This is a genomic window from Actinoplanes sp. NPDC051470 (assembly GCF_040682035.1).
Classification (GTDB): Bacteria; Actinomycetota; Actinomycetes; order Mycobacteriales; family Micromonosporaceae; genus Actinoplanes.
Genome location: NZ_JBFBAA010000052.1, coordinates 1 through 41,206 on the forward strand (window position 1 = coordinate 1; position 41,206 = coordinate 41,206).

General features: G+C 71.0%; 31 protein-coding genes. 18 read left to right on the forward strand and 13 right to left on the reverse strand.

What is annotated here, in order from left to right; genetic code table 11:
- Positions 1 to 209 precede the first annotated feature (209 nt).
- Positions 210 to 2,069: a polysaccharide deacetylase family protein gene (locus AB0M54_RS45405; protein WP_364479093.1), complete on the reverse strand. Its 1,860-nt coding sequence runs from the start codon at positions 2,067 to 2,069 to the stop codon at positions 210 to 212.
- A 430-nt stretch (positions 2,070 to 2,499) separates the two neighbouring features.
- On the opposite strand from AB0M54_RS45405, the gene AB0M54_RS45410 reads away from it, so the two are divergent.
- Genes AB0M54_RS45410 through AB0M54_RS45440 form a run of 7 tightly spaced genes read left to right on the forward strand, consistent with a single transcriptional unit; the run spans position 2,500 to position 11,935 of the window.
- Positions 2,500 to 3,564, forward strand: coding sequence for a Gfo/Idh/MocA family oxidoreductase (locus AB0M54_RS45410; protein WP_364479148.1), 1,065 nt, complete (start codon positions 2,500 to 2,502; stop codon positions 3,562 to 3,564).
- 45 nt (positions 3,565 to 3,609) lie between these two features.
- Positions 3,610 to 4,755 (forward strand): DegT/DnrJ/EryC1/StrS family aminotransferase, encoded by a 1,146-nt coding sequence (locus AB0M54_RS45415; RefSeq protein ID WP_364326587.1) that lies wholly within the window; start codon positions 3,610 to 3,612, stop codon positions 4,753 to 4,755.
- Complete coding sequence (locus AB0M54_RS45420) at positions 4,752 to 5,381, forward strand: DapH/DapD/GlmU-related protein (RefSeq protein ID WP_364326589.1); 630 nt, start codon at positions 4,752 to 4,754, stop codon at positions 5,379 to 5,381. The genes AB0M54_RS45415 and AB0M54_RS45420 overlap by 4 nt, the downstream gene beginning before the upstream one ends.
- Positions 5,378 to 5,992: a sugar transferase gene (locus tag AB0M54_RS45425; RefSeq protein WP_364326592.1), complete on the forward strand. Its 615-nt coding sequence runs from the start codon at positions 5,378 to 5,380 to the stop codon at positions 5,990 to 5,992. The genes AB0M54_RS45420 and AB0M54_RS45425 overlap by 4 nt, the downstream gene beginning before the upstream one ends.
- 2 nt (positions 5,993 to 5,994) lie before the next feature.
- Positions 5,995 to 9,129, forward strand: a complete 3,135-nt coding sequence (locus AB0M54_RS45430) for a lipid II flippase MurJ (RefSeq protein ID WP_364479096.1) — start codon at positions 5,995 to 5,997, stop codon at positions 9,127 to 9,129.
- Positions 9,126 to 10,370, forward strand: coding sequence for a glycosyltransferase family 4 protein (locus AB0M54_RS45435; protein WP_364326598.1), 1,245 nt, complete (start codon positions 9,126 to 9,128; stop codon positions 10,368 to 10,370). The genes AB0M54_RS45430 and AB0M54_RS45435 overlap by 4 nt, the downstream gene beginning before the upstream one ends.
- The gene (locus tag AB0M54_RS45440; RefSeq protein WP_364479099.1) at positions 10,367 to 11,935 is read left to right on the forward strand and encodes a polysaccharide biosynthesis tyrosine autokinase; all 1,569 of its coding nucleotides are present in this window, start codon (positions 10,367 to 10,369) and stop codon (positions 11,933 to 11,935) included. The genes AB0M54_RS45435 and AB0M54_RS45440 overlap by 4 nt, the downstream gene beginning before the upstream one ends.
- A gap of 16 nt (positions 11,936 to 11,951) precedes the next feature.
- Here the strand turns inward: AB0M54_RS45440 and AB0M54_RS45445 are convergent, their stop codons facing one another.
- A complete protein-coding gene (locus AB0M54_RS45445) occupies positions 11,952 to 13,205 on the reverse strand; it encodes a cellulase family glycosylhydrolase (protein WP_364479102.1) in 1,254 nt (417 codons plus the stop codon).
- Between the two features lie 335 nt (positions 13,206 to 13,540).
- Here AB0M54_RS45445 and AB0M54_RS45450 point away from each other — a divergent pair, with 335 nt between their 5' ends.
- From AB0M54_RS45450 to AB0M54_RS45460, 3 genes are all read left to right on the forward strand, one after another.
- Positions 13,541 to 14,158, forward strand: coding sequence for a sigma-70 family RNA polymerase sigma factor (locus AB0M54_RS45450; RefSeq protein WP_364479105.1), 618 nt, complete (start codon positions 13,541 to 13,543; stop codon positions 14,156 to 14,158).
- 34 nt (positions 14,159 to 14,192) lie between these two features.
- Complete coding sequence (locus tag AB0M54_RS45455) at positions 14,193 to 15,071, forward strand: hypothetical protein (protein ID WP_364479108.1); 879 nt, start codon at positions 14,193 to 14,195, stop codon at positions 15,069 to 15,071.
- 558 nt (positions 15,072 to 15,629) lie between these two features.
- The gene (locus AB0M54_RS45460) at positions 15,630 to 17,924 is read left to right on the forward strand and encodes a bifunctional polysaccharide deacetylase/glycosyltransferase family 2 protein (RefSeq protein ID WP_364479111.1); all 2,295 of its coding nucleotides are present in this window, start codon (positions 15,630 to 15,632) and stop codon (positions 17,922 to 17,924) included.
- Between the two features lie 9 nt (positions 17,925 to 17,933).
- Here AB0M54_RS45460 and AB0M54_RS45465 read toward each other — a convergent pair whose 3' ends face one another.
- Positions 17,934 to 18,467, reverse strand: a complete 534-nt coding sequence (locus AB0M54_RS45465) for a GNAT family N-acetyltransferase (protein ID WP_364479114.1) — start codon at positions 18,465 to 18,467, stop codon at positions 17,934 to 17,936.
- A gap of 68 nt (positions 18,468 to 18,535) precedes the next feature.
- Here AB0M54_RS45465 and AB0M54_RS45470 point away from each other — a divergent pair, with 68 nt between their 5' ends.
- Positions 18,536 to 19,144: a TetR/AcrR family transcriptional regulator gene (locus AB0M54_RS45470; protein ID WP_364479117.1), complete on the forward strand. Its 609-nt coding sequence runs from the start codon at positions 18,536 to 18,538 to the stop codon at positions 19,142 to 19,144.
- On the opposite strand, the gene AB0M54_RS45475 is transcribed toward AB0M54_RS45470, so the two are convergent.
- A complete protein-coding gene (locus AB0M54_RS45475; protein ID WP_364479120.1) occupies positions 19,145 to 19,291 on the reverse strand; it encodes a hypothetical protein in 147 nt (48 codons plus the stop codon).
- A gap of 261 nt (positions 19,292 to 19,552) precedes the next feature.
- Here AB0M54_RS45475 and AB0M54_RS45480 point away from each other — a divergent pair, with 261 nt between their 5' ends.
- Entirely contained in the window at positions 19,553 to 20,326 is a 774-nt protein-coding gene (locus tag AB0M54_RS45480; protein WP_364479123.1) for a hypothetical protein, read from the forward strand.
- Positions 20,327 to 20,775: 449 nt separating this feature from the next.
- Here AB0M54_RS45480 and AB0M54_RS45485 read toward each other — a convergent pair whose 3' ends face one another.
- The 4 genes from AB0M54_RS45485 to AB0M54_RS45500 all read right to left on the reverse strand — a co-directional run bounded on the left by AB0M54_RS45485 (position 20,776) and on the right by AB0M54_RS45500 (position 23,787).
- Complete coding sequence (locus AB0M54_RS45485; RefSeq protein WP_364479126.1) at positions 20,776 to 21,849, reverse strand: phosphotransferase; 1,074 nt, start codon at positions 21,847 to 21,849, stop codon at positions 20,776 to 20,778.
- A 226-nt stretch (positions 21,850 to 22,075) separates the two neighbouring features.
- Positions 22,076 to 22,591: a hypothetical protein gene (locus tag AB0M54_RS45490; RefSeq protein WP_364326627.1), complete on the reverse strand. Its 516-nt coding sequence runs from the start codon at positions 22,589 to 22,591 to the stop codon at positions 22,076 to 22,078.
- A gap of 207 nt (positions 22,592 to 22,798) precedes the next feature.
- Positions 22,799 to 23,089, reverse strand: a complete 291-nt coding sequence (locus AB0M54_RS45495; RefSeq protein ID WP_364479129.1) for a hypothetical protein — start codon at positions 23,087 to 23,089, stop codon at positions 22,799 to 22,801.
- Positions 23,086 to 23,787: a caspase family protein gene (locus AB0M54_RS45500; RefSeq protein ID WP_364326632.1), complete on the reverse strand. Its 702-nt coding sequence runs from the start codon at positions 23,785 to 23,787 to the stop codon at positions 23,086 to 23,088. Before AB0M54_RS45500 ends, AB0M54_RS45495 begins: the two co-directional genes overlap by 4 nt.
- Before the next feature lie 564 nt (positions 23,788 to 24,351).
- Here AB0M54_RS45500 and AB0M54_RS45505 point away from each other — a divergent pair.
- From AB0M54_RS45505 to AB0M54_RS45515, 3 genes are read left to right on the forward strand one after another with little or no spacing between them, the layout of a single operon-like run.
- Positions 24,352 to 25,593, forward strand: a complete 1,242-nt coding sequence (locus AB0M54_RS45505) for a sensor domain-containing protein (protein WP_364479132.1) — start codon at positions 24,352 to 24,354, stop codon at positions 25,591 to 25,593.
- Complete coding sequence (locus tag AB0M54_RS45510; RefSeq protein ID WP_364479135.1) at positions 25,581 to 26,231, forward strand: response regulator transcription factor; 651 nt, start codon at positions 25,581 to 25,583, stop codon at positions 26,229 to 26,231. The genes AB0M54_RS45505 and AB0M54_RS45510 overlap by 13 nt, the downstream gene beginning before the upstream one ends.
- Before the next feature lie 9 nt (positions 26,232 to 26,240).
- Positions 26,241 to 26,942, forward strand: a complete 702-nt coding sequence (locus AB0M54_RS45515) for a hypothetical protein (protein ID WP_364326641.1) — start codon at positions 26,241 to 26,243, stop codon at positions 26,940 to 26,942.
- 40 nt (positions 26,943 to 26,982) lie between these two features.
- On the opposite strand, the gene AB0M54_RS45520 is transcribed toward AB0M54_RS45515, so the two are convergent.
- Positions 26,983 to 27,417 carry a hypothetical protein gene (locus tag AB0M54_RS45520; protein WP_364326644.1) on the reverse strand — a complete coding sequence of 145 codons (435 nt, stop codon included), beginning with the start codon at positions 27,415 to 27,417 and terminating at the stop codon, positions 26,983 to 26,985.
- A 136-nt stretch (positions 27,418 to 27,553) separates the two neighbouring features.
- A complete protein-coding gene (locus tag AB0M54_RS45525) occupies positions 27,554 to 28,396 on the reverse strand; it encodes an SDR family oxidoreductase (protein ID WP_364479138.1) in 843 nt (280 codons plus the stop codon).
- A 126-nt stretch (positions 28,397 to 28,522) separates the two neighbouring features.
- On the opposite strand from AB0M54_RS45525, the gene AB0M54_RS45530 reads away from it, so the two are divergent.
- Positions 28,523 to 29,419, forward strand: a complete 897-nt coding sequence (locus AB0M54_RS45530; RefSeq protein WP_364326650.1) for a helix-turn-helix transcriptional regulator — start codon at positions 28,523 to 28,525, stop codon at positions 29,417 to 29,419.
- Between the two features lie 25 nt (positions 29,420 to 29,444).
- On the opposite strand, the gene AB0M54_RS45535 is transcribed toward AB0M54_RS45530, so the two are convergent.
- On the reverse strand, positions 29,445 to 30,482 hold the full coding sequence (locus tag AB0M54_RS45535; protein WP_364326653.1) for an ornithine cyclodeaminase family protein: 1,038 nt from the start codon (positions 30,480 to 30,482) through the stop codon (positions 29,445 to 29,447).
- 251 nt (positions 30,483 to 30,733) lie between these two features.
- On the opposite strand from AB0M54_RS45535, the gene AB0M54_RS45540 reads away from it, so the two are divergent.
- On the forward strand, positions 30,734 to 31,762 hold the full coding sequence (locus AB0M54_RS45540; RefSeq protein ID WP_364326655.1) for an FkbO/Hyg5 family chorismatase: 1,029 nt from the start codon (positions 30,734 to 30,736) through the stop codon (positions 31,760 to 31,762).
- On the forward strand, positions 31,759 to 32,925 hold the full coding sequence (locus AB0M54_RS45545) for a C9 hydroxylase cytochrome P450 (protein ID WP_364326658.1): 1,167 nt from the start codon (positions 31,759 to 31,761) through the stop codon (positions 32,923 to 32,925). Before AB0M54_RS45540 ends, AB0M54_RS45545 begins: the two co-directional genes overlap by 4 nt.
- 23 nt (positions 32,926 to 32,948) lie before the next feature.
- On the opposite strand, the gene AB0M54_RS45550 is transcribed toward AB0M54_RS45545, so the two are convergent.
- Positions 32,949 to 35,660: an AAA family ATPase gene (locus tag AB0M54_RS45550; protein WP_364479141.1), complete on the reverse strand. Its 2,712-nt coding sequence runs from the start codon at positions 35,658 to 35,660 to the stop codon at positions 32,949 to 32,951.
- A 148-nt stretch (positions 35,661 to 35,808) separates the two neighbouring features.
- A partial coding sequence (locus AB0M54_RS45555) for a beta-ketoacyl synthase N-terminal-like domain-containing protein (RefSeq protein WP_364479144.1) occupies positions 35,809 to 41,206 on the reverse strand: 5,398 nt, incomplete at its 5' end.

A 41,206-nucleotide genomic window follows, 5' to 3' on the forward strand; every position in this document is an offset into this window, starting at 1 on the left:
TGGTCCGGCCGGGCGCCGACCCGGCCCGCCTGCTGCGGATCGTGCGTGGCGCCGGCCGCCTGCTGAGCACGGCGATCGACACCGCGGGACCGCGGCCGCGGGCAGCACCGGCGCCCACCGTCTCCACCTCGAACTCAAGCCATGATCACGAACGGCGGCTGCCGTGCTGGGCCATGTCTCGTGGATCAGCCAGGGGCTGCGGCGTTGGGTCAGTTGGCGATCATGCTGTATCTGTCGGTGGTCACCTCCCCGACCTTGTCCAGCGTCAGGCCGAACGTCACGGCTCTGGTCCCGGCCGGCACGGCGGGCGTCGTCCAGGTCGCGGTGGTGTATGCCGCCGAGACCGGGAAGTACGGGCTCTGCGTCCAGTAGGCCCAGTTGCCCGCGGCGTCCTGCCGGTACAGGGTCAGGAACGTGGTCGCGGTCGACTTGTACGACAGCGCCAGCGTGTACGTGCTGCCGACGGTCACCAGCGGCGCGCAGTTGGCGCTGTCCCACGACGGGATCAGCTTGGCGTCGCCGTCGGTCCAGGCCGTGAGTTCCAGCTTCTCGGCGTACGTGCCGTCGGCGGCGTCGGTGACCCGCGACCAGACCGGCGTGTTCGTCCCGAATCCCGTACCGGTCCAGCATTGGGGGAAGCCGTCGGCCCCGTCGGTCTCGAGCGACGCGTTCGTCAGCGCGTTGGCCCCCGGCGGCGCCGGACCCACCGCCGTGTCGGCGAACCCATAGTCATCGGTGGTCAGGGTGCCGACGCTGTCGATGGTGAGGCCGAAGCTCACGGCCAGCGCGTCGGCCGGCGGCGCCGGGGTGATCCAGGTGGCCTGGGTCCACGTGCCGGCCGGCGTCATCCGCGGGCTCTGCGTCCAGTAACTCCACTGTCCGAGCGCGTTGCGCTTGTACATCGTGAAAAAGACCTGGACGTCGGATTTGTACCAGACGCTGGCCTGGTACGTGCGGCCCTGCGCCACGGACGACGAGCACTGGCCCAGATCGAACCGGGGCAGCAGTTTCGCATCCCCGTCGGTCCGGCTGCTCACCGTGATGCGCGAGGCGTAGGTGCCGCTGTGCGCGTCGGTGACCCGGGTCTGGGTGGTCGTGTTGGCGCCGTAGCCGGCGGAGTTGAAGCAGTCCGGCAGGTTCGGGTCGGGCGCATAGGCGGTTTCGAGCGACGCGTTGCGCACCGTGTTGACGCCGGGCGCGCCGGGCGCGGGCGCCGGAACCGCCGCGACGGCCGGCTGGACGGACCCACCGAGCGCCTGTTGCACCGTCTTCACGGTGGTCCGGATGGTTGGCGACGAGCGCGGCCGGAGCCAGTTGAGGAACTGGCCCAACACGGCCGGGGAGATGGACTCGGCGGGACATCCGGTGCTGCACACGTGGTGCAGGTTCAGTGGCAGCCAGCCGCCGGTGGTCTCGGCCCGGGTGACGAGGTTCTGCAGATTGGCCAGCGTCCAGTTGGACTCGACGTCATCCGGGGTGCGGATCTCGAACCGGTCGGCCGGCGGGATGGTCTCGGTGGCCGGGCAGTCCGAGCAGCTGTACGGCGAGCGCAGGTCGCCCACCGCCCGGGCGCTGTTGTAGCCGCAGTGCTGGGCGATCGTTTTGGTGGTGGCGCTGAACTCGGCGAACGGGTAGGCGAACGAGGTCACGGCGTATCCCCAGGAAAGCAGCACATTGCGGTCCTGACAGATCTGCCGGTCCTGCTCGTCGGCGGACAACGTGGTGAGCGGCTGGTGCGAGACCGTATGGCCGCCGATCTCGTGCCCGTGTGCGGCGACGTCCGCCAACTGCGCCCGAGTCATGTAACCCGGGAGCCCGATGAACGAGGAATTGATGTAGAAGGTTCCGCGCATGCCGTACTGCTGCAATAATTGCTGCGCGACAAGTTCATCCGCGAATCCGTCGTCGAAGGTGAGCGTCACGGACAATGGCCGCAACGCAGAGGCATGAGCCGCAACAGGTATCGATATAATGAACAGCGCGGCGGTGGACAGCGCCGCCAGTACGGTGAGAAGCCGCAGGCCAAGGGCAGGTTTTGTGCCCTGGCGCGACATCGGCTCGACGGTCACGTGACCTCCTCGGGTGGACATTGAACGGACTATCCCACGATGGCTGCCCGATCATCACTGAACGATTAGCTGATTTACTGAGGCGTTCGAAATGCGGACACCAGGCACGGCGGCGCATGTTACGGGCAGATTTCATGACCAGGTCGGGCGAGTGTGTTTATAGACCGGGAATGAAAAGTACGCGGCGTGCCTATACCGCCCAAACCAAAATGTCGCCTCTTTTCGTTTGACCGAATGGCCCACGTTGCATCCAACGGAAGGTCTCTTCACCCCGGGCACGAAAGCCTCGAATACTCCGGTACGGAGCGCCCTCGGTGAGGCGGCTCCCATAGGGTGAGGGCGGCGGAAGATGGGTTCAGATCAGGAGTTGTCCGGTCCGGACGGCGGAACCGGGAGCCGGCCGCCGCGGCCGGCTGGTGTACGGGTCGGCGTGCTCGGTGTGGGTTACTGGGGTTCCAAGCAACTTCGCGTGATGCGGTCCACGCCGGGCATCGCCCGTGCGGTGGCGATCGACGCACGACTCCCTCTGCTGTCGGGAATGGCCCATCTGCTGGCCACCGGCGACGGCTTCACCTCGCTGCAGGCCGCGCTGCCGCACATCGACGCGCTGGTCATCGCGACACCGCCGGCGACCCACGTGCCGCTCGGGCTGGAGGCGATCCGGGCCGGCAAACACGTGCTGATCGAGAAGCCGCTGGCCACCACCGCGGCCGGCGCCCGGGAGCTCATCGCCGCCGCCGAGATTGCGGGCGTGACGCTCATGGTCGGCCACACGTTCGAATACAACGGCGCGGTCTGGATGCTGCGCGAGCTCGTGCAGACCCAGGAACTCGGCGATCTGTACTACATGGACAGCTCACGGCTCAACCTCGGGCTGTACCAGACCGACGTCAACGTGATCTTCGATCTTGCCCCGCACGACATCTCGATCACCAACCACGTGCTCGGTTCCACCCCGACATCCGTGCAGGCCTGGGGTTCTCACCACGTCGACCCGATCTTCGAGGACGTCGCCTTCCTCAAGCTCGGGTACGACGACATCGGCGTGCAGGCGCACATCCATCTCAGCTGGCTCGATCCGCGCAAGGTGCGCCTGATCACCGCGGTCGGCTCGAAGAAGATGGCGGTCTACGACGACACGAACGTCGAGGAGCGGGTCCGCATCCACGACAAGGCGGCGCTGCGCGGAGCGCCCGGCAACGGGTCCGCCGAAGGAATCAGCTACCACCACGGCGCGGTCACGTCTCCGGTCGTGGCGTTCGAGGAACCTCTCGCGGTGCAGGCGAGACACTTCGTCGAGTGCTTGACGACCGGGGCCCGCCCACGGACCGACGGCGCCAACGGCCTGGCCGTCGTCGAGGTCATCCAGGCGGCGCAGCTGTCCCTGGCCGAGGACCGCAAGGTCCTGCTGAGGGAGATCGCCGAGGAGCCGCGGGGGCCGCGTCCGGGTCTCATCCCGGCTCCGCGGCGCGCTACCACCGCCACCGCGGTCTGATCCGCGCCACTCCGCGACGTCGACTTCGACTCCAGCGAGGAACCCATGCCACCCTTCATCGAAGTTCCGTTCACCGACCTGAGCATGATGGCCCGCGAGGTGTGGCCCGAGGTCGAAACCGCGTTCACCGAGGCCCTTCTGCAGGGCCGCTACATCGGCGGCCCGGCGGTCGCGGCGTTCGAGGAGGAGTTCGCCCGCTACTGCGACTCCAGCCACGCCGTGGGCGTCGCCAACGGCACCGACGCCCTTCAACTCACGTTGCAGGCCCTCGGTGTCGGCGAGGGCGACGAGGTCGTCATCCCGTCGAACACGTTCATCGCGACCGCCGCGGCGGTCGTCCGGGCGGGCGCCAGCCCCGTGTTCGTCGACGTCTGCGCCGACACCCTCCTGATCACGCCGGAGATCCTGGCCGCCGCGATCACGCCGCGCACCCGCGCGGTCATGGTGGTCCATCTGTACGGCAACATGCCGGACATGGACGGCTTGCGGGCCGTCGCCGGGCAGGCCGGGATTCACCTGATCGAGGACGCCGCCCAGGCGCACGGCGGCGAATGGGCGGACCGGCGGGCCGGCTCGTTCGGCGTCGCCGGGTGTTTCAGCTTCTACCCCGGCAAGAACCTGGGCGCCTTCGGCGACGCCGGCGCGGTGGTCACCTCCGACCCCGAACTCGCGGACCGGATACGAAGCCTGGCCAACCACGGGCGCAGCGGCGGGGCGGCGCACTACGAGCACCGGTACGTCGGCACGAACAGCCGGCTCGACACGTTGCAGGCTATCGCCCTGACGGCCAAGCTGGCCCGCAACGAGCGCTGGACCGAGGCGCGTATCGCGCTCGCCCACCGGTACCGCAAGCGGCTCGCCGGCTCCGGCGTCCGGCTGGTCGAGTCGGCACCGCAGGCGCGGCACGTCTATCACCTCATGGTGATCCGGGTGCCGGACCGGGACCGGATCCGGACCGCGATGGCGGAGCGTGGCGTGCAGACGGGGGTGCACTACCCGGTGCCCTGTCATGTCCAGCCGCCGCTGCGCCGCTATGCGACCGGAGCGCTGCCGGTCTGTGAGCAGGCCGCCGGCGAGCTGCTCTCGCTGCCGTTGTTCCCGCATCTGACCCGGAATCAGGTCGATCGGGTCTGCGAGGCGCTGGAGGAATCCCTCGCGGCGGTCCCGGCTCCGGACGGACCGGTCTCGTGACCTCCCCCCGGCAGCGCCCCGAGGCACGGGGCTGGACCGCCGACGAGGGTGTGATCATCGGATATCCGGTGAGCCGTCGCCCCGACCGCCCGCTCGTGCTGGGAACGGGGGCACGGCTGCGCAGCGGCACCGTCCTCTACGACTCGAGCCGGATCGGCCCGGATTTCGAGACCGGCCACGGCGTGGTGGTGCGCGAGGACTGTGTGATCGGTGCGCGGGTGAACATCTGGAGCAACTCGGTGGTCGACTACGGCTGCCGGATCGGCGACCGGGTGAAGATCCACGCGAACTGCTACATCGCGCAGTTCACCCTTCTCGAGGACGACGCGTTCCTGGCGCCCGGCGTGACCATCGCCAACGATCTGTATCCCGGGGACGAGCGGTCCGCGAAGCTGATGACCGGCCCGCACATCGGGGCCGGTGCCCAGATCGGCGTCAACGTGACGATCCTGCCGTTCGTCCGGATCGGGGCGGGCGCGATGATCGGCTCCGGCTCGGTGGTGACCCGGAACATTCCACCCGGCATGGTCGCGTACGGCAACCCGGCGGTGCCCCGTCGCCGCGTCGCGGACCTGCCCGGCATCGAGGCCCGGGTCGCGACCATGACCGCCGAGGCCTCCTCATGATCAAGCGTGCTTTCGACATGCTTCTGGCCGTATGCGGTCTCGTCGTGCTGTCTCCCCTGCTGGCGGTGATCTGGCTGGCGGTCCGGCTGTCGTCGCCCGGTCCGGCGGTGTTCTGTCAGGAGCGGCTCGGCCGCGACGAACGGCCGTTCGTCATGTACAAGTTCCGCTCGATGTCGACCGGAGCGGGGGACGACATCCATCGCGCCTACGTGCGGCGGATGCTCACCGGCGAGGGCGGCCCGGCCGTGGCCACGAACGGCCTCTACAAGCTGGCCGGCGATCCCCGGGTCACGCCGCTGGGCAAGTGGCTGCGCAGGACCAGCCTGGACGAGCTCCCCCAGCTTGTGAACGTGGTCCGCGGCGAGATGTCGCTGGTCGGGCCGCGCCCCGTGCTGGCCTGGGAGGCAGAGCTGTTCGCCCCCGAGGCGCGGGCCCGCTTCGGGACCCGGCCCGGCCTGACCGGGCTGTGGCAGGTGAGCGGGCGTAATGCCCTCACGATGAACCAGGCGCTGGCCCTCGACGTCGAGTACGTACACCGGCAAAGCTTGTGGCTCGACCTCACCATCCTCGCCCGTACCCTCCCCGCCCAGCTCAGGCGCGGTACGGCGTGACCGTGACGCCGGTCCGCCCCGACGACGACCTGCCGATCCTGGCGGCGGAACCGGCCCTGGCCCACGAGTCGCCGGCGGCCGCCGTCGGCGACTCGATGACCGTCGCGGTGTGGACGGCGATCAGCCGGATCACCGGCGTGGTCCGCGGCGGCGTCATCGCGGCCGTCCTGGGCGCCACGCTGTTCGCGAACACCTACCAGTTCACCAACTCGCTGCCGAACCTGGTCTTCTACGGTCTGCTCGGCGGGTCGATGCTGTCGTCCCTGGTGATCCCGGCGCTGGTCCGGCACGTGGACACCGGCGACCGGCGCGCGGCGGAGCGGGTCGCCGGCGGATATCTCGGCATCATCGCGCTGGGCTCCGCCGTGCTCACCCCGCTCGCGGTTCTCGCCGCGCCGCTGGCCCTCGCGGCGGCCACGCCGGGCGCGGGCGGACCGGCCCGGGACGGGATCCTGCTGGTCCTCATGCTGCTCCCCCAGATCCCGCTGTACGGCCTGGTGGCGACCGCCGGCGCCGCCATGAACGCGCACGGCAGGTTCGCGCTCGCCGCCGCCGCGCCCGCGCTGGAGAACATCGGGACGATCGTGGTGCTCGGGTTGGTGGCGGCGATCCATCCCGGCCTCGGTGGCCGCCCGGACGCACCGGTGAGCGCGCTGGTCCTGCTCGGCCTGGGTACCACCGGCGCGGTCGGCGCACACGCCGCGCTGCAGTGGTACGGCGCACGCCGGGCCGGCGTACGGCTGCGGCCGCGGGCCGGCTGGCGGGACGCCGAAGTGCGCCGGGTGCTCCGCCGGGCGCTCCCGTCGCTGGCTCAGGCCGCCCTGGCCGCGGCGCAGCTGCTCATCCTGCTGATCCTCGCGAACCGGGTGGCCGGCGGCGTTGTCGCCTTCCAGCTGGCGCTCAACTTCTATTTCCTGCCGATCGCGCTCGGCGCGACGCCGGTGGCGCTCGCGCTCGCTCCCCGGCTGTCCCGGATGCGGACGGCCAGCGATGCGCCGGCGTTCCGCGACACGTTCGTCCGCGGGCTCGTCTTCGCGCTCTTCCTCGCCGTGCCGGCGGCCGCCGGATACCTCGCCATCGCCGGCCCGATCGCTCAGGCCGTCGCCTTCGGTGGATTCGACACCGACGCGGGCACCACGCTGATCACCACGGCGCTCGGCACGCTGGCGCTCGGCATCGGCGGGGAAACCGCGTTCCTGGTGGCGACCTACGCCTGCCTGGCCCGCGAGGACACCCGCACGCCGATGCGCGCGATGCTGCTGCAGCTCGGCGTCTGCCTGGCCGGAGCGAGCCTCGCGCCGGCCGTGGACGGGCCGGCCGTACTCGCCGTGCTCGGCCTGTCGATGTCGGCCGGCGCGCTGATCAGCGCCGGATATCTCGTCGTGGCGCTCCTGCGCGGCCTCGGCGGCGGGACCGAGTCACTGGGCCGGCCGGTGCTGCGCATTCTCGGCGTCGCGGTCCTGATGGCATTGCCCGCGCACCTGGTGGCCGGATTCGTCGCGGATCGGGCCGGCGCGGTGGCCGGCGTCGCCGCGGCCGCGCTGATCGGCGTCGCGATCTACTTCGGGGCGCAGAAAGCGTTGCGGGCGCCGGAGATGGCCTGGGTCACCGATGCCGCCCGGAACAAGGTGGGGATGACGGCCGGCGGCGGGAAGCCCCGCCGGCGCCGCGCCCGGCGGCTCGGCCGCGGTCCGGGGGCAACGGCGAACCTCGTCCTGCTGGCCGGCGCGGCGGGAGCCGGGGCGCTGCTCGGACTCAACCCGCTCGCGGCGGTCATGGCGCTGGGGGCGATCGGCGTCGGCGCCTGGGTGTTCGCCCGCCCGGCCGTGGCGGCGTACCTGCTGATCTTCCTGACGCCGCTGACCGCCGGCATCGACCGTGGCACGGTGCTGCCGGTGCTGCGGCCCAACGAGGCGCTCGCCGTTCTGGTCGGCGCCGCCCTTGTCGTCCGCTGGGTCGTCCGGGTGCGCACCGGCGGCGTCCGGATTCCAAGGATGAACTCACTCGACGGAGCCTTCATCGGCCTTGCCGTGTTCAGCTCGATCGTGCCGCTGCTGATGATGCTGGCCCGGCATCGGGAGATCACCGCCGACGACCTGCAGCACGCCATCGTGCTGTGGAAGTACCTTGCCGTGTACTTCATCATCCGGTTCAGCATCAGCAGCGTGAAGCAGGCGTACCGGTGCATCGCGCTCTCCATGGCCACCGCCTGCATCGTCAGCGTCCTCGGCGTGCTGCAGTCGCTCGACCTGTTCGGGGTGCCGAAGCTGCTGGGCACGCTGTGGGCGCCGTTCGGGGTCGAGCGGACGCTGGCGATCGGCCGGGGCAGTTCGACGCTGGCCCTCGCGGCCGCGGTCGCCGACCTGGCCGTGCTGAACCTCGCGCTCGCGGTCGGCCTGCTGCTGCGCGGCGCACGGCATCGCGTGCTGCTCGGCGGCGTCATCTTGATCTGCCTGTTCGGCACGCTCGGCGCCGGTGAGTTCTCCACCGTGCTCGGCCTGTTCGTCGCGGTGGCCATGATCGTCGTGGTCTCCCGCGCCACCCGGCTGATCGGGTACGCCGTACCGCTGCTGCTGCTCGGCGGGGTGGTGATGTGGCCGGTCATCCAGACGCGACTGCTCGGGTTCCAGAGCGCCTCCGGGCTGCCGGACAGCTGGATCGTCCGGTTGCGCAACCTGAACACGTACTTCTGGCCCGAACTCGGCTCGCACGGCAACTGGCTGCTGGGCGTGCGGCCGTCGGCGCGGGTGCCGGCCGCACACGAGGAGTTCGGCTGGGTCTGGATCGAGAGCGGCTACACGTGGCTGCTCTGGGGCGGCGGTGTTCCGCTGCTGGGCGCTTACCTGTGCTGGGTCGTGGTGTCCCTGCGCCGGGCGACGGCGGCGGCCCGGCATGCGACGGGCGCGGTGGCCGCGATCGGCCTGGCGGTCAGCGCCGCGGTCGCGGCGGACGTCGTCCTCATGCTCTTCGACCCGCACCTGACCTACCGCGGCGCCGCCGACGCGCTGTTCGGGCTGCTGGCCATCCTCCGGTCGCTCACCGAGCCGCCCGGACCCGACGACAAGCCGCCCGGCGCCGGACACCAGCCGCGCGACACAGAAGCCGCCCCTCCCGCCACAGAACAGGTAGCGACATGACCATGCCGACCAGGAAACCGATCCGCGTCCTGCTGATGGTGGAGAACGTCTCGATCGCCCGGGACCACAGGCTTCGCAAGCACGCCGCGGCGCTGGTCCGGGCCGGCATGACGGTGACCGTCATCTGCCGGCGGGACCCGGAGAACCGCGCCGTGCCCGGCATCCGTGTGCTCGACTACCGTCCGCCGACGGACGGCACGACCAAGCAGGGCTTCGTGCGGGAGTACTCCTACTCGCTGGTCATGGCCGCGGTGCTGACCGTACGAGCACTGCTGTCCCCCGGCGTCGACGTGGTGCAGGTGTCCAGCACACCGGACATCTACTTCCTGCTCGCCGCGCCGCTGCGGCTGCTCGGCCGGAAGACCGTCTTCGACTTCAAAGACCTGTCCCCCGAGATGTACGCGGCCCGATACCGCAGCCGGGAGGGCCTGATGTACCGGCTGCTCGGTCGCTTCGAACGGGCCAGTCTGCGGACGGTCGATCGGGTCGTCGCGGTCAACGCGTCGGTGCGTGACATCGCGGTGCGGCGCGGCGGCATCGGCCCGGCGCGCGTGACCGTGGTCGGCAACGGCCCGTGGCTGCACGAGATGCGGCGGGGCGAGCCCCGGCCGGCATTACGCCGCGGGCGCCGCCATCTCGCCGTCCTGATCGGGATGATGGGTCCACAGGACAGCATCGACCTCGCCGTCGAGGCCATCGGCCACCTGGTGCACGGGATGGGCCGGACGGACTGCGCGTTCACGTTCGTCGGCGTGGGGGACGCCATTCCGGACGCCGAACGCCTGGTCCGTGAGCGCGGGCTGGAGCCGTGGGTGACGTTCCCCGGCTGGGCCACCCGGGAACAGGTCGCGGAATATCTGTCCACCGCGGACATCGGCATCGAACCCAACATCGAGGGATTCGTGACTCCCGTCAAGGCGATGGAGTACATGGCCTTCGGCCTGCCGTTCGTGGCGTTCGACGTGGCGGAGACGCGGCTCATCGGCGCGGACGCCGCGGCGCTGGCGCCGGTCGGCGACGTGGTCGCGTTCGCGGCGCGGATGGAGGAGTTGCTGCTGGATGCGGATCGGCGCGCCGACCTGGGCGATGCCGGGCGCCGTGCGGTGGAGCGGGAGCTGGCCTGGGACCACCAGCAGGTGCCGTATGTCGCGATGGTCGCGGAACTCGCCGCCGGGCGGCGGCCGGCACACCGGTCGGTGGAGGCCGGCAGCGACATGGGTGCGGGAGGTATCCGAGAATGAGTGTCAACGGAGGTCCGGGGCGGCTGTTGCGCGTGTACGGCCCGTGGATCGTCCTGGTGACGGCGGTGGTGATGGCGGCCGCGTTCGGCGCGAGCCGGACCGCGCCGGTGGAGTACCGGTCCACGGCCGTCGTCGTCGTCGAGGCACGGGTCCGGTCCAACACCACGCCGGTGCCGCCGGACATGGGCACCGAGAAGGAGCTGGCCAGCTCCGGCGTGGTCGTCGACCCGGCCGCGTGGTCGCTGGGCGTCGACCCGGGCGTGCTGCTGACCGGACTCACGATCAGCGTCGCGCCGGACGCGAACGTGCTGACCTTCGCGTACACGAGCACGGAGGCGGCGATCGCACGGCAGCGTGCCGGGGCGCTGGCCGAGGCGTACGTCGCCTATCGCAACGCGGGCGAGGCGAAAGAGCCGGCCGGCACCGCGAAGACCCCCGTCGCGACCACGTCGACCCAGCATGCCACGCTCGTCACGCCGGCCGGGCTCCCGGACGGCCCGGTCTCCCGTCCGGTCTGGATCGACCTCGCCATCGGGCTGGTCGCCGGGCTGGTGCTCGGCGTGGGCAGCGCACTGATCCGCGACCGGCTCGACGACCGGATCCGCGGCCGCGCCGACTTCGAACGAGTCGCCCGGGCAACCGTGCTGGCGACCGTTCCGCGAGTGCGCGGGCGCCGGGGCGGTTCGCCGTCGCCGGTGACGTTGCGCGCGCCGGAGTCACCGGCCGCCGAGGCCTACCGTTACCTGCGGTCCCGGCTTCAGCCGCTGCTGAGCGAGCGGGACAGAACGATCCTGGTGACCAGCGCGGACGACGGGGAAGGCCGGACCACGACCGCGGCGAACCTGGCCGCGGCGCTGGCGATGGCCGGTCGTACGGTGATCCTCGTCGACGCCGATCTGCGCCGGCCGGGCCTGCACACGGTGTTCGACATGGCCAACGGCGCCGGGCTGACCACCATCCTGGCCGGCGACGCGGCCCCGGCGGACGTGGTGCAAGCCGGCCCGGTGCCGCGTCTGCGCCTGGTCACGGCCGGCCCCGCCGCCGGCGCCGCGGCGGACCTGCTGGAGGGCTCACGGCTGGACCGGACCCTGCGCGGCCTGCACCAGCTCTGCGACATCGTCGTGCTCGATTCCGGCCCGGTGCTCAGCGTCTCGGACGGCATCGCGCTTGCCGCGGTGAGCGACCACGTCCTCCTGGTCGGCGACTACCGGCGAACCACCCGGGGACACGTCGTCCGTGCGCTCGCGGAGCTGGCCGAGGTGGTCGACGGCAACATCAGCGGCGTACTGCTGAACGCGCCTAAGAGTGCCGGTGGCCTCACCCCGCGCGGACGCGAGCACACTCCCGTCGCACGGGCGCAGACCGACGCCACGGCCGTGCTTCCGGCCGTCGCCGCGGAGCCGGGACGCGGCGCCGCCCGCAACGGCGCGGCCGCGCCGACAACCGTTCCGGTATCCCCCGGCCCGGCCTCGACGCTCTACACGTCGGCGGCGGCCGCTCCACTGACGCCGCCGGACGAACCGCGCCTTCCGCGCCGGCGCGGCGAAATGGAACGCCGTACCTGACCGGCCCTCGCCTCCCTCAGCCCGCGGCGAGCCGGCGCCGTACCTGATCACCCCACACCGCCGTCGGCTCGCCGTCCCAGCCTCGCACCAGCGACCAGCAATCGCCCCACGGGTTCCAGCTCCACGGCGTGTAGCTGGCGCCGTGCCGATCCAGCCAGTCGAACGTGGCCGTGGCGAAGCCGCCCGGGCGCATGACCGACGCGGGACACGACTCGTCGACGTCGGCGCCGGGCGCGACCGCCAGCCGCGGGCCGATCTCGCCCACGAACAACGGCACCGCCGCGGCGATGGGTGCCAGGTCACGGTCATAGCAGCGGACGTCCGCGCACTCGTTGAACGAGTACGCGTGAAACGAGGCGGCGAGCTGACCCAGCGGATCGGCCGGGCGATAGCGCAGCCATCGGGTCATGCCCTCGGCCCAGTAGATCCCGCCGGCCAGGACGACGGTCCGGGAGCCGGTGCCCCGGACCGCGGCGACCAGCTCGCTCATGCCCGCGGCGACGTACGGCTCGCCGGAATTGGTGGAGGTGAGCGTGCACCCGCCGGCCCGCCAGCAGGCCCAGGCCCGGTCGGTGTCCGGCTCGGCGTACGGAAAAGGCTCGTTGAAGAGGTCGAACACGACGGCGCCGGAGGTGAACGTCGCAGCGACCGACCGCCAGAAGTCGATGCTGTGGTCGCGGTCGGGCATCTGCTCCTGCTCGTGCGGCACGGCGTCGCCGGGAGCGCTGCGGTGCAGGTCGAGGACGGCGGTGAAGCCCTGCGCGTTGAGCCTGGTGACGAATGTGCGAATCGCGCGACGATAGGGTTCCCCGGCGTATTCCGCGGGCACCGAGGGCAGACCGAGCCAGCACTGCTCGTTGAGCGGTACGCGCACCGCGCCCGCGCCGCGCCAGCCGCGCATCGCCTTGACCACCGCGACCGAGGGGGCCGCTCCGTCCGGGGTGTCGAACACGCCGGTGCCCTCGACGCACGAGTACTCGGCCCCGGCATGGTTGAAGCCGCGAAGCCGCACCGGCCGGCCATGGCCGTCGACGAACTGGTTCCCGGCCACCGCGATCCGGGTCGCCGGACCGCCGGCCGGAGCCCCGCCTCGCGATGGCATCGCGGTGACCAGCGGTGACGGCGCAGCGCTCGACGATGGCAGAGTTTCGGCCGGCGACGGCGGGGCGGCGGTCGGTGACGGCGCCGGGTCGGGAGCCGCGTGGCCGCACGCCGCCGCCGTCACCACCACGGCGACGGCCAGAGCAAGACGCGGCGACCGGCGGTTCACGTCCCGTACTGTGCCTCCCCGCGGGGGCAAGGAGTATCGGTTGCTCGGCTGTTTCGCCGGGACAGGGCGGGCCGGCGATCCGCTGACCGATCTGCGGGCGCTGACCGTGGTGAACGCCGTTTCCGGGCCGGCGTGCGGGTGCGATGATCCCGCTCGGCCGGCGGCCGCCGCTGAACGTCCGCTTCACCGGACCCGGATGACCCGACCGGGTGATCGATGGTCGTCTGACCAGCCCTGCGGGCTTAGCCCCCTCGGCTGCGGCCGGAAGCAGGTGTACCGTCCTGGCCCTGCCGGTCGCAACAGGGTCCGCGTGTTCAAGGGGTCGAGGATTCAGCGTGTCAGGTGACGACGAACTCGCCCGGGCGTTGATCGCCGCGGCCGGCGGGGACGAGGCGGGCTTCGCCATCCTGTGGCGCTCGCTGCAGCCCGCCCTGCTGCGGTACCTGCGCGTCGCGGTCGGCGACGCGGCCGAGGATGTCGCCTCCGAGACGTGGTTGCAGGCCGCGCGCGACCTGGAGCGCTTCGACGGTGACCCGGCCGGCTTCCGGGCGTGGCTGTTCCGGATTGCCCGTCACCGCGCGATCGACAACCGGCGCTCGGCGGCCCGGCGGCCGGAGGAGCCCACCGACTCCTTCGCCGGCCAGATGCCCGCCGCCCGGGACGCCGCCTCCGACGCGCTCGAGCAGGCGGACACCGCATGGGCCCTGCGGCTGGTCGCCACCCTGCCGCGGGATCAGGCGGAGACCGTCATGTTGCGGGTCGTGGCCGGACTGGACGTCGCCAGCACCGCGCGGGTGCTGGGCAAACGTCCCGGCGCCGTGCGCGTGGCAACGATGCGTGGCCTGCGGAAACTTGCCGCGATGTCCGCGGTTCAGGAACGGAGTCCGCAGCCGGACCGGTCGCGCGGAGCGATCGACCCCGCTTCCGGCCAGGCCCGGCCGGGCGAGGTGTAACGCTGTGGACCTCCTCGACGCTCTTCATGGTGCGATGCGCAGACGACGAAATCCTCGGATCAGCACCGCGGACCTCGACCGGTTACTCGCCGGTGGCTCTCCCGGTCCCGGCCAGCAGGAGCTGGCCGCGCTGCTCGACGCCATGCGGGCCCCTGCCTCGTCGCGGGAGCTGGCGGGCGAACGAGCGGCGGTGGCGGCGTTCGTGGCGGCGCAACGCGGTGCCGTGCCGACCGCAACGCTGAAGAGGAGTAGCCGTGTACGCATACTGTCGCTCGCCAGGGCGGCCACGATGAAGGTGGCGGCCGGCGTGGTCGTCCTGGCGGTCGGCGGCACCGCGGTTGCCGCCGAGAGGGGCGCTCTTCCGCGTGCCGCCCAACAACAGGCGCACGGGTGGTTCTCCGCGCTGGGTGTCCCGCCGCCGGGTGCCTCGCTGGCCGAGGCGCCACCCAGCAGTTCCGCGACCCCCGAACCCACCCGATCGTCGGACCCGGCCCCGACCCCACCCGTGCGCGGGGAGAACAGCTCCGAGCCGGTCGCGCCGAAGGAACGCGGGCTGTGCCGTGCCTGGCAGGCCACCCGCGGCACCAAGCACGGCAAACCGATGACGGCCGAGTCCCGCCGCACGCTTGCCGCCCTGGCCGGCGGCGCGGCGAACATCGCCGCCTTCTGCGCCCCGCACCTCACCGCCTCCTCGGCCGATCCGGCCCCGAGCGCCACTGCCGGCCCGGCACACCCCGGCAACGGGAACGGCAATGGGAACGGGAACCGGAACGGCAACGGCAACGGCAACGGCAACGGGAACGGGAACGGGAACGGGAACGGGAACCAGAACGGGAACCAGAACGGCAACGGCAACGGCAACGGCGGCCCGAAAGACAAGGGCAACCACGGCAGAGCCGGGCCGCCCAAGTAACTCCCCCTCCCCCGAGTGGGTTCCGGTCCGGTGCGGCGTCCAGCCGCGCCGGGCCGGGATCCGGTGGCGCGCGCCACCGACCAGTTCCGACAGACAGGCAAGGACTGACGTGGAGAGAAAACGCGGTGTTGACCCGGTCTTCGTGGACCGCACCGGACGCCGCCGCCGGCTGATCACGATCGCTGGTTCCGTGGGCGGACTCGTGCTCGCCTTCGTCGTCCTGGCGTTCGTCGCCGGGTTCACCGGCGCCGGGCCCGCTTCGGCGCCGGGATGGCCGGATGCCGCCGCGGGCAGGGTGCGCGATCGAGGGCCAGAGCCCTCGCCGTCGCGTACCCTCGCCCCCACGCGGCCCCAACCGCGGAACACCGGAACCGAACCACTCAGGCCGGCCACCTCGAGTCCTGGGACCGGCAGCGCGACAACCAGCGCGGCGCCGACCCCATCGCCGCCCGCCGCGGTCGCACCGGCACCCTCGGTCGGCGCCTCGGCGACGGCGAAGAACAACGGGCGCAGACCCAGCCACGCGCCGAACCCGAACTCGTCGAAGAAGCGCTGAACGTGGGCAAGCGGGTGCTCCGGCGCGAGCCACGCGCGCACTGGGTGCTGATGGCGGCCTTCTTGCTCGTCGTGCTGGGCGAGCTCTGCTTCAACGGGTACGTCTCGCACGCCGGCTCGGAACACTCGGGCGCCGCGCCGCGCCCGGCGAACCCCGAGGCGGCTCCGGCCGCGGTGACCAGCGCCGCGGCGGTCCTGCGCGTCGGACCCGAGGCGGCGGTGAGCAGCCGCCGGATGCCGCCGAGAACGATCGCGCTCACCTTCGACGACGGCCCGGACCCGGTCTGGACGCCGCGGATCCTCGACGTCCTGGCCCGGCACCGGGCGCACGCCACGTTCTTCCAGGTCGGGTCCCGGGTGAATCAGTACCCCGGCCTCTCTCGCCGGGTGCTCGCCGAGGGACACGAGATCGGTTCGCACACCTTCAGCCACGTGGACATCGCCGCCACGCCGGCGTGGCGGCTCGCGGCGGAACTGACCCTGACGGACAACGCCGTCGCCGCGGCGACCGGCCGGCGGCCGCAGCTGATGCGACCGCCCTACTCCTCCACACCGAGCGCGATCACCCGCGCGGACTTCGCCTCTCTCCGCCAGGTCGGCGAGTCCGGGCACCTCGTCGTGCTGTCCGACTTCGACACCCAGGACTGGCGCAGCCCCGGCGCCGAAGCCGTCGCGGCCGCCGTCCGGCCCGCGTCACGCGCCGGCGGGGTGGTGATGATGCACGACTCCGGCGGTGACCGATCCCAGACCGTACGCGCCCTGACGCTCCTCCTGCCCCGTCTGCAGGCCCAGGGGTACCGGTTCGTCACCGTCTCCGAGGCACTCGGCCTGCCCGGCGCACCCCGGGCCGCCCCGGAACAGCGATGGCGTGGTCAGGCTCTGCGCATCGCCCAGCTCGGCGGCGCCGGGCTCGCCCGGATCATGACCGTCCTGATGATCCTCGCCGTCGTCCTGGCCGGGCTGCGGCTGCTGGTCCAGGTCGTCTGCGCCGAGATCCACCGGCGTCGCATCCGGCGTCTGCACGCGGCGCCGCTGACGTACCTCGGCCCGGTCTCGGTGATCGTCCCCGCCTACAACGAGGCCGCCAACATCGCCGCGACGGTCCGGTCACTCGCCCTGAACGACTACCCGCGGCTGGAGGTGATCGTCGTCGACGACGGGTCCACCGACGGCACGGCCGACATCGTCGAAGCTCTCGGCCTGCCCGGCGTCTTCGTCCTCCGCCAGGCCAACGCCGGCAAGCCGGCCGCCCTCAACGCCGGCATCCGCTATGCCCGGCACGATCTCCTGGTCCTGGTCGACGGCGACACCGTCTTCGAGATCGATGCCGTCGGCCGGCTGCTGCAGCAGATGCGGGACCCGGCGGTAGGCGCGGTCTCCGGCAACGCCAAGGTCGCCAACCGCACCGGGTTGCTGGGTCGCTGGCAGCACCTGGAGTACGTGATCGGGTTCAACCTGGACCGCCGCATGTTCGACCTCGGCCGCTGCATGCCCACCGTGCCCGGTGCCATCGGCGCCTTCCGGCGATCGGCGATCCAGGACGTCGACGGAGTCTCGGCGCAGACGCTGGCCGAGGACACCGATTTCACCATGGCCGTCATCCGCGCCGACTGGCGAGTGGTCCACGAACCGGGCGCCGTCGCCTGGACCGAGGCGCCCACCTCGCTACGGCAGCTGTGGCGCCAGCGATACCGCTGGTGCTACGGCACGATGCAGGCGATGTGGAAGCACCGCCGCGCGCTGACCCAGCGCGGCGCCGCCGGTCGGCTCGGCCGCCGCGGGCTCGTCTACCTCCTGTTGTTCCAGGTTCTTCTCCCGCTCACCGCTCCCGTCGTCGACATCTATGCCGTCTACGGCCTGATATTTCTCCCCCCGGCCAAGGTCGCGGCCGTCTGGCTCGGCTTCACCGCGCTGCAGGTCGCCACGGCCGCCTACGCGTTACGCCTCGACGGCGAACGGTACGGACCGCTGTGGAGCCTTCCCCTGCAGCAGATCGTCTACCGCCAACTCATGTACCTCGTCGTGTGCCAGGCCACCGTCATGGCGCTCGGGGGCAGCCGCTTGCGGTGGCACACCATGGTCCGCACGGGCGCCGCCACCGCCCACGCGCACAACGCGATCCGCTACGCGCCCGCGAACGCCTGCGCCACGCAGCACGGCCGAGTCCCCGGCAGAACGAACCTCCGGCACTCGATGGCGTCACACAGCCGGCCACCGCACTCGCCGGCGGCCGACCGGCACTTCGACGACATCCGGGCCGCGGGGCGCCGGCCCAACCGGCGGTGGCCGGACAACTGACCGGGTCGGTCAGGGCCGGGTGGATGCAGGGGCGGCCACCGCGTGAGCGGAGCCGCGCTGTGGGCTGCGGCGGGGTGATTCGTCAGGCAGGACGCGTTCGTAGCAGACCGAGTGGTCGGAGCCCACGTACGCGCCGAACAGCGGGATCTCGCGGTAGCCCTCGCGCTCGTAGAAGCGCATCGCGTCCGGCTGGCCCGGGCCGGTCTCCAGCCGGATGGTCGTCCAACCGCGCTCCCGTGCGGCCTCCTCCAGCTCTCGGAGCAAGTCGGTCGCCACCCCCGAGCCGCGGCTCTTCGGTACCACGTACATCCGCTTCACCTCGACGGTGACCGGGCCGAGGCGGCGCAGCGCGGCGCAGCCGAGCGGTTGGCCGGTGGCTTCGTCGACCGCGACCAGGAACAGGTCGATGTTGTCGGCCGTCGGCGGCGTGCCGGGCTCATGGTCGTCGGTGCCGTAGCGGAGGTCGAGTTCGGCTTTCTGCGCCACGCGTAACGCCTCGCCCCCCGGGTCGGTCCACGGCCGCTGCGCGATGATCCAGGTCATGCCGCTCCTCACCTGCTTCGGTAACAAACGTTACGGTAACATTCGTTACGAGCATGGAGGTGAGGGTCGTGTCACTGCCTGCGGACCGCTCGGCCCAGGGCGAGGCGCTGTCGCGCGCGGTCTGGGCCGTGCTCGCGCACCAGGGCCTGGAAAAGCTGACAGTGCGCGCGGTCGCCGCGGCGGCCGGCTGCACGACGGGCCTGGTTATGCACCGCTTCCCGAATCGCCGAGCGCTGCTGCTGCACGCCCGGCAACTGCTGCACGACACCACCCGGCAGCGGGTCGAGGAACTCGAGGCCGCGGCCACCTCGCCGCGGGCAGCGCTGCGCGCGGTCCTCCGCCAGGGCATGGCGATCGATCCGGAGACGACCAACTGGAGCATCGTCTGGTTGGGCTTCCTGGCTGCGGCGGTGGCGGACGCCGAACTGATCGGCATGCACCGCCGCAACAACCGAGCGTGGCGGCAACGGGTCGAGCGGCTGGTCGCCGCGGCTGCCCCGGACTGGCCGGTCGATCAGGTCGGCGCGGTCGCCCTGGGGCTGATCGCCATGACCGAGGGTGTCGCGGCTCTCGCCGCCGCGGATCCCGCTGCCTACCCGGCGGATCAGCAGGAACGCATGCTCGACGCCGCCTTAGTGGCATACGGCCTCGGCTGCTCCGGTAGCGGCCGTTCGTGATCAAAGCTGAAGGCCGAGGTTGAGGCGACCTGTGTAGTGGCATCGCCGGTCGATCAGCGTGTTCCCGCCCGAGGCGGCATAGCCCAGGAACACTTCGACCTGGCTGTTCTCGATCCGCCCGGCGGTGCCCGTGTACTGCCGCCGCATTCCACCTCAGTGGTGGTCATCAGCGCGCCACCGAACTGCACGCCCTCGATGACCAGCGGCTCGAGGTTCGCCGAGTGGTCGCCTCGGCTGCGGGCCTCCGTGGGAACGGGAAGCGGGCGGCTGCGGCCAGGTCAGTTCTTGCAGGGTGAGGTGCTGGGTCGTCGAGTGGGTGCGGTGGCGCCCTGGTGCCGCTGAGGGGTAACGGCAGTGCCCGCGCGTATTTCATGGACTGCGCCAGGTTCGATGCCGCATCATCGTTCGGTGACCGGCTCCGAGCGTGACCTGTTCGCATCCCTTGCGCCGGACGAACGCGCGCTGCTGGGCTGGGTGGCCCCGCAGTTGGACGCCGCTGCGCTCGACGAGATCGCCGCAGCCGACTATGGCGCCGGGGTGCAGGAGCATCGTCGGGAGCTGGCCGAGCTGGTGCACAGTCCCTGGCTGCCCGACCAACTCGCATGGCATCCCGGCGAGGTTCTGGCCTTGACACGGTGGGCGAGGCCAGCCGGACGGCGCGACCACCTGAAGCGGTTGTTCGCCTGTATGTTCCTGGTCCGGGCGGTGAACGCCGGGGGTGATCCGGTGGACTCCCTCGCCCCGTTGGTGGATTCGGCGCTGAAACTCGGCGAGCCGGCCCGCGCTGTCGCAGTACGCTTTCTGGCCTGGTGCCGGCTGAACCTCCCGGGTGACTGGCGCGACGATCTGCCCTCGCAGATGTTCCTGACCCTGGCGGTGCTGCTGCTGTCGGCGGAAACGGCGGTCGCGCCGGCGTTGGCCGCCGTCATGGTCGAGGAACTGGACGAGGTGCTGGCCGACGCGGAACTGCCGTGGCGGCGGCGTCCCGGGTCGCCATTGTTCACCCGCCGCACCGGCGGCCTCGGCACCACGCGCCGGCTCTGGTCAGCCCTCGTGACCCACTGCCTGGTAGACAACCCCTCAGTCGTCGATCCCCGCCTGACCGCGCTGGGTAGAGCCCTCGGCGGCGACACCGCCACCTCGATGGACGAACTCCGCGCACTGTTCACCGCCACGAGGTAGTACGAGTCCGAAGAGCGCGAGGCCAGCCAGACCCTGACCCGCCTCCGGGTATCAGACGGAGCGGTAGTCCCTTCTTCACCCAGTCGCAGGTGCGTTCCCGTGGGACAAGGGCCTGCGCACCGACCTTCGCTTCGGGCGGCACCGAAGCGTGCATGCCGTGTACGTCGATCAGCCGGTCGTAGATCCGCTTCGCGGTTGCCGCTGTTTGCGGGCGCGTCCAGGCATGCCCGCCCGCGAGTCCCTGCGGATCGCCGCGAACAGCTCGACGCTCGACATCCGCGGCATCGGCGGACCTCCGTCGCGACCCGCCGACGATCCCACCGCCGCCGGTGGCTCCAAAACTCGCCGACATCCGCTCAACTCAGTAATAAACCCGAGGTCAGTAACACAAGGAAAGATCAACAAAGCCATATGACTCCGTGACGGTCTGGTGTTGAGCCATCGATGGCCTACCGGCGGAACGCGGCTCGGGTTGCGGCTGCGGTGGAGCGGAAGTATTCGGGTGGTTGGATGAACCACCACTCGTCGAACGGGGAGCCGTTGAGGATCGCGCGTCGGTAGCCGAAGCAGGTCAGGTAGAGCGTGCGGATATACATGAGTGCTTCGAGGCGGTCGAGTTCGTCGTCGGTCGGCTCGATGTGCCGGCGGTAGGCGCCCACGGCAGCGTCGATGCGTTCCTGGTCCGGCCGCCTCGGGTTCCATGAGCCGGTGCCCCAGATCAGGTAAGCGAAGTCGGCGAGGCGTGGTCCACGACCTGAGGCCTTCCAGTTGATCGCGACCGGTGCTTCCTCGCTCAGGATGGCGTGATCGGGGGCGTGGAGCAGGTTCCCGTGCAGCAGCCCTTCGGGAAGACCGTCGCCGTCGTCGGCCGAGCGCACCTTGTCCCTGAGCCGCTCGAAACGTTCGCGTTCGGCGGCCGGCACTTTGTTATCCACGGAGTCGAGGAACGCGAGCGCGGCGAGCAGGTCCTGACGCGGTGCGCCCTCACGGCTCGGGTCCTCCCCGCTCGCTCCACCCAATCGCTTAACGGACTCGTCTTGCGGCAGGGCGTGCAGTCGTCCGAGCAGCTCACCCATCATCGCGAACTTCTCCGTGCTGTCGGGAAGCTGGCCGCCTTGGACGAACCGGGTCACGAGCACTGAGCTGCCGTCGAAGTCGGATACGGCGGCGTCGACCGCAAGGCGCTCCGCGGGATAGTCCTGTCGCTGAAGAAACCGCAGGATCGCCGCGTCGCCTTCGACACCTGCCCTGGGGCGAGCCGGCGGAAAGGCCCGTGCGACCCATGGGTCGCCGTCCCTACGGTCAATACGAAAGACGTAGGTCTTGTGCACACTCAGCTTCGTCGCCGCGATCGGGTCGATGTCGTAGCGAGCCCGTAGATGGGCGAGCAGCCGCTCTCCAGCGGGCTCGTGATCCATCCGCGCGCCGAGACCCTTCAGATCGGTCAGCGCTTCGGTGTAGCGCTGACCGGTGTCCTGCGCGTGGTGGCGAACCACCTTCTTGAAACTGCTGTCCTTCGTCATGGGCAAGCCTCCTCTTGGCACCCTCGCCCCCCAGCGGCGCGGTGTGCGGAGATGGCCTGTGACGTTCGACGACCGTGAGGGCAACTTCCCCTTCGCCCTTGGAACTCCGGCTGGGGCGGACGTTCCATAGCTCGGCGTCCGGTCGACGCCGTCCGGAGCAGTCTATCAACCTTGGACAGCCGCGTACGGCCCGCTTGGTTCGAACGTTACGGTAAGCCTGCGTGCTTCAACCAGAAGCTGCGTTCGATGCATCCGACTTTTGAGGCGGCAGTGACACCGGCAGGCAACAGCCCTGCGAGCTGCGGTACGTTGCTGCCGCGCGGATGAGCCAGTCGAGTTGTGGCCACGGCCGCCAATGCGCTACCGCGACGCGTTCGTCGACCAGCAATGTCACAGCGGCCGCCATCTGCTGAAGCGGATGGTGCCACCTTTCCAGCACCCACCGCCGGGAAACCACGCCCTTGCGTGCGTAGTGGGCCAAGAGGTCGAGCATGCCCAGCGTTCGGTTGATGAGGTAGTAGTCAGCTGAGCCTTGGTCGGGAAGCCGGCCCGCGCCGGCGATGTCCCACATCAGCCACCGGCCGCGCTGGTGCTCCGGAGTCATGAGGACATCGTGGATCTGCTGGAAGGCGTGCTGTCGCTGCTGTCGCCGCTGGACCATCACCGTGACCAGGGAGAGGATAATGGCGATAACCGCGAGGGCGATCGCGATGAGGTCCTTCGACCGTGCGAAGAAGTCCATGCCAGTCAAGCTATCGATCGGTGGGTCGACGACCTGCCCAGTGCCGGCAAACCGACTGATCGACCGCCCTCATCTGCCGCGATTATCTCGTTGCGGTTTGGATCCCGGTGGCGCTTGGCGGCGGGATTCGCGCTCGACCACACTGCGCCTCATCCCCGTCTCGGCATGGCGCGGGGCGGCAACGGCGGGTCGGCCTCGGTGGCGGCGTCATTGCGCCGGGGATACCAGCAAACCGCACACGGTGTCGCCCACGTAGGCCTTCGTACGACCGCGGGCGTCCAGCACCACGGTATCGGCGCTGGGCTCGGCGGTCGCGAAGTCGAGCGCGGTTCCGTCGGCCGGGTCATAGAGGGTGATCAGACACTTCGGGTTGCCGTGGAAGTCCCGCACCTCTACCGACACCCGCGCCGGCGCCGGCGCCGCGAAGACGTCGCTGTCGCCGGTCGAGTTCACCGTGAATGGAAGGGTCGCGGCACCCGATCCGGCCAGCGGGATCATCCGGCAGGCCGGCATGTTCGCCTCCCACCGGAACGATCCGGCGCGGGATATCTGGAACGTACGCGGGCTCCAGATGTCGTCCGGCAACGAAATCTCCGAGCCGGACCGGACATCGGTAACCGTGACCTTGCACGGGACATTCGAGCCGACCTGGTGGTTCTCGATGCGCAGCCGCCACGGTGCGGTGGCCGAATGGTCCACCCGCCCCGGCGCCGTCTCGTCAGGACGTACCGCCCTGGCCCGGCGACGGTGTCCGGCACGTCGCCGCCGCGGAACGCGCCGGCGTGGCAGCAGTCCAGGACGATCACGACGTTGCGGGCCCGCGATGCGTCGGCGAACTCGTTGATCCGGGCGCTGCTGACCGCCGTGGCCAGCAGGTCGGCCGAGTCGGTGTCCTGCATACACAGATGCAGCCGCCCGTTCTGGTCCAGCTTGCCGTGCCCGCTGAAGAACAACAGCAGCACGTCGCCGCGTTCCGCAGCGCCGAAGAACCGGCCCAGCGCCCGGATCGCCCGGCCGGACGTCGCCTCCGGCAGCAGTGTCACCTCAACGTCGGCGAACATTCCGGTCTGCTCGTCCACCAACGCGCGGTTGAGCGCGGCGATGTCCTTGACCGGCCCTCTGAGCGTCTGGAGGTTGTGCTCGTCGGACGGGTAGGTCGAGTTGCCGATCAGCAGGGCTCGGTATCGGCCGGCCATTCCGGCCCTCCCCGCCGCTGGGACACCGCCCGGGAGATCTCCCGGACCGTCTCCACATCCACGCCCTCCCCGGTCAGCGTGACGAACCGCTCAACATCGTCATTCCGGCGGCTCCGAGTCCGCGTCCGATGTCATACGGCTCGATTGCATGTCGGCCCGATTGGCTGCGGTTCGATGCGTCGTTCCCGGTCCTTGACGACATTGCAATCATGCGTCCCATCCTCCAGACAACAGGAAGACATCCGGCATCCGTCGACCTACGTATCCACACGGCGGCACATACGTAATGGCAGGTGCCGGGCGGGCCGAGTCCGACTGCGCAATCACCCGTCATGGATCATGCGGCGGTGCCGAGATCCTGGTCTGCGCATGCCGACAGCCAGCCTGACTCTGGCTCGGCGGGCAGAGGCCGGTTATGGCAGCGATCTTCCAGAACCGCGTATTCAGCGGCTTTCCCGGTCCTGGACCGCCGCCCGGCCGACGAACAGGGTAGTGCTAGGTCGACCCCAAGAGTCGAACCAGCGTGCTGTCGGAGGTTGTGCGCAGCCGCCTAACTTTGGACGCGTGACAGACACGCTGCTCCGGGCGGTGACCGGGCGACGGTTCTTGGTGTCGGCCTGGCCGTGGCGCGGGTTGGTCTATTGCGTCACGACCGCGGTGGCCTCCGGCATTCTGTGGCTGTTGCTGGCGGTGCCGCTGACGCCCGTGTTCTCGGCCGTCGTGGTGCTCTTTTCCGGGCATACGAGCGGCCACCTGATCGTGGCGGCCGGCCTTGGGCTGGTCGGAGTGGGCCTGCTCGCGCTTCTGGGCCCCAGGTTGGCGCTCTCGGTGGCGCGGGCCGAACGATGGCGGCTGCGGCTGGTCGGCGATGCCCCGCTGCCGCCGAGACGCCGTGGCGACCTCTATACCGACCCGGCCACCTGGCGGGCGGTGGCCTACGCGGTACTGCTGGGCATCGTCGGCCCGATGTGGCTCGGGGTGCTGGGCGTCATCGGGCTGCTCGTCGTTTCGACGCCGATCGCGGTGGAGTACCGGATCTCGGTCACGGACTCCCTGGCCGCTGTCGCCGGGCGGGTTGTTGTCGGGCTGCTGCTGGTCCCGGTCCTGTTCTACCTGATCGCGCTGTTCGGTGGGGCGCACGCCGCCCTGGTCCGGCTGTTGCTGTACCCGGAGCCGTCCGAGGAACTGGTCGAGGTGGCCCGGTCCCGGTCGCGGCTGGCGCACGCGTTCGACGCCGAGCGGCTGCGCATCGAGCGCGACCTGCACGACATCGCCCAGCAGCGCCTGGTCGCGCTGACCATGCAGATCGGGTTGGCTCGGCTCGATCTGCCACCGTCCTCGCCGGCCGCTTCTGCGATGGCCGCCGCGCACGAGCAGGCCAAGACGCTGATGGTCGAGCTGCGCGATCTGATTCGCGGTATCAGCCCCCGTACGCTGCGGGAACTGGGCCTGCGGTCCGCGGTCGAGGAGTTGGCCGCCGCTAGTTCCCTCGATGTACGTGTCGATGCTGCTTCGTCGCGTTTCCCGGCGGAGGTGGAGTCGGTCGCGTATGCGGCGATCTCCGAGGCCCTGGCCAACGCTGCGAAGCATGCCGCCACCGCTGAGGTCACCGTCACGGTCCGGCGCAAGGCCGACCGGCTGCTGGTCGAGGTCCGCGACGAGGGCGGCGGTGGTGCCGACCCGGCCCGCGGATCGGGGCTGACCGGGCTCGCCGACCGGGCCGCCGCGGCCGGTGGCCGGCTGCTGTTGTCGAGTCCGGCGGGCGGCCCGACGATTCTGCGGGTGGAGCTGCCGTGCGCGTCGTGATCGCCGAGGACTCGGTGCTGCTCCGGGAGGGGCTGGGCGCGATGCTGCCCAGGTTCGGGGTCGAGGTCGTGGCCTCGGTCGGGGATTCCCCCTCGTTGCTGGCCGCTGTCCGCCGGCACCGCCCGCAGCTCGTGGTCACCGACGTGCGGATGCCGCCCGGCTATACCGACGAGGGGTTGCGGGCGGCCGTCGCGCTCCGCACCGAAGATCCCGGGCTCGCGGTGGTCGCCGTCAGCCAGTACGTGCAGCACGGCTACGCCGGAGAACTGCTCGCCTCAGGTTCCGGCCGGTCCGTCGGCTACCTGCTCAAAGACCGCATCGGCGATGTGGCCGAGTTCGCCGGGCAGCTTCGCCGGGTGGCCGAGGGCGGCACGGTGGTCGACCCCGAGGTGGTGCGGCAGCTGATGCAACACCGCCGCGACCCGCTCAAGCAGCTTTCCGCCCGCGAACGCGAGGTTCTCAGCGTGGTCGCTCAGGGCCACTCGAACGCGGCCGCCGCCCGGCTGCTCTCACTGACCGAGGCCGGTGTCGCCAAGCACATCGGCAACCTTTTCACCAAGCTGGGCCTGCCGGTCAGCGACGACACCAACCGGCGGGTTCTCGCTGTGCTCGCGTACCTGCGCAGCCGGTCCGACTAGGAGTCCCTTGTGATCACCACCACCGCCCGGCGGCGTGACGCCGGGCTCCTCACCATCGCCGTTCTCCTGGCCGCGGCGTTCTTCCTCGCCCCGCCGCTGCTGCTCGGCCCCGGCCGGCTCGGCGACTTCCCGCGCGCCTTCGTCGGCTACTGGTCCTCGGGCGGTCCGGACTTCCGGCCCGACCTCCAGCGCCTCGTCGACCACCAGTTCCACTATCACCTGGCGCGGGTGGTGTTCGCACTGCCGCTGCTCGCGGTACTGGTGACGCTGGCCGTCCGGCACCGGCGGTTCCGGCTGCCGCTCGGGGCGCTCGCGCTCGTCGCGGCGGTGCTGCTGATCGCCAACGTCCAGGGGGCCGTGTCGCCCTTCGGCACGATGCTGCCGGCCCTGGCGTCCGGTCCCGCCGACGCCGAGCTGGTCGCCGTCCTGGCCCAGGTCCGCGACCAGCTCCACAACGGCCCGGCGTCGCCGGCCCTGGACGTGATCCTCGACGAGTACGTGCGGTGGCACGTGGTGAAGGGCGTGCTGGTCGGGCTGCTGGCCGCCGTTCTCATCGGCCTGTCGGTGGTGGCGTGGCGCCGCCGGCATCGGTGGCTGAGCCTGCTCACGACCGTGCCGGCCATGGCTGCGCTGGTGGTCGTCGCGGCCAACGTGACCACCGTGATGAATCCCATCCCGCCGCTCCTGCTCCTCCTCCAGGGCAGTTGGTGAGGTTCGCGAGTGATTCCTCGATCAGGGAGTGTCTCGTGGATCAGCTCGGGCGTCCGCGGCGGAGGGACCGCCAGCCTTCGACGACGGCCACAAAGACGCCGAGTAGCGCCAAGACAGCGAGCGCGCCAGGAGCAGAGGTCCACACCGGCGTCGCATAGCCGTCCTCGGTGGCGATCAGTTCGGGGTTCGTCCGGTCGGCGTAGACGATCAACTCCCGGCCCTCGCGGACCTTGTCCATGACCCAGGGGTGGCGGAGGTTCGCGCTGTGCTGCTCGCCCTGGACGGTGTAGCTGACCGTGAACCAGTGGTCGAACTCGTTGTCGTGGTCGCTGATGATGACCGCCCGCGTACGGGTGCCGTGCTCAACGACGTCCTTGCGGAGCTTGTCGTCGACGAGGAAGACGCCGGCCGCCAGCAGCCCGAAGACAACTGCGCCAAGCAACCCCCACTTGACCAGCGGCCGGTTGAAGATCATGTGCCGTGCCCCCGCCGAAATTGTTGTCGATGTGCTCGACCGTAGGGCTCGCGGTGTTGGGGTCCCAACCTGTCCCATGTCTTGGCGTTAGATCGTGACCGTGGTCGGGGGGCGCGGGCCTTGAAGGCCGGATTGCTCAGACGTCGTCGTGCGCCAGTGACGAGGACAGTTCCCGGTGGGCCTCAGCCTGTTCGAGCAGGGTCTTGGCCTTCTGCTCCAGGACGCTCACCGCGTCGGCGCCGGCCGGCCAGCGCAGCGGTGGCTGCGCGGCGCTCATCAGCTGAGTCAAAGCGGCGGCGAGTTTGGCCGGGTCGCCTCCCTGCCGGCCATTCATGCCACTGAACGCGGTAACCATTTGCCGGGCACGTTCGCGGTAGTCATCGATGCTCGACTCGGCGAAGCTGGCCGATTCCGGCGAAAGCGCCTCGGTGCGGAAGAAGCCCGGTTCGACGAGCATCGTGCGGATGCCGTACGGCGTGACCTCGGGAGTCAGCGATTCCATCCAGCCTTCCAGGGCGAACTTCGTCGTCGCATAGGCGGAGCAGAACTCCATCCCGGTGATGCCGACGCTCGAGGAGTTCGTCACGATCAGCCCGGAGCGCTGGGCGCGCATGACGGGCAGGACCGCCCGGGTGACGTTGAGTGGACCGAAAAGGTTCGTTTCGACCTGGGCGCGGAAGTCGTCGGCAGTGGTCTCCTCGAAGAATCCGGCGTACATCGTGCCGGCGTTGTTGACCAGAATGTCGATGCGACCGAACCGATCGACGGCCGCCTGAACCGCGGACCGGGCACTGACGGGGTCGGTCACGTCGAGCGTGACCACCAGCAGGTCCTCGGTGGCCCCCAGGGCCTGCTCGACCCTTCGCGGGTCGCGACCGGTCGCGACCACCGCATACCCGGCGGCCAGGGCCGCCTTCGCGATGTCGACACCCATGCCCCGGCCGGCGCCGGTGACGAGGAGAACGTCCTTGTGAGCCATGTTGCTCCTTCTCGAGGGGAAAACCGCGTTCAGACAACCGCCGCGCCCATCGGTGGAGAAGATGCTGGTGAAGGGGGTGCTGACAGCCCACCCTTCGCCTCGCGGTTTGCGCCTACCGTGGAAAGGGTGGACAACCGTGACGAGGCAAAAGCCTTCCTCACCTCTCGGCGCGCCAAGATCAGCCCGGAACAGGCTGGTCTGACCGTTTTCCATCGCAACCGGCGAGTGCCGGGCCTGCGCCGCAGTGAGGTCGCCGATCTGGCCGGTGTCAGTGTCGAGTACTACACCCAGCTTGAACGCGGCAACCTCGCCGGTGTCTCCGACAGCGTGCTCGATGCGATCGCCCGGGCCCTGCGTCTCGACGAGGCCGAACGCCAGCACCTCACCGACCTGGCCCGCACCGTCGGGCGGGCTGCCCGCCCCCGGCGCAGGCCGCCCGCCGCGCAGGTCCGGCCCAGCGTTACCCGGGTACTCGAGCTCCTGACTGACGTGCCCGCGTTCGTCGGCAACGGGCGCGGCGACCTCCTCACCGCCAATCCGCTTGCCGAGGCCCTCTACGCGCCGATGTTCGACGATCCCGTACGGCCGGTGAATCACGCCCGGTTCGTGTTCCTGAACCCTTCCTCCCGTGGTTTCTGGCGCGACTGGGATGTGGTCGCCAGCGATGCGGTGGCAATGCTGCGGGCGGAGGCCGGTCGTGATCCGTTCGACCGGACCCTGACGGATCTCGTCGGTGAGCTCAGCACCCGCAGCGAGGACTTCCGCACGCTATGGGCCGCCCACGACGTACGGCTGCACCGCACCGGCGTCAAGAAGTTCCATCATCCCGTGGTAGGCGACCTCGACCTGCACATCGAAACGGTGCAGCTGATTGCCGACCCCGGTCTGAACATGGCAATGCTCACCGCCCCGGCCGGCTCGGCCGGCGATGACGCCCTGCGTCTGCTGGCCAGCTGGGCGGCCACCCGCCAGACTGACGCCGCACACCACCTCACCGATGATCAAGGCGGAGGGGCGCCGTGATGGTGCGTCTCTGCGGGATCGCTGATCACCACTGCAGCGAGTACGGGTCCAGGACGTCCTCGGGCGTCGACTCGATCGTCATCTTGCGGCCGAGGCCCAGCTCGTCGGCGAAGCCGAGCAGCACGTCGAGCGCGATGTGGTCGGCGAACGCGCTGCCGGTCGAGTCGAAGACGCTCACGCCTCGGCGGTGCGGGGCGGCCGTCTCGGGCGCTGCGCACAGGTCGGCCAGGGAGGGGCCCAGCTCCCGGTCGGGCAGCTGCTGGAACTCGCCCTCGGTACGGGCCTGCTCCGGGTGGTCGACGCAGATGAAGGCGTCGTCGAGCAGTGCCCGGGGCAGCTCGGTCTTGCCCGGCTCGTCCGCCCCGATGGCGTTGACGTGCAGGTGGGCCGACCGGGGGGTGGCCGGTACGACCGGTCCCGCGCCGACCGGCACCGAGGTGACCGTGCTGAGGACGTCCGCCGTGGCCGTGGCCGTCGCCGCGTCGGTGACCTCGACCGCCAGCCCGAGGAACGCCACCCGGAAGCCGAACGATTCCGCGTGCGCCGGCCGGATGTCGCTGACCAGGATGCGCTCCAGCGGGAGGACGCGGCTGAGCGCGTGCGCCTGGGTGACGGCCTGGGCACCGGCCCCGATCAGCGCGAGGGTGGCGCTGCCGGGCTGGGCCAGCAGCCGGGTGGCGATGCCGGCGACCGCCCCGGTGCGCATGGCGGTGATGGTGCCGGCGTCGGCCAGCGCGACCAGGCTGCCGCTGTCGTCGTCCAGCCGCGCCACGGTGCCGACGATGGTCGGCAGGTGGAACCGTTCCGGGTTCTGCGGGCTGTAGCTGACCGTCTTCATCGTCACGCCGACGCCGGCCGCCCGGTGCGGCATGAACTCGATGACGCCCGGCACGTCGCCGCGCCGGGCGAAACCAGTGCGTGGTGGCGGCGGGTCCGTCTCGCCTCGTCCCAGCCGCGCGAACTCCCGCTGCAGCTCGCTGATCAGCCGGTCCATCACCACGTCGCGGCCGACCACCGCGAGAATCCGTTTGATGTCGCGCTGGCACAGAATTCTGGTCTGCATGCCACCTCTCTCTCGGCGCGGGCGAGTAAACGATGAATCGATGGCGGACATAAGACTCGAGGAACGGCCCCAAATCAATTCGCGAGAGGATGACGGCGACGTTAGCAGCCGGTCGATGACGGTCACCCCCTAAACATCCCCCTGGGAATGTGCGATCGCCGAATAGGCCCTCTCTAGGGGGTTGCGGTAATGGACACGCACATATTTTCTAGCTGGCATGCGCCCGGGAGCGGCAAGGGAGGGTGAGGCGATTGTCCGCGCCAGTCACGGCACCGTACTGCAGCTTCGAGAAGCTCGGATCGGCCGATCTCGACGGCGATGAGACGCTGCTCGGCGTCATCGAACACGGCACCGGGCACACCGACGTGTCCTTGACCGACGGCCACCCGCGGGCGGCCGTGCACACCACGACCGGTGAGGACGAGTCCTTCGCCGAGGCGTGGCGCGCGGAGGGACCGAAGGAGTCCGGGCGCCACGGGGGCGTCGCGTGGGCACGTACGCCCGACTATCTCTTCGGCGTCGCCCGGGTGCCCGAGGCCGACCGGTACACGGCCGGCACCGCGGCCGCGTACACCGACATCTTTGATCTGACCGCGACCCTGGGCTACCCCTTCCTGGTCCGCACCTGGAACTACCTCAGCGGCATCAACACGGCGAACGTCGACGGCCTGGAGGTCTACCGGGACTTCTGCGTGGGCCGGGCGGAGGCGTTGGACGCCTGCGGGATCGACCCGGCGACCATGCCGGCCGCCACCGGCGTCGGAGCCCACGGTGGCGGCATCACCTGCTATTTCCTCGCCGCCCGCGGGGGCGACCGGATCAACGTGGAGAACCCGGCCGTACTCACGGCTCACCGCTATCCGGCGCACTACGGCCCGCGCCCGCCGATCTTCGCGCGGGCCACCTGGCTGACGCCGCCGGGGCCGGGCGACGGCCGGCTCTTCGTCTCCGCGACCGGCGGCATCCTCGGCCACGAGACCGTCCACCGCGGCGACGTCGCCGGCCAGTGCGAGGTGGCGCTGGCCAACATCAGCCGGGTGATCAGCGCCAGGAACCTGGGGCGGCATGGGCTGTCCCGGCACCACACCCTGGCCGACCTCGACCATCTGAAGGTCTACGTCCGCCACCGCGAGGACATTCCGGCCGTACGCCGGATCTGCGCCGATCGTCTGGCGCGCGCGGCCACCGTCGCCATCCTGAACACCGACATCGCCCGCTCCGACCTGCTGGTCGAGATCGAGGGTGTCGTCACCGTCCCGGCCGGAAAGGACCGCCGATGAGCACCGAGGTTCACCAGGAGAACACCGCGGCCGGGCGGTGCCCGTTCGCGATCCAGGACGGGCACCGCGCGGTTCTGGAGAGCGGCACGATCGGCTCCTTCGACATGTTCGGCGTCAAGCACTGGCTCGTGGCCGCGGCCGACGACGTCAAGCTGGTCACCAACGACCCGCGGTTCAGCTCGGCCGCGCCGTCCGGGATGCTGCCCGAGCGGCGACCGGGCTGGTTCTCCGGGATGGACGCGCCGGAGCACAACCGGTACCGGCAGAAGATCGCCGGCGACTTCACCCTCCGGGCCGCGCGCAGGCAGGAGGAGTTCGTCCGCCGGGCGGCGGACGCCTGCCTCGACGACATCGAGACCTCCGGCCCCGGCGCCGACCTCGTCGCGGGGTACGCCCGACGCCTGCCGTCCCTGGTCATCAACGACCTGTACGGCCTGAGCGAGGACGAGGGCGCCGGGTTGGAATCCCGCATCCGGGCCATCACCGGGGCCACCGACCTGGGGGACGTCAAGGGCCTGACCGACGAGTTCTTCGCGTACGCCCTCGCCCTGGTCCGGGCCAAGCGGACGCAGCCGGGCGACAACCTGCTGCACCGGCTGGCCGAGGCCGGCGAGGACGAGATCCTGCTCAGCGACGAGGAGGCGACCGGGGTGTTCGCCGTGCTGCTGTTCGCCGGGCATGACTCGGTGCAGCAGATGGTCGGCTACTGCCTGTACGCGTTGCTGGCCCACCCCGAGCAGGCAGCGGCCCTCCGGGCGGACCCGGCGCTGATCGATGGCGCGGTCGAGGAGATGTTGCGCTTTCTGCCGCTCAACCAGTTCGGCGTGCCCCGGGTCTGCGTCGAGGACGTCGAGCTGCACGGCCAGACGATCGCGGCCGGCGACAACGTCATCCCCCTCTACTCGACGGCCAACCGCGATCCGGGGGTCTTCGCCGACCCGGACACTTTCGACGTCACCCGGGTGCAGGAGCACAACTTCGCCTTCGGGTACGGCATTCACAAGTGCCCGGGCCAGCACCTCTCCCGGGTCCTGATCAAGGTCGCCGCGACCCGCCTGTTCGAACGCTTCCCGGACGTCCGGACGGCCGGCGAGGTGCCGATGAACAACGGCCTGGGCCTGTTCAGCCCGGCCGAGTTGCGGGTCACCTGGGGTTCCGCCTGAGCGTGGCGGCCCGGAATGGGAGGTCAGCCCGGACGCTCAGGGCCGGCCAGCTCGGCCGACAGCTGCTGGCGGCCCCGCACGCCCAGCTTGCGGAAGACGTTCGTGAGGTGCTGCTCGACCGTGCTGGCGGTGACGAAGAGCTGGTCGGCGATCTCGCGGTTGGTCTGTCCGGCGGCGGCCAGCGTCGCCACCCGGCGCTCGGCGTCGGTCAGTGACCTGATCCCCCGCGGCGGCCGGCCGAGGCGGCCGGGCCGGCCGGCCTTGACGCCCAGCCTGCGCAGCAGCGGGACCGCCCCGCACTGGGCGGCCAGGTCGCGGGCCTGCCGCAGGACGCTCCGCGCCCGGCCGTGCTGCCGCACCGCGCTGAACGCTTCGCTCAGGTCGGCCAGCACCCGTGCCCGCTCGTACTGGTCGTTGCCGGACAGCGACAGGTCGGCCGCCTCGTCGAGCAGGCCGATCCGCCTCGCCGGCGGTTCGTAGGCCGCTCGTACCCGCAGGGTGATGGCCCGGGATCGGGGCCCCATCGCCCGGGTGAGCTGCTCGTCGATCAGCCGCCGGCCCTCCTCCCGGTCGCGGCCGGACAGCATGGCCTCGGCGGCCTCCACCCGCCACAGGGCCAGCCCCGGCACGTCGACGTCCCACCGGCGCATCCGTTCCCCGCAGTCCCGGAACGCCGTGTACGCCGCCTCGGGCCGGCCCACGGCAAGGTTGTACCGGCCGCGCGCGATCAGCAGGTGCAGACCGAACAGACTGTCGTGGACGGCGTCCGGCAGCGGCTCGGCGAGCCACTTCTCGGCCCGCCCGATCTCGCCCAGCCGGACAGCGGCGGCCACCGCGCTACTCAGCGGCAACACGGCGGTGAGGCCGAGCGGCGGCAGCGGGCGGCGGTCCAGGACCGCGGCGGCCGCCTGCACCGCGGCGGCCAGATCACCGCGGCGCAGGGCGGCTTCGGTCCGCGGCCCCGCGTAGCCGGCCTCCCCCTCCGCCGCCCCGGTCCCCGCCACCAGCTTGTCGGCCCAGAGCTGCGCGGCGTCGGTGTTCTCGGCGTAGAGCAGGGCCGTCAGCGCGGCCAGCGCGGTCGGGCCGGCCGCCGCGGCGTCGGCGTTGCGCAGGACGTTCTCCGCCTCGGCGGCGGCGGATTCGGGACGGCCACGCAGCGCCGCCAGCAGCGCGTTGTCGGCGGTCACACCGTGCCGGGCGGCCCGGGACAGGGTCGCGAGCTCCTCCGGCGCGAGGGGGTGCGGGTTCCGGTCCGGATCCGGGGCGCCGGGGTGGAACAGCGCGAGCGACACCTCGGCGGCCCGCAGGTGAGCCCGGTCCTGGTCGGTGACCGTGAGCGCACGTTGCAGCGCCAGCACCTCGGCCGCCTCAGCGGAGCGCCCGGCGTCGGCCAGCCAGTGGGCGGTCAGTGCCCCGTGCTCGGCCGACAGCAGACCGGCACGGGCGGCGGCGGCCAACTCGTCCAGGTGCCGGCTGGGGGCCAGCGGGTTGCGGCGGCGTTCGCTCGCCACGGTCTCCACCCGCAGCGCGGCCCGGGCGCCGGCGTCGTCGGAGGCCCGGTACGCCAGTTGCAGGTACTCGGTCGCGGCGTCCACCTCGCCGCGTACCCGCAGCTCCTGGCTCGCCCGCGCGAAGATCTCGGCGGCCTTCGGACCGCGTACCAGACCGGCGCCGGCCTGGTGGTGGGCAAGCACGTCGACGGGTACGCCGTCCAGCACGTCCAGGGCGGACCGGTGCAGGCGGCGGCGTTCCTGTGCGGACATGTCGTCCAGGACGACCGAGCGGGCCGCCGGGTGTGGGAACCGGTGGTCGCGCAGCAGGCCTCCCTCGGTGAGGACCTCGGTCGCCTCGTCCACCGTCTCGGCGTCGAGCCCGCTGACCCGGCGCGCCAGCGTGACGGTGGCACTGGTGCCCAGCACCGCCGCCGCCTGCGCGATCTGTAACGCGGCAGGACCGCAGCGATACAGGGAGCTGAGGTACGCCAGCCGATACGCGCGCCCCGCCTGGATGCCCGTGCCGCCGGCCGCCCAGGCCTCCCGCACGTCGTTGACCAGGCCGCGGACCAGGTTGGGGTTCCCGCTGGTCGCCTCGTACACCTCGGCCAGCTCGCCGGCCGTGACACCGGGGCCGAGGCCGGCGCGGGCCAGATCGGCGGCGTCCGCCGGGCCGAGCGGACGCAGCGCGATCTCGCGGTGGTGCCGCAGGCTGAGCAGTTCCGCCTCGAACCGGGGGTGGGCCGGGGTGAGCCGGCGCAACTCGGTGAGGATCATGGCGATCCGGGCCGAGGCGACCCGCCGGGCCAGGTGCAGCAGGCAGTTCAGCGAGGCGGTGTCGGCCTGGTGCACGTCGTCGATGCAGATCAGCACCGGCCGTTCGGCGGCGAGGGCCAGCAGGGTGCGGGTGAGGTCGCTGCGCAGGCGGTTCTCGACGTCGGCCGACAGCGTCCGGCCCGCCGCGGTCACGCAGGCCAGCCCCGGCGCCCGGGAGGAGAGCGCCGGGTGGTCGAGGAGCTGCCCGATCACGGCGTACGGCAGGGTCCGTTCCTCGGCCGAACAGACCGCACGCAGCACGATGACGTCTTCCTTCGCCGCGGCCGCGTCGAGCAGTTCGGTCTTGCCGCAGGCGACCGGCCCGGTGATGGTGACGACGACACCCCGTCCACCGGCGGCGCGGCCGAGAGCCTGATCCAACCTTCTGAGCTCGTCATCGCGGGCGACCAGGTCGTTGAACTCCACAGACAGGCACCACCTTCGCGTCGAACCTCAAACGCTTCCCATCGCTGACAACAACGCCGTAAGTACGGCAAAGTTCATGACGTCCGACATAGCCGGATCAGCTACCGCACGTGTCCGTCATGAATCCGCATTCTTCGGCGGGACGCATTCACATTGTCGGATCACCGAATTCCCGGTCGATGAATTCGAGGATCTCGCCGGCGCTCGCGCCGGCGAGCGAGCCGGTCATGGCATCGTCGGCCCGCGACCGGCGACGCCTTCCGTTCAAGATCGCGGCGAGCCGATCCTCCAGCAGGGAAACCTGCTGCTCGTCGGGGCCGGCCGACGAGAACATCTCCGCGATCCACCCCTCCAGCCGGTTCAGTTCGGCACTCAGAGTCGTCGCTTGCTGAGCCTCCGGAGTCAGCATTTCGCCGAGCCGGGCGGCCAAGGCGTGCGGGGTCGGATAATCGAACACCATGGTGGCGGGCAACCGTATCCCGGTGGCCTTCGCCAGACCGTTCCGCAATTCCACCGCGGTCAGCGAATCCACACCGAGTTCGCGGAACGCGGCAGTCATCGGAACAGCACCGGGATCCGCATATCCGAGCACCCCGGCCGCGGTGTCGGACACCAACTTCCGCAAGGCCTGTTCCCGCTCGGCCGGCCCCAGCGATGCCAGTCCCCGGACCGGCGCGTCGCCGCGGGACGGGGCCCGCCGCGCGACCGGGCGATGGATCAGGCGCAGCAACGCCGGAACCTCAGCGTCGCGCGCGGGATCCATCGGCGCCGCCACCAGAACCGGCTCGCCCCGGCCGGACGCGAGGTCGAACAGGCGCATCCCGTGCTCGGCGGTGATGGGCCGCAGACCACTGCGCCGGATCCGGTCCCGATCGGCGCCGGTGAGCTCGACGACCGGCCCGCCGGTGTCCTCCCACATGCCCCAGGCCAGCGCCAGCCCGGGGAGGCCGTCGGCGCGGCGCTGCTCTGCCAGGGCGTCCAGGAACGCGTTGGCCGCCGCATAGGTGCTCTGTCCGGGAGCGCCCAGGAGGGCCGCGGCCGAGGAGTACAGGACGAACGCGGCGAGAGCGCTGTCCCGGGTGAGCTCGTGCAGGTGCCAGGCGGCGTCGGCCTTGGGCCGCAGGACGGCGTCCAGCCGCTGCGTGGTCTGCGACTCGACAACGCCGTCGTCCAGCACGCCGGCGGTATGGATCACGGCGGTGAGCGGATGCTCGGGGGACACCTTCTCGAGTGCCCGCGCCAGCGCGGCGCGGTCGGAGAGGTCACAGGCGACCGTCTCGATGTGGGCGCCGAACGTCTCGTCCGGAGCGCCGGGCGAGATCAGCAACACGTGGCGGAGCCGGTCCTCGGCCACCAGGTGCCGGATGAGGACGGTGGCCAGTCCCGCGGAGTCGGCCGTGATCAGCACCGTGCCGTCCGGGTCCCAGGCCGCTCCAGGTTCGGACGTGGCCGCGCGGACCAGCCGTGGCACCTCCCATCGGCCGTCGGCGACGCGTAGCCGTGGCTCGTCCAGCCCGACGGTCCCGGCCAGCTGTTCCAGCTCCACGGGGTCATCGCTTTCGACCAGGACGATGCGGCCCGGGTGCTCCGATTGGGCGGATCGCACCAGGCCGGAGACCGCGGCGGCGGCGAGGCCGGTTCCGGTGTGCACGACCAGGGTGCTGTCGGCGAAGCGCTCGGCGGTCAGCCAGATCCGGATCGCCTCCAGGGTCCGTGCGGTCAGGGCGCGGGCCTGGGCCAGCGGGTCGTCGCTGTCGGGGTGGGCCGAGAAGACCACCACCTCAGCGGCCGGGGAGCGGTCGTCCTCGAAGCGGCCGGCGGCGAGGCTCGGTCGTCCGGGGCCGGCGATCTCGGTCCAGGTGAGGGCGAGCAGGTCGTCGGGCTCGGCGGTGACCGGTCGGGTGACGAGCGTGTCGATGGTGACGACCGGGCGGCCGGTGTGGTCGGCGGCTCGCACGTTCCAGCCGTCCTCCCCGGGTGTCACGGCGACGCGCAGGCTGGTCGAGCCGGTGGCGTGGACGTGGATCCCGTTCCAGGAGAACGGCAGCCGTACTTCCTGTGGTGTGTCGGTCGCGTGGAGCATGCAGGTGTGCAGGGCGGCGTCGAGCAGGGCGGGGTGTACGTCGTACCGGGACGCCTCCGGGATCTGCGCTTCTGCGAGGCTGATGTCGGCGTAGATGGTGTTGTGGTGGCGCCATGCGGCTTGCAGGCCTTGGAAGGCGGGTCCGTAGTGGTAGCCGTCGGTGGACAGCCGGGGGTAGAAGTCGGTGACGTCGATCGGCTCGGCCTCGGCCGGCGGCCAGACGACGGCATCGGGCGGGACGGCTGTGGGCGGGGAGGTGCTGATGGTGGCGGTGACGTGCCGGGTCCAGTCGCTGCTGCCGTCCGCCTTCGAGTACACGGTGACTGTGTCGCCGCTGACCGACACGGAGAGCCGCACGCTTCCGGTGGGCGGCAGCACGAGTGGTGTCTCGGTCACCAGTTCGTCGATCACGTCGCAGCCGACCTCGGCGGCGGCACGAGTCACGAGCTCGACGAAGGCGGTGCCCGGCAGCAGGATGTTGCCGCGGATCTGGTGGTCGGCCAGCCAGGGGTGGGTGGACAGTGATACCCGGCCGGTGAGCAGCACACCGTCGGTGCCGGGCAGTTCGACGATCGAGCCGAGCATGGGCTCGCCCGCGCGGGCCTCGTCGGCCCAATAGCGCTGACGTTGGAACGCGTACGTCGGAAGATCACCCACGTGCCGTGCAGCAACGCCCAGAACCGCCGCCCAGTCGACGTTCACGCCGTGGACGTGGGCTTCGGCCAGCGCGGTATGCATCCGGGCGATGGTCCCGTCATCACGGCGCAAGGTGGCGACCGTGACCGCGTCATCCATGGCCGGCACCAGCACCGGGCTGGCACTCACTTCAACGAACACGGTCTCGCCCAGCGCCTGCAAGGCCTCCACCGCACGGTGGAAGCCGACCGGCTGACGTAGATTGCGATACCAGTAGTCCCGATCGAGCGGCCCGTCGACCCACACTGCGTCGACGGTCGAGAACCACGGCACAGTCGGGGCCTGCGAGCCGACATCAGCGGTGATGTCGAGCAGCTCCCCCTCGATCTGCTCCACCTGCGGGCTGTGCGAGGCGTAGTCCACCGCGATCTTCCGGACCCGCTCCCCCACCATCTGATCCACCGCGTCCGGACTACCGGCGATCACCGTCGAAGCAGGGCCGTTGTACGCGGCAATCCACACCCCATCAACAAGAGAGATCTCGTCAGCGGGCAACGTCACCGAAGCCATCGCCCCCTGACCCGCCAGCCGCTCCCCAATCACACGACTGCGCAACGCCACAACCCGCGCCGCATCCCGCAGCGAGATCGCACCAGCCACACACGCGGCGGCGATCTCCCCTTGTGAGTGGCCGACGACCGCGTTCGGGTGGACACCGGCGGCCTGCCACACCGCGGCCAGTGACACCATGACCGCCCAGCAGGCTGGTTGCACCACATCGACCCGGTCGACGACGGCCGGGTCGTCGAGCACGGCGAACAGGTCCCAGTCGACGAACTCGCTCAACGCCGCCGCGCACTCGGTCATGCGTTCGGCGAACACCACCGACGACCCTCGCAGGGCGGCGCCCATGCCGAGCCACTGCCAGCCCTGACCCGGGAACACGAACACCACTCGCGGTTCGGTTATCGCCGTGCCGGTGATGGTGTCGTCGCCCAGCAGTACGGCGCGGTGCTCGAACAGCGACCGTGTCACCGCCAGCGCCCGCGCGTCGGTGCCCGGTGTGGCGGCCAGGTAGGCACGCAGGCGGCCCTCGTAGTCGGCCAACGCCGCCGGTGTCTTCGCGGAAATGACCAGCGGCGCCGGCTCCGGTGGGGCGGCGGCTGGGGGCTGAGTGGGTGGGCTTTCGAGGATGACGTGGGCGTTGGTGCCGCTGACGCCGAAGGAGGAGACACCGGCTCGCCGCGGCCGGCCGGTTTCTGGCCAGGGTTGGTTGTCGGTGACCAGCTCCACGGCGCCGGCGGTCCAGTCGACGTGCCGTGAGGGTTCATCGACATGCAGGGTTCGCGGTACTACCCCGTGCTGTAGGGCCATGACCATTTTGATGACACCGGAGACACCGGCGGCGGCCTGGGTGTGGCCGACGTTCGACTTCAGTGATCCGAGCAGCAGCGGCCGCTCACGGTCCTGGCCGTAGGTGGCGATCAGCGCCTGGGCCTCGATGGGGTCGCCCAGGGTGGTGCCGGTGCCGTGGGCCTCGACCACATCGACGTCGTGCGGCGCCAGGCCGGCGTTACTGAGCGCGGCTTGGATCACTCGTTGCTGGGAGGGGCCGTTGGGTGCGGTCAGGCCGTTGGAGGCGCCGTCCTGGTTGACCGCCGAGCTACGCACGACCGCCAGCACCCGATGGCCTTTCCGTTGGGCTTCGGACAGCCGCTCCACGAGCAGCACGCCGACGCCCTCGGACCAGCCCGTACCGTCCGCGGTGTCGCCGAAGGCCTTGCACCGGCCGTCAGCGGCCAGACCGCGCTGGCGGGAGAACTCCACGAAGGTCCGCGGCGTGGCCATCACGGTCGCGCCGCCGACCAGGGCCATCGAGCATTCGCCCTGGCGCAGGGCATAACCCGCCTGGTGCAAGGCGAACAGCGACGACGAACACGCGGTGTCGACCGTCACCGCGGGGCCTTCGAGGCCGAAGAAGTACGACACCCGGCCGGACAGGACACTCAGCGCGCCCGCGGTCCCGCCGAAGCCCTCGAGGTCGGTGCCGTAGCCACTGGTGAACGCGCCCATGAACACGCCGGTGTCGGTTCCGCGGGCGTCGGCCGGGTCGATGCCGGCTCGTTCGAAGGCTTCCCACGACGCTTCCAGGATCAGCCGTTGCTGCGGATCCATGGCGAGGGCCTCACGCGGGCTGATCCCGAAGAACGACGCGTCGAAATCGGCTACCCCGTCGAGGAAGCCACCCCGCACGCAATACGACTTACCGGCCGCGTCCGGATCCGGATCGAACAGACCCTCGACATCCCAGCCCCGGTCGGTGGGGAAGGGTGCGATGGCGTCGGTGCCCGATTCGACCAGCCGCCACAGGTCCTCCGGCGAGGAGACCCCACCGGGCAGCCGGCAGGCCATGCCCACGATCGCGAGCGGCTCATTGGGGGCCGCGGTGGTTGTGGGTCGGCGGGCCGGGGTTGACGCTGTGCCGGTGAGTAGCTCGCCCAGGCGGGCGGCGAGGGTGGCGGGGGTGGGGTAGTCGAACACCAGGGTGGCGGGCAGCCGCAGGCCGGTCGCCTTGGCCAGGCTGTTGCGCAACTCCACCGCGGTCAGCGAGTCGATGCCGAGGTCTTTGAACGAGCCTGTGACGGGGATGGCGTCGGTGTAGCCCAGCACCGCAGCTGCGCTGTCGCGGACGGTCTTGAGCAGGGCTTGTTCGCGTTCGGCGGGGGTCAGGCCGGGGTCGACGGCTGGTGCGCGGCGGGCGGTGGGGCGGTGTATCGAGCGCAGCAGTGCGGGTATCTCGGCGTCGACCGTCGGGTTCATGGGTGCG

Coding starts and splice junctions, on each gene's coding strand:
- AB0M54_RS45415 (WP_364326587.1), top strand. CDS start 3,610: ATGCCACCCTTCATCGAAGTTCCGTTCACCGACCTGAGCATGATGGCC.
- AB0M54_RS45425 (WP_364326592.1), top strand. CDS start 5,378: ATGATCAAGCGTGCTTTCGACATGCTTCTGGCCGTATGCGGTCTCGTC.
- AB0M54_RS45435 (WP_364326598.1), top strand. CDS start 9,126: ATGACCATGCCGACCAGGAAACCGATCCGCGTCCTGCTGATGGTGGAG.
- AB0M54_RS45440 (WP_364479099.1), top strand. CDS start 10,367: ATGAGTGTCAACGGAGGTCCGGGGCGGCTGTTGCGCGTGTACGGCCCG.
- AB0M54_RS45455 (WP_364479108.1), top strand. CDS start 14,193: ATGCGCAGACGACGAAATCCTCGGATCAGCACCGCGGACCTCGACCGG.
- AB0M54_RS45465 (WP_364479114.1), bottom strand. CDS start 18,467: ATGACCTGGATCATCGCGCAGCGGCCGTGGACCGACCCGGGGGGCGAG.
- AB0M54_RS45475 (WP_364479120.1), bottom strand. CDS start 19,291: ATGCGGCGGCAGTACACGGGCACCGCCGGGCGGATCGAGAACAGCCAG.
- AB0M54_RS45485 (WP_364479126.1), bottom strand. CDS start 21,849: ATGACGAAGGACAGCAGTTTCAAGAAGGTGGTTCGCCACCACGCGCAG.
- AB0M54_RS45490 (WP_364326627.1), bottom strand. CDS start 22,591: ATGGACTTCTTCGCACGGTCGAAGGACCTCATCGCGATCGCCCTCGCG.
- AB0M54_RS45495 (WP_364479129.1), bottom strand. CDS start 23,089: ATGATCCCGCTGGCCGGATCGGGTGCCGCGACCCTTCCATTCACGGTG.
- AB0M54_RS45500 (WP_364326632.1), bottom strand. CDS start 23,787: ATGGCCGGCCGATACCGAGCCCTGCTGATCGGCAACTCGACCTACCCG.
- AB0M54_RS45520 (WP_364326644.1), bottom strand. CDS start 27,417: ATGATCTTCAACCGGCCGCTGGTCAAGTGGGGGTTGCTTGGCGCAGTT.
- AB0M54_RS45525 (WP_364479138.1), bottom strand. CDS start 28,396: ATGGCTCACAAGGACGTTCTCCTCGTCACCGGCGCCGGCCGGGGCATG.
- AB0M54_RS45535 (WP_364326653.1), bottom strand. CDS start 30,482: ATGCAGACCAGAATTCTGTGCCAGCGCGACATCAAACGGATTCTCGCG.
- AB0M54_RS45545 (WP_364326658.1), top strand. CDS start 31,759: ATGAGCACCGAGGTTCACCAGGAGAACACCGCGGCCGGGCGGTGCCCG.